At 71.8% G+C, this 57,671-nt stretch carries 45 protein-coding genes (1 of these 45 only partly in view); 27 read left to right on the top strand and 18 right to left on the bottom strand.

Annotation, left to right across the window (positions count from 1 at the left end):
• Nucleotides 1–1,651 carry the 5' portion of a DUF6807 family protein gene (locus IIE03_RS23655; RefSeq protein ID WP_318843150.1) on the bottom strand. It extends 362 nt beyond the left edge of the window, so 1,651 of the gene's 2,013 nt are visible here — the first part of the coding sequence; its start codon is at nt 1,649–1,651; its stop codon lies beyond the left edge, outside the window.
• 146 nt (nt 1,652–1,797) lie between these two features.
• Here IIE03_RS23655 and IIE03_RS23650 point away from each other — a divergent pair, with 146 nt between their 5' ends.
• The 4 genes from IIE03_RS23650 (at nt 1,798) to IIE03_RS23635 (ending at nt 6,961) form a co-directional block, all read left to right on the top strand.
• Nucleotides 1,798–2,724, top strand: a complete 927-nt coding sequence (locus IIE03_RS23650) for a carbohydrate ABC transporter permease (protein WP_192865235.1) — start codon at nt 1,798–1,800, stop codon at nt 2,722–2,724.
• A complete protein-coding gene (locus tag IIE03_RS23645) occupies nt 2,717–3,643 on the top strand; it encodes a carbohydrate ABC transporter permease (protein ID WP_192865234.1) in 927 nt (308 codons plus the stop codon). The genes IIE03_RS23650 and IIE03_RS23645 overlap by 8 nt, the downstream gene beginning before the upstream one ends.
• Before the next feature lie 99 nt (nt 3,644–3,742).
• A complete protein-coding gene (locus IIE03_RS23640) occupies nt 3,743–5,068 on the top strand; it encodes an ABC transporter substrate-binding protein (protein WP_192865233.1) in 1,326 nt (441 codons plus the stop codon).
• A 120-nt stretch (nt 5,069–5,188) separates the two neighbouring features.
• Nucleotides 5,189–6,961, top strand: a complete 1,773-nt coding sequence (locus IIE03_RS23635; protein ID WP_192865232.1) for a UxaA family hydrolase — start codon at nt 5,189–5,191, stop codon at nt 6,959–6,961.
• Nucleotides 6,962–7,004: 43 nt separating this feature from the next.
• Here IIE03_RS23635 and IIE03_RS23630 read toward each other — a convergent pair whose 3' ends face one another.
• Complete coding sequence (locus IIE03_RS23630; RefSeq protein WP_192865231.1) at nt 7,005–7,832, bottom strand: MerR family transcriptional regulator; 828 nt, start codon at nt 7,830–7,832, stop codon at nt 7,005–7,007.
• A gap of 123 nt (nt 7,833–7,955) precedes the next feature.
• Between IIE03_RS23630 and IIE03_RS23625 the strand changes: the two genes are divergently transcribed.
• The 5 genes from IIE03_RS23625 (at nt 7,956) to IIE03_RS23605 (ending at nt 13,132) form a co-directional block, all read left to right on the top strand.
• Entirely contained in the window at nt 7,956–9,302 is a 1,347-nt protein-coding gene (locus IIE03_RS23625) for an NAD(P)/FAD-dependent oxidoreductase (protein WP_192865230.1), read from the top strand.
• A gap of 190 nt (nt 9,303–9,492) precedes the next feature.
• The gene (locus IIE03_RS23620; protein WP_318843149.1) at nt 9,493–10,779 is read left to right on the top strand and encodes an NAD(P)/FAD-dependent oxidoreductase; all 1,287 of its coding nucleotides are present in this window, start codon (nt 9,493–9,495) and stop codon (nt 10,777–10,779) included.
• 96 nt (nt 10,780–10,875) lie between these two features.
• Complete coding sequence (locus IIE03_RS23615) at nt 10,876–11,490, top strand: GyrI-like domain-containing protein (protein ID WP_192865229.1); 615 nt, start codon at nt 10,876–10,878, stop codon at nt 11,488–11,490.
• Nucleotides 11,491–11,565: 75 nt separating this feature from the next.
• On the top strand, nt 11,566–12,300 hold the full coding sequence (locus IIE03_RS23610; protein ID WP_192865228.1) for a ThuA domain-containing protein: 735 nt from the start codon (nt 11,566–11,568) through the stop codon (nt 12,298–12,300).
• A gap of 154 nt (nt 12,301–12,454) precedes the next feature.
• Complete coding sequence (locus tag IIE03_RS23605) at nt 12,455–13,132, top strand: VOC family protein (RefSeq protein ID WP_192865227.1); 678 nt, start codon at nt 12,455–12,457, stop codon at nt 13,130–13,132.
• 171 nt (nt 13,133–13,303) lie between these two features.
• On the opposite strand, the gene IIE03_RS23600 is transcribed toward IIE03_RS23605, so the two are convergent.
• Nucleotides 13,304–14,278: a DUF808 domain-containing protein gene (locus IIE03_RS23600; protein ID WP_192865226.1), complete on the bottom strand. Its 975-nt coding sequence runs from the start codon at nt 14,276–14,278 to the stop codon at nt 13,304–13,306.
• Nucleotides 14,279–14,469: 191 nt separating this feature from the next.
• On the opposite strand from IIE03_RS23600, the gene IIE03_RS23595 reads away from it, so the two are divergent.
• Entirely contained in the window at nt 14,470–15,681 is a 1,212-nt protein-coding gene (locus IIE03_RS23595) for a Fic family protein (RefSeq protein ID WP_318843148.1), read from the top strand.
• A gap of 7 nt (nt 15,682–15,688) precedes the next feature.
• Here the strand turns inward: IIE03_RS23595 and IIE03_RS23590 are convergent, their stop codons facing one another.
• Nucleotides 15,689–16,528: a rhamnogalacturonan acetylesterase gene (locus IIE03_RS23590; RefSeq protein ID WP_192865225.1), complete on the bottom strand. Its 840-nt coding sequence runs from the start codon at nt 16,526–16,528 to the stop codon at nt 15,689–15,691.
• An 86-nt stretch (nt 16,529–16,614) separates the two neighbouring features.
• On the bottom strand, nt 16,615–17,109 hold the full coding sequence (locus IIE03_RS23585; protein ID WP_192865224.1) for a tRNA (cytidine(34)-2'-O)-methyltransferase: 495 nt from the start codon (nt 17,107–17,109) through the stop codon (nt 16,615–16,617).
• A gap of 153 nt (nt 17,110–17,262) precedes the next feature.
• Between IIE03_RS23585 and IIE03_RS23580 the strand changes: the two genes are divergently transcribed.
• The gene (locus IIE03_RS23580; protein ID WP_192865223.1) at nt 17,263–17,775 is read left to right on the top strand and encodes a hypothetical protein; all 513 of its coding nucleotides are present in this window, start codon (nt 17,263–17,265) and stop codon (nt 17,773–17,775) included.
• Nucleotides 17,776–17,928: 153 nt separating this feature from the next.
• On the opposite strand, the gene IIE03_RS23575 is transcribed toward IIE03_RS23580, so the two are convergent.
• Both IIE03_RS23575 and IIE03_RS23570 read right to left on the bottom strand, forming a co-directional pair.
• Complete coding sequence (locus IIE03_RS23575; protein ID WP_192865222.1) at nt 17,929–18,648, bottom strand: hypothetical protein; 720 nt, start codon at nt 18,646–18,648, stop codon at nt 17,929–17,931.
• A 162-nt stretch (nt 18,649–18,810) separates the two neighbouring features.
• Nucleotides 18,811–20,265: a helix-turn-helix domain-containing protein gene (locus tag IIE03_RS23570; RefSeq protein WP_192865335.1), complete on the bottom strand. Its 1,455-nt coding sequence runs from the start codon at nt 20,263–20,265 to the stop codon at nt 18,811–18,813.
• 206 nt (nt 20,266–20,471) lie between these two features.
• Between IIE03_RS23570 and IIE03_RS23565 the strand changes: the two genes are divergently transcribed.
• Nucleotides 20,472–22,406 carry a phosphoenolpyruvate carboxykinase (GTP) gene (locus tag IIE03_RS23565; RefSeq protein ID WP_192865221.1) on the top strand — a complete coding sequence of 645 codons (1,935 nt, stop codon included), beginning with the start codon at nt 20,472–20,474 and terminating at the stop codon, nt 22,404–22,406.
• A 196-nt stretch (nt 22,407–22,602) separates the two neighbouring features.
• Here the strand turns inward: IIE03_RS23565 and IIE03_RS23560 are convergent, their stop codons facing one another.
• The 3 genes from IIE03_RS23560 to IIE03_RS23550 all read right to left on the bottom strand — a co-directional run bounded on the left by IIE03_RS23560 (nt 22,603) and on the right by IIE03_RS23550 (nt 26,408).
• Nucleotides 22,603–24,117: an SLC13 family permease gene (locus IIE03_RS23560; protein WP_192865220.1), complete on the bottom strand. Its 1,515-nt coding sequence runs from the start codon at nt 24,115–24,117 to the stop codon at nt 22,603–22,605.
• A gap of 189 nt (nt 24,118–24,306) precedes the next feature.
• Nucleotides 24,307–25,680 carry an alpha/beta fold hydrolase gene (locus IIE03_RS23555; RefSeq protein WP_192865219.1) on the bottom strand — a complete coding sequence of 458 codons (1,374 nt, stop codon included), beginning with the start codon at nt 25,678–25,680 and terminating at the stop codon, nt 24,307–24,309.
• A gap of 41 nt (nt 25,681–25,721) precedes the next feature.
• Nucleotides 25,722–26,408: an amino-acid N-acetyltransferase gene (locus tag IIE03_RS23550; RefSeq protein WP_318843153.1), complete on the bottom strand. Its 687-nt coding sequence runs from the start codon at nt 26,406–26,408 to the stop codon at nt 25,722–25,724.
• A 66-nt stretch (nt 26,409–26,474) separates the two neighbouring features.
• Here IIE03_RS23550 and IIE03_RS23545 point away from each other — a divergent pair, with 66 nt between their 5' ends.
• The gene (locus tag IIE03_RS23545; RefSeq protein WP_192865218.1) at nt 26,475–28,235 is read left to right on the top strand and encodes a glycerol-3-phosphate dehydrogenase/oxidase; all 1,761 of its coding nucleotides are present in this window, start codon (nt 26,475–26,477) and stop codon (nt 28,233–28,235) included.
• 16 nt (nt 28,236–28,251) lie between these two features.
• Here the strand turns inward: IIE03_RS23545 and IIE03_RS23540 are convergent, their stop codons facing one another.
• Complete coding sequence (locus IIE03_RS23540; protein ID WP_408632867.1) at nt 28,252–29,232, bottom strand: HhH-GPD family protein; 981 nt, start codon at nt 29,230–29,232, stop codon at nt 28,252–28,254.
• A 181-nt stretch (nt 29,233–29,413) separates the two neighbouring features.
• Between IIE03_RS23540 and IIE03_RS23535 the strand changes: the two genes are divergently transcribed.
• Entirely contained in the window at nt 29,414–30,154 is a 741-nt protein-coding gene (locus tag IIE03_RS23535) for a DUF4232 domain-containing protein (RefSeq protein WP_192865217.1), read from the top strand.
• Nucleotides 30,155–30,355: 201 nt separating this feature from the next.
• Here IIE03_RS23535 and disA read toward each other — a convergent pair whose 3' ends face one another.
• Complete coding sequence (disA, locus tag IIE03_RS23530) at nt 30,356–31,438, bottom strand: DNA integrity scanning diadenylate cyclase DisA (RefSeq protein WP_192865216.1); 1,083 nt, start codon at nt 31,436–31,438, stop codon at nt 30,356–30,358.
• 107 nt (nt 31,439–31,545) lie between these two features.
• Nucleotides 31,546–33,012, bottom strand: coding sequence for a DNA repair protein RadA (radA, locus tag IIE03_RS23525; RefSeq protein WP_192865332.1), 1,467 nt, complete (start codon nt 33,010–33,012; stop codon nt 31,546–31,548).
• 130 nt (nt 33,013–33,142) lie between these two features.
• Between radA and IIE03_RS23520 the strand changes: the two genes are divergently transcribed.
• Nucleotides 33,143–33,790, top strand: a complete 648-nt coding sequence (locus IIE03_RS23520) for a hypothetical protein (RefSeq protein WP_192865215.1) — start codon at nt 33,143–33,145, stop codon at nt 33,788–33,790.
• 147 nt (nt 33,791–33,937) lie between these two features.
• Here IIE03_RS23520 and IIE03_RS23515 read toward each other — a convergent pair whose 3' ends face one another.
• The 5 genes from IIE03_RS23515 to IIE03_RS23495 all read right to left on the bottom strand — a co-directional run bounded on the left by IIE03_RS23515 (nt 33,938) and on the right by IIE03_RS23495 (nt 38,684).
• Nucleotides 33,938–34,576, bottom strand: a complete 639-nt coding sequence (locus tag IIE03_RS23515) for a hypothetical protein (protein ID WP_192865214.1) — start codon at nt 34,574–34,576, stop codon at nt 33,938–33,940.
• The gene (locus IIE03_RS23510; protein ID WP_192865213.1) at nt 34,573–35,190 is read right to left on the bottom strand and encodes a hypothetical protein; all 618 of its coding nucleotides are present in this window, start codon (nt 35,188–35,190) and stop codon (nt 34,573–34,575) included. Before IIE03_RS23510 ends, IIE03_RS23515 begins: the two co-directional genes overlap by 4 nt.
• Nucleotides 35,187–36,077 (bottom strand): hypothetical protein, encoded by an 891-nt coding sequence (locus IIE03_RS23505; RefSeq protein WP_192865212.1) that lies wholly within the window; start codon nt 36,075–36,077, stop codon nt 35,187–35,189. The genes IIE03_RS23510 and IIE03_RS23505 overlap by 4 nt, the downstream gene beginning before the upstream one ends.
• A gap of 253 nt (nt 36,078–36,330) precedes the next feature.
• Nucleotides 36,331–37,146, bottom strand: a complete 816-nt coding sequence (proC, locus tag IIE03_RS23500) for a pyrroline-5-carboxylate reductase (protein ID WP_192865211.1) — start codon at nt 37,144–37,146, stop codon at nt 36,331–36,333.
• A 170-nt stretch (nt 37,147–37,316) separates the two neighbouring features.
• Nucleotides 37,317–38,684: a hypothetical protein gene (locus IIE03_RS23495; RefSeq protein ID WP_192865210.1), complete on the bottom strand. Its 1,368-nt coding sequence runs from the start codon at nt 38,682–38,684 to the stop codon at nt 37,317–37,319.
• 69 nt (nt 38,685–38,753) lie between these two features.
• On the opposite strand from IIE03_RS23495, the gene IIE03_RS23490 reads away from it, so the two are divergent.
• From IIE03_RS23490 to IIE03_RS23435, 12 genes are all read left to right on the top strand, one after another.
• A complete protein-coding gene (locus IIE03_RS23490; protein WP_318843147.1) occupies nt 38,754–39,842 on the top strand; it encodes a LacI family DNA-binding transcriptional regulator in 1,089 nt (362 codons plus the stop codon).
• 63 nt (nt 39,843–39,905) lie between these two features.
• Nucleotides 39,906–41,585: a xylulokinase gene (locus IIE03_RS23485; protein WP_192865209.1), complete on the top strand. Its 1,680-nt coding sequence runs from the start codon at nt 39,906–39,908 to the stop codon at nt 41,583–41,585.
• The gene (locus IIE03_RS23480; protein ID WP_408632866.1) at nt 41,582–42,331 is read left to right on the top strand and encodes an L-ribulose-5-phosphate 4-epimerase; all 750 of its coding nucleotides are present in this window, start codon (nt 41,582–41,584) and stop codon (nt 42,329–42,331) included. The genes IIE03_RS23485 and IIE03_RS23480 overlap by 4 nt, the downstream gene beginning before the upstream one ends.
• Nucleotides 42,332–42,450: 119 nt before the next feature.
• Nucleotides 42,451–43,962 carry an L-arabinose isomerase gene (gene araA, locus IIE03_RS23475; RefSeq protein ID WP_192865208.1) on the top strand — a complete coding sequence of 504 codons (1,512 nt, stop codon included), beginning with the start codon at nt 42,451–42,453 and terminating at the stop codon, nt 43,960–43,962.
• 142 nt (nt 43,963–44,104) lie between these two features.
• Complete coding sequence (locus IIE03_RS23470; RefSeq protein WP_192865207.1) at nt 44,105–45,106, top strand: ABC transporter substrate-binding protein; 1,002 nt, start codon at nt 44,105–44,107, stop codon at nt 45,104–45,106.
• A gap of 115 nt (nt 45,107–45,221) precedes the next feature.
• Nucleotides 45,222–46,754 carry a sugar ABC transporter ATP-binding protein gene (locus tag IIE03_RS23465; protein ID WP_192865206.1) on the top strand — a complete coding sequence of 511 codons (1,533 nt, stop codon included), beginning with the start codon at nt 45,222–45,224 and terminating at the stop codon, nt 46,752–46,754.
• On the top strand, nt 46,751–47,920 hold the full coding sequence (locus IIE03_RS23460; protein ID WP_225998240.1) for an ABC transporter permease: 1,170 nt from the start codon (nt 46,751–46,753) through the stop codon (nt 47,918–47,920). The genes IIE03_RS23465 and IIE03_RS23460 overlap by 4 nt, the downstream gene beginning before the upstream one ends.
• Nucleotides 47,917–48,915, top strand: a complete 999-nt coding sequence (gene yjfF, locus IIE03_RS23455; RefSeq protein ID WP_192865205.1) for a galactofuranose ABC transporter, permease protein YjfF — start codon at nt 47,917–47,919, stop codon at nt 48,913–48,915. Before IIE03_RS23460 ends, yjfF begins: the two co-directional genes overlap by 4 nt.
• 225 nt (nt 48,916–49,140) lie before the next feature.
• Entirely contained in the window at nt 49,141–50,628 is a 1,488-nt protein-coding gene (locus IIE03_RS23450; RefSeq protein WP_225998239.1) for a family 43 glycosylhydrolase, read from the top strand.
• A gap of 161 nt (nt 50,629–50,789) precedes the next feature.
• Nucleotides 50,790–52,349: an RICIN domain-containing protein gene (locus IIE03_RS23445; RefSeq protein WP_192865204.1), complete on the top strand. Its 1,560-nt coding sequence runs from the start codon at nt 50,790–50,792 to the stop codon at nt 52,347–52,349.
• A gap of 99 nt (nt 52,350–52,448) precedes the next feature.
• A complete protein-coding gene (locus IIE03_RS23440) occupies nt 52,449–53,948 on the top strand; it encodes an RICIN domain-containing protein (RefSeq protein ID WP_192865203.1) in 1,500 nt (499 codons plus the stop codon).
• Nucleotides 53,949–54,045: 97 nt separating this feature from the next.
• On the top strand, nt 54,046–57,648 hold the full coding sequence (locus IIE03_RS23435) for an alpha-L-arabinofuranosidase C-terminal domain-containing protein (RefSeq protein WP_225998238.1): 3,603 nt from the start codon (nt 54,046–54,048) through the stop codon (nt 57,646–57,648).
• Nucleotides 57,649–57,671: the final 23 nt, after the last annotated feature.

Genomic DNA, 57,671 nt, shown 5'->3' with positions numbered 1-57,671 from the left:
TGGTGGCGGGCGACCGGATCTCCAGCGGGCCGTCGGAGGCGTGCAGCACGGAGCGCCAGTCGAGCACCCAGCCGGGGCCCGCCGTACCCCGCAGGGTCGGGAACCGCGCGGTGACCCGGCGGTCCTCGACGAGCTGCTGTCCGCCGCGCTCGTCGAGCCAGGCGACCGTCTCGGTCAGGGTGCCGCCGTCCGCCCGTACGTCGCGGGCGACCTGGCGGCCGTGGTTCTGCAGGAGCGTCGGCCCCACGTGCTCGATGAACGTCCGGCCGCCCCAGTGGCTCGTGCCGTTCACGTCCGCCACGGCCATGCCCACGCCGTAGTGGTGCCGATGGTCCACGGGGCCGGAGTCCGTCAGCGGTGTCCCCCCGAGCGTGTGCACGGGGTGCAGGTACGGCCGCGGCGCGTGGACGGGCGGGATGCGCTCGCCTGTCTCGCGCCGCGCGAGCGGTGTGCCGCCGGGGCCGTGGAGCACGATCGCGTCCGGCCCCTCCGTCCAGATCAGGTCGAGGTCCGACGGCGGTCGCGCGTCGCCGGAAATTCCGGTGGCGGTGTCCGGGTGGTCCGCTGTACCGGCGGGGACAGCGCGGTCGGTGGCGTGCACGCGCTCGGGCCCCACCGGTGCGGGCCCCGTGCTGGTGCGCACCTCGAGCTCGGTGGTGAAACGGGCGGACCGGGCAGGCTGAGCATCGTCGTCCATCACTGCGGCTAGCTCCTTCCAGGCGTGTCGGCCGAGTTCCGACTGCGGCACGGCGACCGTCGTGAGCGCCGGTGTCGCGTAGCGGGCGAGGTCGATGTCGTCGAATCCGGCCACCGAGATGTCGGCGGGCACGGCGACCCCGGCCTCGTTCAGCCCGGCGAGCAGCCCGAACGCGACCAGGTCGTTGAAGGCGACGGCCGCTGTCGCGCGACCGGCGAGCACGGCGCCGGTCGCCGCGTGCCCCGCGGCGATGTCGGGGCCGGCGGGGATCTGCTGGATGTCCAGCCCGGGATGATGTGCGAGCGCGCGCCGGATACCCGCGCGGCGCTGGGCGTCCGACGCCGAGGCGCCGGGGCCCGCCACGTAGACGAGCCGGCGGTGGCCGAGGCTCACGAGGTGATCGATCACCTGGACCGCGGCGTCCTCGTAGTCGACGACGAGGCTCGGCGCGGCGGGTGCGCCGCCGGCCCGGCCGTCCTGCCCCGGCAGCGGGGGCACCTGCCGGTTCAGCACGACGACGGGCTCGACGTCGGGGACGAGGCGCGCGAGATCGTCGTCGGACATGCGGGGGGAGACGAGGACGAGCGCGTCGCAGCGCAGCCGCGCCTCGAGCGCGATGGCCGCCTCCTGGCTCTGGTCCTCGGCCGTGTCCGCGACGAGCACGCGGTATCCGTCCTGGTCGGCGGCGGCCATGACGCCGTGCAGGATCTGCTGGAAGACGGGGTTCCCGACGTCGGGCATCACGAGGGCGACGGTCCGCGTGCGGCCGAGGGCGAGGTTCCGGGCGGCGGTGCTGGGCCGGTAGCTCAGCGACTCCGCGGCCTCTCGCACGCGCTCGGCGATGTCCGCGGCGACCGTGCTGCGGCCGTTCATCACCCGCGACACCGTGGCTCGCGAGACGCCCGCGGCCGCGGCCACGTCGCCGATCGTCACTGCTGGGCGCCTGATGTTCACGAGGTGAAGGTACACCATGGGAAACCGGTTCCTCATGTGGTACGTTCTGGCACGGCAACCGGTTTCTCGGTTCGAGGTCGCACGTGAGCCCTTCGCGGCGGCTCGTTCTCGGGGAAGCAAGAGGTCGACGATGACCGGAGGGCGGAATGTCCAGCGTGATCCAAGAGGTCGCGAGCACGCGGAGGGCCGCGAGCGAGCGACGCAAGGGCGACGGCCGCATGGCCGCGCTCTTCCTCGCCCCGTGGTTCGCGGGGCTGTTCCTCATCACGGCCGGTCCCATGGCCGCGTCGCTGTACCTGTCCTTCACGGACTACGACCTGCTGACGGCGCCGGCGTGGGTCGGCTTCGACAACTACGTGCGGATGTTCGAGGACCCCCGGCTGCTCACGTCGCTCCAGGTCACGTTCACCTACGTGTTCGTGTCGGTGCCGCTGCAGCTCGCGGCGGCGCTCGCGCTGGCGCTGGTGCTGGACAAGGGCATGCGTGGGCTGGCGCTCTACCGTTCGGTGTACTACCTGCCCTCGCTGCTCGGCGGCAGCGTCGCGATCGCGATCCTGTGGCGGCAGATCTTCGGCGCCGACGGTCTGGTGAACCAGGTGCTGGCGCTCGTCGGGATCGAGGGCACGGGCTGGGTGTCGCACCCGGATCACGCGCTGAACACGCTGATCATCCTGAACGTCTGGACCTTCGGCGCGCCCATGGTGATCTTCCTCGCGGGGCTGCGGCAGATCCCCCGGATGTACTACGAGGCGGCGTCGATCGACGGCGCCGGGCCGATCCGGCAGTTCTGGTCGATCACGGTGCCGATGCTCACGCCGATCGTGTTCTTCAACCTCGTGCTGCAGCTCATCAATGCCTTCCAGAACTTCACGCAGGCGTTCGTGGTGAGCGGCGGGAACGGCGGCCCGGCCGACTCGACCCTGCTGTACACGCTCTACCTGTACCGGAAGGGCTTCGCGGACCTCGACATGGGCTACGCGTCGGCCATGGCCTGGTTCCTGCTCCTGATCATCGGCGGAATGACGCTCGTCAACTTCCTCGCCTCGAAGTATTGGGTTCACTACGATGACTGATCTCGCCACGCCCTCGAAGGTCACCTTCGCCGAACCGCCGTCGTCCCCGGACCGGCGCGTGCGGCGCACCGGCACCGCCGCCCGCCGCGTCCGGTCCGCCGTGACGAGCGCGCTCAAGCACGCGGGCCTCGTCCTCTTCGGCTTCGTGATGCTGTATCCGCTGCTGTGGATGCTGGCGAGCTCGATCAAGCCGAACGCGCTCATCTTCCGTGAGCCCGGGCTGATCCCCTCGGACGTGGACCTGTCCAACTACACCGACGGCTGGAGCGCACTCCTCCACCCGTTCAGCCGCTATCTGATCAACTCGGCGATCGTGGTGCTCGGCTGTGTGCTCGGAAACCTGGTGTCGTGCTCACTGGCCGCCTACGCGTTCGCCCGGCTGAGGTTCCGGGGCCGCAACTTCTGGTTCGCGATCATGCTCATGACGATCATGCTGCCGATCCACGTGATCATCGTGCCGCAGTACGTGATGTTCTCGCGGCTGGAATGGATCAACACCTTCCTGCCGCTGATCGTGCCGAAGCTGCTCGCCACGGACGCCTTCTTCATCTTCCTCATGGTCCAGTTCTTCCGGGGGATCCCGCGTGAGCTGGACGAGGCGGCCCGCATCGACGGCGCCGGGCACGTGCGCATCTACTGGCAGATCATGATGCCGCTGGCGCTTCCCGCCCTGGCGACCACGGCGATCTTCACGTTCATCTGGGCCTGGAACGACTTCTTCAGTCAGCTGATCTTCCTCACGAAGCCAGACATGTACACCGTGCCGATCGCGCTGCGGACCTTCGTCGACTCCACGGGCGAGAGCTCGTGGGGCGCGTTGTTCGCGATGTCGATCGTCTCCCTGATCCCGGTGTTCCTCGTGTTCCTCTTCGGCCAGAAGTACCTGGTCAAGGGGATCGCCACGACGGGCATCAAATAGGCCGTCGCGCCTTCCGGGCGCGGCAGGTCTTCGCACCTACGGCAAACCGAACCTCCGAGCGACAGAAACGACGACGTCTCGTCATCGAGAAGGAGAGAAATGCGTACCTCAATCACTCAGCGTGGCCGGCGTGGAGCCGCGGTGGCGGCGGGTGCCGCCGCCACCGCCCTGATCCTGTCCGCGTGCGGCGGCGACTCCGGCGTCGGCGGCACGGGCGACGTCGAGGCCCAGGAGTGCCCGTGCGAGATCCGGTTCTCCTGGTGGGGATCCGACGAGCGGCACGCGGCGACCCAGGAGATCATCGACGCCTTCGAGGCGGAGAATCCCGACATCACCGTGGTCCCGGACTTCACGGACTGGGACGGCTACTGGAACAAGCTCTCGACCACCGTCGCCGCCGGCGACACGCCGGACGTGATGACGCAGGAGGAGCGCTACGTCTCCGACTACGCGACGCGCGGCGTCCTCGCCGACCTCGGCGAGCTCGACATCGACACGACGAAGATCGACCAGAGCATCCTCGCGGGCGGTCAGATCGACGGCACGCAGTACGCCCTCCCCACCGGGATCAACGCCTACGCGATCGTGGCGAACCCGGCCGTCTTCGAGGAGGCCGGGGTGGAGATCCCGGACGACACGTCGTGGACCTGGGAGGAGTACGTCGACGTCGCGAACAAGGTCTCCGAGGGCGCCGGCGAGGGCGTCTGGGGCACCCAGGACTACGGCTTCAACGAGGCCGGCCTGAACATCCTCGCCCGGCAGAAGGGCGAGAGCCTGTGGACGCCCGAGGGCGAGCTCGGCGTGTCCGAGGAGACGGTCGCCGAGTTCTTCCAGACCTCGCTCGACCTGATGTCCGGCGGCGGCCAGCCGGACGCCACCCGGACGATCGAGTACCAGCACGCCGGCCCTGAGGGGTCGCTCGTGGGCACCAACGTGGGCGGCATGGCGTCCTTCTGGTCGAACCAGCTCGGCGCGCTCTCCGAGGCCTCGGGTGAGGACATCCAGCTGCTGCGGTACCCGGGCGAGACCGAGTTCGAGCGCACCGGCATGTACTACAAGCCGGCCATGTTCTACTCGGTGTCCGCGACGACCGAGTACCCGGACGCCGCGGCGAAGTTCGTGGACTTCCTGCTCAACTCCGAGGAGGCCGCCAGGATCAACCTGACCGACCGTGGCCTGCCGGCGAACACGGACATGCGCGAGGTCATCGCCGACGACCTGACCGACGCCGACAAGCAGGTGGCCGACTTCATGGCGGACCTCGGCGACGAGATCGTCGACGCCTCGCCCGTGCCGCCGAACGGCTCGGCCGAGATGCAGGACATCATGGAGCGCGTCAACACCGAGGTGATCTTCGAACGCATCACCCCGGAGGAGGCCGCGACGATGTTCATGGAAGAGGTCAACGCCGCGATCGCGGGCTGACTGTCCGCTGACGGTTCTGCGGGACGCGTGGTCGGTCATCCGGTGACCGACCACGCGCTCGATCGGGCGCGGCCGGGACACCGGCCGCGGAGTGGTTTCGGGTGGAAGGAAAGTGCCGTGGTGGCTGAGCTCCTGGTTCTGAACGACGGGGACGACGTCGCGATCGCGCTGCGGGATCTCGCCCCCGGCGAGGTGGTCGGCGGGGGCGGCGCCGACGTGACCGTGGGGACGCGAGCCGTGCCGCGCGGTCACAAGATCGCCGTGTCCGACGTCGGCCGGCGGGCGCCCGTGCGCAAGTACGGCCAGGTCATCGGGATGGCGACGACGGACATCGCCCCAGGCGACCACGTCCACACCCACAACCTCGCGTTCGACGACGAGGCAGCCCTGGCCCTCCGCCGAGGCAGCGGCCCGGAGCCGGCCGGCCCCGGGTCTCCGGGCGCTGACGGTGGTCCCGCGAGGGACCGCCGCGATCCGGCAGCGGGACCGGAAGGGAAGCGGCCCACCTTCCGCGGGTACCGGCGGGCCGACGGGCGGGTCGGGACGCGCAACTACCTCGCGATCCTCACCAGCGTGAACTGCTCGGCGACCACCGCGAAGATGATCGCCGACCAGTTCCGCGGCGCCGCCCTCGACGAGTTCCCGAACGTCGACGGCGTCATCGCCCTCACCCACACCAGCGGCTGCGGGATGGTGCCCGACTCCGAGGGCGGCCGGATGCTGATCCGCACCCTGCGGGGACACGCGGCACACCCGAACGTCTCCGGCCTGCTCGTGCTCGGCCTGGGCTGCGAGATGGTCCCGGGTTCGGCCCTGTCGGCCCGCTCGGGCCGGAGCGTCGACCTCGGCATGCCGACGCTCGGCGCCCCCGGCGCCTCATCGGGCCGGACCCTGGAGCAGACCGTTGCCGAGGACGCGGCCGGCCGGGCGCCGTCGTCGGACATCCCCGGTAGCGGCGGGAACCCGGGAGCCGGTGCGGACCCCGCGACCGGCGTCGATGCCGGGCTGCTCGCCTCCATCCCCGCCGACACCGTGGTGCGGTCGCTGACCATCCAGGAGTCGGGCGGCGTGCGGGCGACCGTCCGTGCGGGCGTCGCCGCCGTGCGCGAGATGCTGCCGCACGTCGACGCGCGGGAGCGCGAGGAGTGCGACGTCTCGGAGCTCGTGCTGGGGCTGGAGTGCGGCGGTTCCGACGGCTACTCGGGTGTGACGGCGAACCCGGCGCTGGGCTGGGCCTCGGATCGCCTGGTTGCCCTCGGCGGCACGTCCGTGCTGGCCGAGACGCCCGAGGTGTACGGGGCCGAACACCTGCTCACGGCGCGCGCGACGGAGCCCGCCGTCGCCAAGAGACTGCTCGACCGCATCGACTGGTGGCGCGACTACGTCGCCGCGGGCGGCGGGACGCTCGACAACAACCCCTCGCCGGGGAACAAGGCCGGCGGGCTCACCACGATCCTGGAGAAGTCGCTCGGCGCGGTGGCCAAGGGCGGTACCGCGCCCCTGTCCGCCGTGTACGAGTACGCGGAACCGATCGCGCCCAGGGCCGGGTTCACCTTCATGGACACGCCCGGCTACGACCCGGTGTCGGTGACGGGCATGGTCGCGGGCGGGGCTAACGTCGTCGTCTTCACGACCGGCCGCGGATCGGTGTTCGGCTGCCGACCGACGCCCTCGATCAAGGTCGCCACGAACACGCCCATGTACTCGGCGATGGCCGAGGACATGGACGTGAACGCGGGGGTGGTCGTGGACGGCACGGCGTCGCTGGAGGACGTCGGGCGGGAGATCCTCGATCTGATCCTCGCGGTCGCGTCCGGGGAACGGACGGTGAGCGAGGACCTGGAGATCGGCGCCGAGGAGTTCATCCCCTGGCACGTCGGCGCGGTCACCTGACGCCCGCCGCGTGCCCTCGCGCGGCAGGCGGCAGGCCCGGGGACTACGCCCGCGTCACCGGCTGCTGGATTTCCGTGACCCAGTCGGACTGGTCCTCGCGTTCCGCCCGCACGTACAGCTCGCGGCCCCCGGCCGAGGGCGCCCAGCCGCGCGCCGCCATCTCGGTGTGGAGGGCCTGCCACGTCGCCCCGATGCCCTGCATCGTCCCGACGTGCACGGTGCAGGCGGCCTCCGGGGCCGCGGGAAGCTCGACGATCTCGATGCCGTCGAGCGGCTCGCCGCCGTACTCGTAGCCGATGACGGCGGTCATGCCGTCGTCGGTCATCTCGTACCTGGCGATCGGGGTCTCCAGCATGCCGGGGCCGTGCGCGTCCGTCAGGATCTTCCCGACGGCGTCGAACGTGGGCCCGACGACCCCGCCGATCTCCGGCTGCTCCGACACGTTGACGGTCCGCGCCGCGAGCCGCACGGCGGGGAGGTCCTTGGTGATGATCTCGATGGTCATGGTCTTCTCCTCGATCAGGCGGAGCCGCCGTTCCACGTCGGTGAGCCGCATGGTCGCGAGGGCGTGCTCACGTTCGAGCTCCTCGCGACGGGCCTCGAGCAACGCCCTGATCCGGACGACGTCGGTCCCGGTGCCGCCGGCACCGTCCCCGTCGTCGGCCAGGACCACCGCGATGGCCTCCAGCCCGAACCCCAGTTGCCGCAGCGCCACGATCCGGTGGAGCCGCGAGAGCTGGGACGGGTCGTAGGACCGGTACCCGTTGAACTCGTCGACGTGTGCGGGCACGAGCAGCCCGGCCTGGTCCCAGTGCCGCAGCATGCGGTGAGTGACCTGGCCGATCTGCGCGAAGGCTCCGATGGACAACACGGTCCAGTTCTCCCGCCTGACATCGTGTGAGGGTCAAGCCCATGGTGCCCGGCCGCCATGTGCGGGCGCATCCCGCCGCCGGAGTTCGACCGGCGGGATCAGCGGCCCGCTAGTGTCGTCTCGATGAGCACCGCCACCGCAGGACAGCGTCCGCCCCGCATCCTCGTCGTCGGCGCCGGGCCCGCCGGCTCCGTCACCGCGATCGCGCTGCGCCGCGAGTTGCCCGACGCCGAGGTCACCCTCGTCGACAAGGCTGCCTTCCCACGGGACAAGACCTGCGGCGACGGCATGGGACCGGGCGCTCGGCGGATCCTGGAGAGCCTGGGCCTGAGCGAGGTCTTCGCGCGCTTCCACACCCCGACCGGCGTCGCGATCACCGGTCCCGGCGGCGCGACCGCCGCCATCGAGGACTCCACGATCGCCCACGGCGACTTCCGCGGATACGTCGTGCCGCGGCTGGACCTCGACGAGGCCCTCAAGGACGCCGCCGTCGCGGCCGGGGCGCGGTTCCGCGAGGGCGTCTCGTTCAAGGGCATCGAGGTGTCCGACGGCGTCCGCGGCGTGGTACCGGGCGAGGGCGCGGTGTCGCCCGACGACCCGTCCGCCCCGGGCAAGCTCGTGCCCGACGGCACCACGACCGCCGTCGTCCACCTCGAACAGCACGGCAGCACCACCGCCGAGCCCTACGACCTCGTGGTCGGCGCGGACGGCGCGTACTCCGCCGTGCGGCGCGCGCTCGGCATCGACCGGCCGGCGAAGAAGCACACGATCATCGCCACACGCGCCTACGCCACGGTGAAGCACCCCGACCTCGTGCTGAGCGACACCCTCCGCTTCGACTTCATCGACGAACTGCTGCCGGCCTACGGCTGGGTCTTCCCGCTGCCGGACGACCGGGCCAACGTCGGGATCGGCATCCCGGTGGACCTGCTCGCCACCCGGAGCCGAAAGCTGGGCGAGCTGTTCGACGCCTACGTCGCCGACCTGCGGCGGCGCGGGTTCGACGTGTCCGACGTCGGCGAGCCGGCCACCCATCAGCTGCCCCACGCCGGCGCCAGGCAGGCGATGACGGCACGCCCGTACCCCGCAGTGCTGCTCGGCGACGCGGCGGCGACGATCAACACGCTGTCCGGCGAGGGCATCTTCTACGCGATGGCCGCCGGCGTGCAGCTCGCGGAACACCTCGCGGCGGCCCGTGCGGCCGGCGGCGCCGACGCGCTGCGCGGCCCGGGCGCGCTGCGGACGCTGCGCGGGTTCGAGCGAGCGTTCACGCGACGGTTCGCCCACCACCACCGGACGTGCGGCCTCGGGCAGCGCCTCATGCGGTCGAGCAGGTGGGCCCGGTTCACCATCGACTCCGTGGGCCGGGACCAGTCCGCCATGGCGACGGTGACGTCGATGATGTTCGACGAGGGATCGGTCGGCCTGAGTCACGTGCTCCGCGCCGCGGTCCGCGGCGCGTTCCGCTGACCCGCACGGCGGCGCGCAGGCCGCCGACCTGCGCGGGAACCCGCCGACCGACGCCGAACGTTCACGAGATGTCCCGACTCCTTATCACGGTCTGTTGCGCGGCCCTCCACTGCCAGGTGGAGCATGGACCCGTCAACGCGCTCGACGGAGAGGGCATCCGCACGCCATCGCACCGCCCGAGGAGAATCCCGTGCCCGCACACCCCGCCGCCCCCGGGCCCGGCGCCCTGCCCGGCCGGCGGCCGCCCGAGTCCGCGATCGTCGTCGGCGCCGGGATGGTCGGTCTCGCCACCGCCTGGCACCTGCAGGAACGCGGCGTGGAGGTGACCGTCGTGGACCGCACGGGCGTCGCTGCCGGGTCCTCCTGGGGCAATGCCGGATGGCTCACGCCCGGCATGGCGATGCCGCTCGCCGACCCCTCGCTGTGGACCTACGGCCCGCGCGCCCTGCTCGACCCCGACGCCGCGCTCTCCGTCCCGTTCCGCTGGGATGCCGGCCTCCGGGCCTTCCTCGCCCGGTTCATGCGCCACGCGACGCCGGGCGCCTGGCGCCGCGCGATGGACGCGCTCACCCCGATCGCCCAGGCCTCTCTCGACGCGTACGACGAGCTCGTCGCCGAAGGCGTGCACGCCGACACCCATCCCTCGCGCTGGGTGGTTGCGTTCGAGAACGCGAAGCAGGTCGGCCCGTTCGCCCACGAGCTCGACGGCGTGGCGGCCGCCGGCCAGGACGTCCCGCTGCGGAAGGTGCCCGACGGCGGCCCCCACCTGTCCCCGGCCGTGACCTCCGTCTGGGAGCTGGGCGGGCAGCGGTACATCGAGCCGGGGCCCTTCGTGCAGGCGCTCGCGGGCGCGGTGATCGCGCGCGGCGCGAAGATCGTCGCGAACGCGCCGGTGACCGGCGTGCGCCCGGCGCGAACCGGTGAGCGCGGCGGGGTCCGCGTGTCCGTCGCCGACCACGACGAGATGGCCGCGGACGTCGTCGTGCTCGCGACCGGCGCCTGGCTGCCGCGGCTGGCCCGGCGGTTCGGCGTGCGGACGCCGGTGCAGGCGGGCCGCGGCTACTCGTTCACGGTGCCGGTCGAGGGCGAGCCGATCGATCATCCGATCTACTTCCCGGCGCGGCGCGTGGCCTGCACCCCGTACCAGGGGCGCCTGCGCGTCGCGGGCACCATGGAGTTCCGCGGCCCGGACGAGCCGCTGCGGCAGCGCCGGGTCGAGGCGATCGCGAACTCCGTGCGGGGCCTGCTCCGCGGCGTGGACCTGGACGACCGCGCGGACGTCTGGGTGGGCGCGCGCCCCGTCACGCCGGACGGCCTGCCCCTGGTCGGGGCGACGGCCGCTCCCGGCGTGTACGTGGCGGGCGGGCACGGCATGTGGGGCATGGTGCTGGGCCCGGCGACCGGCCGCGCACTGGCGGCACGGATCATGACGGGCAGCACCCCCGAGGAGATCAGGTCGTTCGACCCGCTGCGGTGAGCGGTCCTGGCGTCGGACGGCGGTGTCGGTGACCCTCTCTACGATGGCGGCGAGGCGTCCGGGACGGTGCCGGAGCCGCTCGGCGAGGAGGACGCGATGGCGAAGTACGACGTCAAGACCGCGCACAGGGCGCTCTACGCGCCGTCCGCCCAGGAGTTCGTGGAGGTCGAGGTCCCCGGGTTCCGGTACGTCGCGGTCGACGGGGAGGGAGATCCGAACACCGCGGAGTCCTACGCGCGGGCGGTCGAGGCGGTGTACGGGGTGTCGTACACGCTGAAGTTCGCCGGCAAGGCGGACGGCCGCGACCATGTGGTCGGCCCCCTGGAGGCGCTGTGGCGCGCGGACGACCCGAGCGTGTTCCTCAGCCGCGACAAAGGGGCCTGGGAGTGGACGGTGATGATCTGGCAGCCGGACTGGGTCGATGGCACGGCGGTCGAGCACGCGGTGGCGGACGTCTCGCGGAAGAAGCCGAACCCGGCGCTCGCCGGTCTGCGGTTGTTCGCCCCGCGGGAGGGGCGGTGCGTGCAGATCCTGCACGTCGGCCCCTACGACGACGAGGGCCCCACACTGGCGCGCCTGCACGACGAGTACCTGCCCGCCCATGGCTTGGCCTTCAACGGCGACCACCACGAGATCTACCTCTCCGACCCGCGTCGCGTCGCGCCCGCGAAGCTCCGCACGGTGCTGCGGCAGCCGGTCCGTGCGGTGTGATCGGATGACCGACCAGGATCGGGTCGGGACGGACGCGGGAGGTCCGTCGTCGCGGGCGCGCCTAGGATCGGCGGCGTGACGACGCGCATACTTGTCCTGGCCGGCCGCGGGCGGTACGAGGACCCCTGGCACGACCATGCCGCCACCTCGCACGAGGTCGCGCGGATCCTCGGCGCACCGGGCGCGGTAGGGGGCGACGACGTCGTGGTGCGGGTCCGCTCGACGTGGCAGGAAGCGCTGGATGACCTGGACGACGTCGGCCTGCTGGTCCTGAACTCCGGCCGCGGCCGGACCGATCCGGAGTTCGACGGAGCCGACGGCGACTGGACGGCGTTCCACGAACGGCTCGCCGGCTGGGCGCGCTCCGGCGGGGCGATCCTCGCGCTGCACCAGGCGGCGAACACCTTCGCCGACGCGCCGGGATTCGAGGCGATCCTCGGCGGGCGCTGGATCCCCGGTGTCTCGATGCATCCGCCGATCGGCGACGCGGTGTTCGACGTCGTCCCCGGGCACCCCGTCACCGACGGACTCGGCAACGCCCTGGGCGGCGCCGGCGCGATCGACGCGTACGACGAGCGGTACTGCCATCTCGTGGTGTCCGAGTCCTCGCGGGTTCTCCTGACGACGCGCGGTCCGGCCGAGTCCGGCTTCGGCGCCGACGACGGCGCCCGCGTGCACCCCGTCGCCTGGGCCGCCGAGGCGCACGGCGGCCGCACGGTCTACTCGGGCCTGGGCCACGACGTCCGCTCCTACGGCTCGGCAGCCCATCGTGCGTTCCTCCGGGCGGCGGCCGCCTGGCTCCTCGCCTGACTGCGAGGATCGCTCCCGCGGCCTGTTCGTGCTGGGCCGTGCTCGGGGTGGCCGTGCGTGTGACTCCTCGCCTGAGACAGCCGGCCGCGCCCCCGACGTCGCGGCCGGGTCGGGGGTTGACCTCAAGTGATGTTGAGGTTGTTTCATCGTGCCCATGCAGATCACACGTGTGGAGACAGTGACCCGGTCCGTCGTCGAGACCGCCGAGTACTACGAGGGCGTCCTCGGGCTGTCCGTCGCCAGGCGTACGACGGCCGACGGCGAGCGGGCGGAGGTCGCACTCGGCGACACCATGCTCGTCCTCCGGCAGGACGACACCGCCCCGGGCGACCAGCACTACGCGTTCCTGATCCCGGCGAACCAGGTGACCGCGGCCCACGACTGGCTCGCCCAGCGGGTCGCGCTCCTGAGCGGCGAGCACGAGGCGCAGAGTTCCTGGAACGCCCGCTCCGTCTACTTCCACGGCCCGGACCGGTCGGTGCTCGAGGTCATCGCGCGCCGGGACCTGGGCAATGCGGCGGACGGCCCGTTCGGCCCGCGCAGCCTCCTCGGCGTCAGCGAGGTCGGGATCGCCGTGCCCGACGTCGTCGCCGTGGCCGACCGGCTCGGCGCGGAGGCCGGGATCAGGCGCTACGTGCACGCCGACGACGGCTCGCCGACGTTCACGACCGTCGGCGATCTCCACGGGATGCTGGTGCTGGTCGCGCCCGGCCGCACCTGGTTCCCCACGGAGAACCGCGTCGTCGCGGAGCCGCCCATCACGGTGACCGCCACGGGCGCGACGCCGGGCACCTACGACCTGGCCCCGGGCCGCCGCCTCGTCGTGCGCTGACCGCGGCAGGTGCGTGTCGCAGGTACTGGCCTGCGGTCGGTCCGTCGCGGGTGCAGGTCGGTTGCTTGCCGGATGGTCGGCCGCCCGGGCGACCGGCCGCTCGGCATCGGGCTGACCGCTCGGCATCGGACCGGCGTCGCCGGCGGCGTGGATTCCGAGGTCCGGGTGAGCCTACGCCTGCTCGGCAGGCGCGGGATCCGACGTCTCCCCCGGCTCCGCCGGCTTGCGGCGCGGCAGGAGGTGCATGACCCCGACGACGGCGCCGCCCACCACCAGGCCCAGGACGGCCGAGCAGAGCGTGTTGAACAGCCATGCGAGGGCCGCGCCGGCGACCGGAACGGCGTGGTGGACGGCCTCCTCGATGCCGTGCACCCAGCCGTACAGCGCGTGCCAGCCGAGCTCGTCGAGACCCACGAGCAGGATGTGCCCGCCGACCCAGAGCATCGCGATCGTGCCGATCACGGAGATGGCGCTGAGCAGCTTCGGCATCCCCTCCACCAGCGCACGGCCGACCCGCCGGCTGGTGGGGGACTCGCGCTGCGTCATGAGGAGTCCGACGTCATCCATCTTCACGATGAGCCCGACCACGCCGTAGACGACGACGGTGATGATGAGCGCCACGACGATCAGGGCGCCGAGCCGGAACCAGAAGGACGAGTCCGCGACCTCGTTGAGGGCGATCACCATGATCTCGGCCGAGAGGATCAGGTCGGTGCGGATGGCACCCGAGATCACCGCCTTCTCGGACTGCTCGCCCTTGACGACGGCCGGCACCTCGTGGTCCTCGTGCTTGTGGAACCAGCCGAGGATCTTGTGCGTGCCCTCGAACGCGAGATACGTGCCGCCGATCATGAGGATCGGCGTGAGCGCCCAGGGCGCCCACACCGACAGGATCAACGCGATCGGCAGGATGATCAGCAGCTTGTTGCGGATCGACCCCCAGGCGATCTTCTTGACGATCGGGAGCTCGCGCGCGGCGGTGACACCGTGCACGTACTGCGGCGTCACGGCCGTGTCGTCGATCACGACGCCCGCGGCCTTGGCGGTGGCCCTGCCGGCGGCGGCGCCGACGTCGTCGATGGACGCGGCGGCGAGGCGGGCGAGCGCCGCGACGTCGTCCAGCAGCCCGAGAAGGCCGGCGCTCATCGGCTCGTCTCCGATGAACGGGGGGCGGTGTGCGCAACGTGCATGGCGGCAGCCTACGGGAAACGCCAGCCCGGATCCCGGAAACCCGAGCCTTCAACGACAACGGCCGTTGTTGAAGGCTAGGGCGCTAGCCTTCAACAAGATCCGCCCTTGTTGAAGGCTACGATGCTAGCCTTCAACAAGGAGAGGTGGTGTTGAAGGCTATGGAGCAGATGGCTACGTCGGCCTGGCCCGCGATCGACTACGAGGAACGCGAGTGGACCGCGCCTGCGGACGACGCGCGCCTCGACGTCTGGCAGCGACACCGGCTGTCGCGCCCCTATCGTGCCGCTCGCCTGTCGCCGATCGCGGACAGCCCGGTCGACATCTCGCGCGACCTGCTCACCCTGGTCGACGATGTGGCGTCGGACGTCGCGCGGTTCGATACGGAGATCGCGGAACTGCCTGTGACGATGCCGGCTGTGCTGCTCCGGACGGAGTCGGCGTCGAGCTCGCAGATCGAGCACCTCACAGCGAACGCTCGCAACCTTGCGATGGCAAGCCTCGGCGTCGGCGCGAAGCAGAACGCCGAGCTCGTGGCCGCGAACGTCAGAGCCATGAGCGAGGCGTTGCTCCTCGGTGACGAGGTCACGGTGGCGCAGATTCTTGCCGTGCACCGGACGCTGCTGGGGGAGTCCGAACCCGATGTCGCCGGAAGGCTCCGGCAAGAGCAGGTATGGATCGGCAGTTCGCCGATCAGCCCGCACGACGCCGACTTCGTGCCCCCGCACCACGACCACATCGAGGCAGCGCTCGACGACCTCGTGCGGTTCGCCGCACGACGCCGTGACCTGGCGCCGCTCGTGCATGCCGCCCTGGTGCACGCGCAGTTCGAGACCATCCATCCGTTCACGGACGGCAACGGCCGAACCGGTCGCGTCGTCCTTCACACGGTTCTGCGTGGTCGCGGGCTGACGCGCCACGCCACGGTGCCCGTCTCCGCGGGGCTGCTCCGTGACCCCGATCGGTACTTCGACGCGCTCACCGCGTACCGCACGGGCGACCTCGACCCCATCGTTCGACAGGTCGCCGACGCGGCCCTCGCCGCGACGGCGAACGGGAGAAAGCTGTCCCAGGACATCCTGGACATCCGTGAGGCGTGGCGGTCGCAACTCGCCGTGCGCTCCGATTCCGCCGCATGGCGACTGGTCGACGAACTCTTCGCCCAGCCCGTGGTGAACGCCGACTACGTGGCGTCGACGCTGGACGTCTCGGACCGCAGCGCGCGCAATGCGATCGATGCCCTCGAAAAGGTGGAGATCCTGGTCCCGGCCCGGAGCGCGAAGCGGCATCAGGTATGGCAGGCGGTTTCCGTGCTGACCGCGATGGACGCGTTCGCCGCCCGGGCCGGCCGCAGGGGGTGACTCGGGCTCAGTCCGGGCGTTCGGGCAGCCAGGTGAACCAGTCGTCCGACGGCGTCTCGTCCAGTCGGCGCACGTCACCGCGGCGCAGGAGGCAGGTGCTGAGCAGGCCCTCCGCGACCATGAGCGCCACGGCGGCGGCACCCCGCGGCTGGAAGTGCGTGTTGTCCTGCTCGGTGTCGGTCCAGAGGAAGTAGTTCTTGGTCTCTTCCGGGCCGAGTTCCTGCCACAGCGCGAGGGTCTGGGGTTGGACGTCGATCAGGGGAACGCCGAGTTCCGCCGCCAGCGCTCGCATGGCGTGCGGGTATTCGCCGTGGGTTTCCCGGGCGTTGCCGTCGTCGTCGAACCGGCGGCGCTCGGCGCTGGTCGCGAACACCGGCGCGGCACCGGCGGTCCGCGCCACGTCGACGTACCGGGTCAGGTACTCCTGGTACGTGGTCCAGGGATCGGTGCCGCGGGCGGGGTCCGTGATCTTCTCGTCGTTGTGCGAGAACTGGGTGAGCAGGATGTCGCCGGGTGCGATCGCCTCGGCGATCCGGTCGAGGCGGCCTTCGTCGACGAAGCTCTTCGAGCTGCGGCCGTTGCGCGCGTGGTTGGCCACCGCGACGTGCCCGGCCAGGTAGTACGGCAGAGCCATGCCCCAGCCGGCCTCAGGCGCGCTGGCCACGTCCTTGGGTGCGGCGGTGGAGTCGCCGGCGATGTGGATGGTGCGGTGGCGGCGGGCTCGGGGGCCGCGGTTCGCGGCTGCTGCTGTCTCGGATGCTGCTGCGGACCCAGCCACCGCGGCGAGCGGCACGGCGGTGAGCCCGGTCAGCACGGCACGGCGGGTCGGTTCGGTCTTCTGCTCCATTGCGTCGCGACCTCCTGGAAGGCGTTTTCCCGGAAAGGTAACGGAATTGAGAGCCGTGGGCAATGATCGTGCCGTCTGGTCGACGGTCACGCGAAGTCGCGCTGGCGCCAGGCCTCGTAGACGGCGATCGACGCCGCGTTCGTCAGGTTCAGGGAGCGCCGGCCCGGCAGCATCGGGATCGCGACCCGATCCGTGACGCGGGGGTGCGTGAGCACGTCGTCCGGCAGGCCGGTGGGCTCGGGGCCGAACAGGAGGATGTCGTCCGGGCGGTACTCGACGTCGGTGTACCGGGTGGTGGCGCGCGTCGTGAAGGCGAAGACCCGGGAGCCGGGCAGGGCGCCGAGCGCGGCGTCGAACGACGGATGCACCTCCATCACGGCGAGGTCGTGGTAGTCGAGTCCCGCCCGCTTCAGCTTCGCCTCGGACAGGTCGAAGCCGAGTGGTTCGACCAGGTGCAGCCGCGCGCCCGTGACCGCGGCGAGCCGGATCGCCGAGCCGGTGTTCCCCGGGATGCGGGGCTCGAAGTAGATGAGGTGGGCGAGCGGGGACGCGGGGCGCGAGGCGTCGGCAGAATGCGGCACGGCTCCATTCTCGCTGTCCGACGGCGGGGGTGGCTCCGCCCTCGTGCCGGTGGTCACGGTGAGCTAGATCCTCGCCGGGAGGGGTCCCGGGCTCGCGCTCCTACCGTCGGCGGTGCGCGCTCGGGGCGCGCACCTCGAGGAAAGGGGAGAGGCATGATCACGGAACTGCGCAGGCGCCTGGGCCAGGGGAGCGTCGCCATGGTCGCGGCGCTCGCGCTCACGATGCCGGCGACCGGGACCGCCGTGGCGGCGACCCCGACGACGGCGCCTGCCACGGTGGCGAACGCGATTCCCGCGGAAACCACCATGCAGGCTGCGGCCGGCGGCTGGTCGATTCGCACGGTGGACCGGTGTACTGGAACCCGGATCCGGCACAAGCCGATCAAGGCCGGCAGGACGACGGTCGGGTGGGTGAACGTGTACCGGGGGAGCGGGAAGCGGAAGTGTGCCCGCGTCATCCACGCGGGGCCGACCTGGGGCAAGGCCCGAGACACCGAGGTCATCGTCTGGCACACGGCGTACGGCATGGCGTCGAGCGGCGGCACGGCCCGCTACAAGTCGGCCGGCATCCTCGCCAGGGGTATCGGGTGCATCAACGTGCGCGGCACCATCTACTGGAACGGCAAGACCCGGGGCAAGGAGGTCCACCGCGTGTGCACCAGCTGAGCCCGCTACCTGGCCGGGTGGCGGCGGGAACGCGATGAGAGAGGTTCCCGCCATCGCGGGTGGGCACGCAGGAACCGAAGAACCGAGGCGGTAGATCCTGTGGGACCTACCGCCTCGGCACCTCTGACGCCGCCGACCGGTCCCTCCCCCGGATCACGCCGCCAGGAGGCTCGGCATCGACGCCACCAGGTAGGTGCTGGCCGCGACCACCTGCCCCGGGGCCAGGTCCGGCTCGCCCGCCGGGACGCAGAGCGTCACCTCGAAGCCGCCCGTGCGGACCTGGGCCGCCGTGAACGCCTGACCGGTGCGCTCCACCTCGTGCCGCGTCACGTCGAGCACGGTCCCGTTCACGCGCGCCACGGCGTCGACCTGCATGGTGAACGCACCGTCCGGGCTGAACGACTCCGGTTCGAAGCGCATCGGCTCGCCGCCGTCGTCAGCGGCTTCCTCGCCCGCGAAGGTCATCCGGCTGGCGTCGGACGCCAGGAACTCGTCCGGCCCGTCGAACACCTCCACCGAGCGCCCGAGTCCCACGATGCAGGCGTCGCCGGCGGGCACGTCCTCGGCGTCGCCCAGCAACTGGAGCTCCTCGAGCTCGCAGGCCACACCGGCGAGGACGTCGTCGTCGGCGTCCACGATCTCGGCGATGGCGAGGCCGCCGTCGGCCGCCCGCACGTCCGCGAGGCGCGCGCCGAGCGGCCCCGCGTACGACGTCGTCACCGCACGCACCAGGTCGCCCTCGGTCGTGATGATCAACCGCGCACCCGTGGCGTCGGTCCAGACGTACAGGGTCGCCTCGCGCTCCTCCGCGATCACCTTCGCCTCGGGGAGGACCCCCTGCACCAGGTCCCGGAAACCGCTCCGGGTCTTCACGTCCAGTCCGATACACGCGAGATTCGTAGCCACGGCCCCAGAAACTACCTGTAGCCCCTGTGAACTCGTATCCGATCGGTCATGGAACGACCGAACCGCGACACGATCGGCCCGTTCGAGAACCGACCGACCAGTCGCGCCGACGCCGTCGGCCGCCGCCCCTCACTCCGGCGCGTGCCGATCCAGGAACGCGTACACCTCGGCATCATCCACCCCGGGGAACGCGCCGCGCGGGAGGGCCGCCAGGACCTGCTGATGCATCCGCGCCGACGGCCACGCCTCGCCGGACCAGCGCTCGGCGAGCTCCGGCGCCGGGCGCACGCAGCACGCCGGGTCCGGGCACGTGGACACCTTCCGCACTCGCGTGTCCCGCCCGCGGAACCACTTCGCGTGCGCGTAGGGCACGCCGACGGTGATGGAGAACGCCCCCGTGTCGCCCGACCCGGTCTGCGTCGAGCACCAGTACGTCCCGGTGGGAGTGTCCGTGTACTGGTAGTACTCGGTCGCCACGTCGCGGCGGTCGAACGCCTCGCGCGCGGCCCAGCGGCGGCAGAGGAGCTGCCCCTCGATCGCACCCGTCGGGTCCTGGGGGAAGCGCAGACCGTCGTTCTCGTAGCCGCGGAACAGCGCGCCGTCGTCCCCGACGCGCAGGAAGTGGAGCGGGATGCCGAGCTTCACCGTGGCCAGGTTGGTCAGCCGCATGGCCGCCGCCTCGTGCGTGACGCCGAACGCGTCCCGGAAGTCCTCGACCGCCAGGTCCCGCTCGCGCTTGCGCTCCTCCAGGAACGGCACCGCGACGAACTGCGGCACCAGGCAGGCCGCCGCGAAGTAGGTGATCTCGACCCGCTGCCGCAGGAACTCCGCGTAGGAGCGCGGCCGCTCGTGCTCCAGGACCCGGTGCGCGATCGCCTGCAGCGCCAGGGATCGCAGCCCGTGGCCGCCGGGGACCGACGCCGGGGGCAGGTAGATCCGGCCGTTGCGCAGGTCGGTCACGCTGCGTGCCGACCGCGGCAGGTCGTTCACGTGCAGGATCGTGAACCCCAGCCGCTCGGCCAGGACGGCGACGGTACGGTGCGTGAGCGCCCCGCCCGTGTAGCCGGCGTCGCGCACCAGATCCTCGGCGAGCTGCTCGAACTGCGGGAAGTAGTTGTCCCGTGCCTGACGCTCCAGCCGCAGCTCCGTGTTGGCGCGGCGCGCCTCCTCGGGCGTCGCGATCGCCTCCTCGGCCCGCCGGGCCAGCTCGTCGTGCAGGCCGACGAGCTGCTCCAGCACCGGCGTCGCCAGCTTCTGCGACGGCTTGACGGCCGGCAGCCCGAGCCCGGCGAAGAGCGGTCCGCGCTGGTGGCGGTCCAGTGCGATCTCCAGCGCGGCCCGGCGCGACGGCGGCTCGGGGTCGAGCAGCTCGTTCAGGGACAGGCCGAGCGCGGCGGCGATCGAGCGGAGCAGCGAGAGCTTCGGCTCCCGGCGCCCGTTCTCGATCAGGCTGAGCAGGCTCGGCGCGGCGTCCACCCGCTCGCCGAGCCGGTCGAGCGTGAGCCCGGCGCCGGTCCGCGCGTGCCGGATACGCCGTCCGAGCGTGATGAGGTCGGGCTCGTCGCCCGCCGTTCCGGCCGTGATGTTCGTGTCCGACGACGGCCGCTGGGTGGTCACGTCTGCTCACGTCCTTCGCACTGGGAGGGTGTGTGCGCCAGATCACGCGCACAGGTGCTCGCCGCTTCAGCATACGTAAAGATCTGCCGATCTTCACAGCCATTGGCGTGGAAAATCGGGCCTGATTCGGGTGAGAGTGGAAACCCAGCCACTTGTTGCAGATGGGAGCCAGCATGTCGTTCCTCGCCAACCCTCGCCGGACCAGATTCGTCGCCGAGCTCGTCTCGGAGACCTCCGAGGCCGGGCCATCCTTCGGCGCCGGCGTCTCTCTCCAGGCAACACGTCCCGAGGACCCGGCCGCGACCGCCGTCGGGCACCAGCTCGACGTCAGGGCATGGGTGAACGACATCGCCGAACTCACCCAGCCCGACGAGATCGTCTGGTGCGACGGGTCCCCCGAGGAGAAGCAGCGGCTCATCGACCAGATGGTCGGGGCCGGCACGCTCACCAAGCTGAACGAGGAGAAGCGCCCCGGCTCCTACCTCGCTCGCTCCAACCCGGCGGACGTGGCCCGCGTCGAGTCCCGTACCTTCATCTGCTCCCGCGAAGAGGAGGACGCCGGCCCCACCAACAACTGGGTCGCCCCCGACGCGATGCGCGCGGAGCTGAACGGCGTCTTCGCCGGCTCCATGCAGGGCCGCACCATGTACGTCGTGCCGTTCTCGATGGGGCCCGTCGGCGGCCCGATCTCCCAGGTGGGGATCGAGATCACCGACTCGCCGTACGTCGTCGTGTCCATGCACGTCATGACCCGGGTGTCGGCGAAGGTCGTCGACCTGATCGACGGCGGTCAGCAGTGGGTCCCGGCTGTGCACTCGGTCGGCGCGCCGCTCGCCGACGGCGAGGCCGACGTCCCGTGGCCCTGCAACGACACGAAGTACATCGTGCACTTCCCGGAGACCCGGGAGATCTGGTCCTACGGCTCCGGATACGGCGGCAACGCCCTGCTCGGCAAGAAGTGCTTCGCGCTGCGGATCGCCTCCGCGATGGCGCGCGACGAGGGCTGGCTCGCCGAGCACATGCTGCTGATCCGCGCGACGTCACCCGCGGGGAAGCAGTTCCACCTGGCCGCCGCGTTCCCGAGCGCCTGCGGCAAGACGAACCTCGCGATGCTGCAGCCCACGATCCCGGGCTGGAAGGTCGAGACCCTCGGCGACGACATCGTGTGGATGCGGCCCGGCCCGGACGGCTCGCTGCGCGCCATCAACCCGGAGGCGGGCTTCTTCGGCGTCGCGCCCGGCACGGGCGAGGGCACCAACCCGGTCGCGGTCCGCACGTTCGAGCACGACACGATCTTCACCAACGTCGCCCTGACCGACGACGGCGACGTCTGGTGGGAGGGCCTGACCGACGAGCCGCCGGCGCACCTGACCGACTGGCAGGGCCGCGACTGGACGCCGGACTCGGACGAGCCGGCCGCGCACCCGAACTCGCGGTTCACGGTCTCGGCGGCGCAGTGCCCGACCATCGCCGACACGTGGGAGGACCCGGCGGGCGTGCCGGTGGACGCGATCATCTTCGGCGGTCGCCGCGCGACGAACGTGCCGCTCGTCACCCAGTCGCTGGGCTGGGAGCACGGCGTGTTCATGGGCGCCACGATCTCCTCGGAGCGCACCGCGGCAGCGGAGGGCACCGTCGGCGAGCTGCGCCGCGACCCGTTCGCGATGATGCCGTTCTGCGGCTACAACATGGCCGACCACTGGGCGCACTGGCTGTCCGTGGGCGACTCGGTGGGCACCGCCAAGCGGCCGCTGATCTTCCAGGTCAACTGGTTCCGCAAGGGCGCCGACGGCTCGTTCCTCTGGCCGGGCTTCGGCGAGAACTCGCGCGTGATCGAGTGGATCGCGGGGCAGGTCGAGGCCGCGCGGGGCGAGGGTGAGGACCGGTCGGTGGCGTCCGCCGTCGGCCGCGTGCCCGCCCCCGGGACGCTGAACACCGACGGGCTCGACCTTCCGGCGGAGGACCTCGAGGCGCTGTTCGACGTGCCGGCCGGGCCCTGGCTCACGGAGGCCGACCTCACCGAGGAGTTCTTCGCACGGTTCGGTGATCACGTGCCGTCCGCGCTCTACAAGCAGCTGGCGAACCTCCGCGACCGCCTGGACGGCTGAGCGGAGCACCCGAGGACGCGCTGAGCGCCGCCCGCGAGGGCGTCACCCGTCTGCGTCCCCCCAGTCCCCCGGCCGGGAAATTGAGGCAGACCGACCGGGACCACCCCCGTCACGGGGCGCCGAGGCGGTAGGTCCACAAGACCTACCGCCTCGGGATTCGTCCAGGGCTTCGCTGCCGGGCCCGCGGCGACGCGGATCAGACGAGGATCGTGATCACCAAGGCGTAGACGGTGGCCATGATCAGGACGATCCCCGCCACGTTCAGCAGGACGCCGCCCTTGACCATCTGGCCGATGGTGATCTGACCCGAGCCGAACACGATCGCGTTCGGCGGGGTCGCCACGGGCAGCATGAACGCCATCGTCGCGGCGAGGGCCGTGGGCACGAGGAGCATGAGCGGCTCGATGCCGAGGCCGCCCGCCACGCCGGCCATGACCGGCAGGAACGTCGCCGTCGTCGCGGTGTTCGAGGTCAGTTCGGTGAGGAAGATGACCACGACGATCACGGCCAGCACGACGACCCAGACGGGGACCCCGGCCAGGCCTGCGACCTGCTCACCGATCCAGGTCGACAGGCCGGTCTGCCCGAACTGCGCGGACAGGGCGAGGCCGCCGCCGAACAGCAGGAGGATGCCCCACGGCAGCTCCTTCATCGCGGACCAGTCGAGCGTGCGCTGCCCGTCGCGCGTGGCGGGGATGAGGAAGAGCGCCAGCGCTGCGGCGATCGCCACCATGGCGTCGTCGTACGTGTCGATCCACGGATTGGCGGCCACGAACGAGTCGGACTGGCCGAGCGCGCCGAACACGATCCAGGCCGTGGCCGCCGCGGCGAACACGGCGGCGACCGTCCACTCCCCGCGGCTCAGGCGCCCCATCGCGGCGACCTCGTCCCGGAGCATCTGCCGCGCCTCGCCGATCCCCTCTGTTCCCGGGCGGAACGCGACACGCGTCAGCACGAGCCACGCCACGACCAGGAACACGGCGGCGAGCGGCACGCCGACCAGCATCCACTCGGCGAACCCGATCGAGATCCCGTACTCCTCCTGCACGAAGCCGCGCAGCAGCGTGTTCGGCGGGGTCCCGATCAGCGTGGAGACGGAGCCGATGGAGGCGGCGTAGGCGATGCCGAGCAGCAGCGCGGTCGCGAGGTTCTTGTCCGGCTCGCGGGAGTTGACCAGTGCGAGCACGGCGAGCCCCACCGGGAACATCATGATCGCGGTCGCGGTGTTGCTGACCCACATGGACACCAGCGCGGTGGCCAGCATGAAGCCGCCCACGAGCGCGACCGGGTTCGTGCCGACGCGCGACACGATGCTCAGCGCGAACCGGCGGTGCAGGTTCCACCGCTGCATCGCGAGGCCGAGCACGAAACCGCCCATGAACAGCCAGATGATCGGGTTCGCATACGGCGTGACCACGGCCGCCATGCCGATGGCGCCGCCCTCCTCGGACGTGAAGTCCTCGAGGAAGGGGAACGCGACCATCGGGATGAGCGCGGTGGCGGCGAGCGGGATCGCCTCCGTCATCCACCACACGGCCATGAGCGCGGCGACCGCCGCGACGAACCGCGCGGAGGAGTTGAGGTCGCCGGGCAGGATCAGGTACACGAGCGCGCCGAGCACGACGCCGGCCGCCAGGCCGACGACGCGCCGCCGCCGCACCGCGGGGGTGGGCGGTGCTTCGCTGGGGATGGTGACTTCGGTCGTCGACATGCGGACCTCCCGGTTCGACCCGCCGTTGGGTCAGGAACAAATCACGCCATCCGGACCATACTAGTGTGAGGTGGATCACATCAAGGTGACGGCGGGCCGTGCCGCCGGCCGGCGCGCGGGCGACGTCGCAGGCCGGCGTGATCGACGAGGCAGGGCGTCCGGTGCGGGTGCGACCACCCGGCGGCCACGTCAGCGCAGCGGACCGCCGCGGGCGTCCAGGCGGTTCAGGAGGGTGGCGAACGTGTTGCCGAGGCGGAGACCGTCGTGCTCGAACTCGTTCGTCACCCACGCCTCCGTGTTGCCGACGTGGGCGGCCGTGTCCAGCGAGAACCCCGCGTCCACGAACATGTCGTCGTGATAGACGACGGCCTCGACGGGCACCTCGTTCGAGGCCAGGCGATCCAGGTCGTACAGATCGCCCCAGTCCTCCCAGACGGCCAGGGCGTCGGCCGCGGCGGCGAACGGCCGGAGCGCCGGGATCTCGGAGAACATCCAGGGGTAGATCATCTCGCCGGTCAGCAGCAGCGGGCGCGCGCCCTCGGCGAAAGCAGGGTCCGCATCGCGCACGGACTGCGCCGCCCAGGCCGTCGGGCCGGTGTGGGACTGCGCGTAGATCGGCTCGTGCAGCACCGCGTACAGCGGGCGGCCGACGAAGTCGGTCGCCGCGGCGACCGACGCCAGGAACGTGTCGGTGAGGTCCGCGTCGGGTGTACCCGCCGGGCCGCCGGCCACGCCGATGTCCGACGCCGCCGTGCCCGCCCCGCCACGTCCGCCGTCGTCGTCGGCGAGGCCGTCGAAGGCCTCGTCGAGGATCCAGTGGACGCGCTCGAAGCCCGGGCCCATGCCGAAGTCCATGCCCAGGCTCTGCAGGCGGCGGACGCTGAGCGGGGAGCCGTCGGGCAGCGTGGTGTCGCCGACGGCGAGCCGGTCGGCGATCCGCCCCAGCAGTCCCGCGGTGTGCGGGTAGCGTGCGCGGAACCGGGCGTTCTTGCCGGCGACGCGCGGCTGCGTGCGCTCGTACACCTCGCGGGCCGACGCCGTCAGGCTGGGCAGTCCGCCCGTCACCAGGCTCGCGTTCACGCCCTCGGGCGCCAGCGACAGGTACGTCATCGTGATGAACCCGCCGTACGACTGGCCGAGGGTCGTCCAGCGCCTGCCCTCGTAGACGGAGTCGCGGATGTACTCGGCGTCGCGGACGATGTCGTCCCCGCGGAAGTGCGTGAGGTACTCGGCCTGGGCGTGCGCGTCGCCGAGGGCGTTCAGGGCGTCCGCGCGGACCGCGGTGGACCGGCCGGTGCCACGCTGGTCGAGCAGCACCACCCGGAATCGTTCCAGCGCCGAGCCGACCCAGCCGTCCGGGCCCGTGGGTCGCGGTCCCTTGCCGCCGGGGCCGCCCTGCAGGAAGACGAGCAGCGGAAGGTCGTCCCGCCGCTTCGTGGGGTCGACGAGCTCGCGGAAGAAGACGCTCAGCGTGCGCCCGTCGTCGGGATCCGACCAGTCGAGCGGGACCTCGACGGTGCGATCGGTGACATGGACGCCGGGCAGGGTGTAGCTGATGGACACGCCCCCACCCTAGGAGCCGTCGACCTCGTGGTCGACGGGCGTCACAGCTCGAGGAGCATGCGGGAGTTACCCAGGGTGTTCGGCTTCACGCGGGCCAGGTCAAGGAACTCGGCGACGCCGTCGTCGTGCGAGCGCAGCAGCTCCGCGTAGACCTCGGGGCTCACCGGCGTGCTGTCGATCTCCTCGAAGCCGTGCTTGCGGAAGAACTCCACCTCGAACGTCAGGCAGAAGACCCGGCGCAGGCCGAGGCCGCGCGCGCGGTCGAGCAGGCCCTCCACGAGCTCGTGCCCGACGCGCCGTCCGCGCGAGCCCGGGTCGACCGCGAGCGTACGGATCTCGGCGAGGTCCTCCCACATGACGTGCAGGGCACCGCAGCCGACGACGGCGGTCGCTGCGGACGTGCCGGTCTTCTCGGGGCCGACGACGGCGGTCGTGGCGTAGCCGGGCGCGGACGTGGCGGTGCGCTCGGGGCTCGCGGTGCCGGATACGGCAGGGCCGGGTGCTGGAGCGGCCGTGCGTTCGGGGCTCTCGACGCCGGATACGGCACCTGCGGAACCGGCCCTGCCCGGGCCGTCGTCGTCCATCGAGACCTCCGCGACCAGGAACTCCTGCACCGCCTCGTAGTACCCGACCCACTCCTTGGCCAGCAGGATCCGCTGCTGGGCGTACGGCTCCACGAGGGCGCGGATCGCCCGCACGTCGGCGGGCCTCGCGGGCCTGATGTTCACGGTCACGCCGCCCACAGTACGCGTGCTGCCCTTGCCTGCGTCCTCGTCCCGTGGTGGATTGGCGACATGGCATCTACCCGGCTGACCGCAGAGTCCCGAGCCCAGGCCCTGGCCACCCTCGAGGCGAGTACGGACATCACCACCGAGCTCGACGTGCTGGTCGTCGGCGGCGGCGTGACCGGTGCCGGCATCGCGCTCGACGCCGTGACCCGCGGGCTGTCGACCGCCCTCGTCGAGGCGCAGGACTGGGCCCAGGGCACCTCGAGCCGCAGCAGCAAGCTGGTCCACGGCGGCCTGCGGTACCTGCAGATGCTCGACTTCGACCTGGTCCACGAGGCCCTCACCGAGCGCGACCTGCTCCTGCGCGACCTCGCGCCGCACCTGGTCCGGCCGGTGCCGTTCCTCTACCCGCTGGAGCACCGCGTCTGGGAGCGCGCGTACGTCGGCACGGGCATCGCGCTGTACGACGTCCTGGCGACCCTCACCCCCGGTCGCCGCCCGATGCCCTTCCACCGCCATCTGACCAAGGCGCAGATGGAGGCGAAGTTCCCGGACCTCGCGCACGACGCCGCAGTCGGCGCCGTGCAGTACTGGGACGCGTCGGTCGACGACGCCCGCCTCGTGACCACGCTCGTGCGGACCGCCGCGTCCTACGGCGCGCACGTCGCGAGCCGCACGCAGGTGGTCGGGCTGACGCAGGGCAGCACGGGCGCGGTGAACGGCGCCGTCGTCGTCGACCTGGAGACCGGCCGGGAGATCACGGTGCGCGCTCGCGCGGTGATCAACGCGACCGGCGTGTGGACGGAGGAGACGCAGGAGCTGGCCGGCCAGCCGGACAGCCCGGCGGGCGGCCTGCACGTGCTCGCGTCGAAGGGCATCCACCTGGTGGTGCCGCGCGACCGGATCCGCGGTCACGTCGGACTGATCCTGCAGACCGAGAAGTCCGTGCTGTTCGTCATCCCCTGGTCGCGGTACTGGATCATCGGCACCACGGACACGCCCTGGCAGCTCGACCCCGTGAACCCGGTGGCCACCAGCGCCGACGTCGACTACGTGCTCGAGCACGCCAACTCGGTGCTCGCGCACCCGCTCACCCGGGAGGACGTCATCGGCACGTACGCGGGTCTGCGGCCGCTCCTGCAGCCGGGCACGAAGGCGGGCACGTCGAGCGCGAAGGTGTCGCGTGAGCACACCGTCGCCTCGCCCACGGCGGGACTCACCGTGATCGCGGGCGGCAAGCTCACCACGTACCGGGTGATGGCCAAGGACGCCGTCGACTTCGCCATCGGGCAGCGAGCGGCCGCGCTGCCGAGCATCACCCACCAGATCCCGCTCACGGGCGCGGTCGGGCTCCGGGCGGTCCAGCGCCAGGCGCGGGCGTGGGCGAAGCGGTTCGGCTGGAACCCGCCGATGGTGGACCACCTGCTGCACCGCTACGGCTCCAACCTGACCGACCTGGTGGAGCTGTGCGAGGCGGATCCGGGTCTGGCCGCGCCGCTGGAGCACGCGCCCGCCTACCTGCGCGCCGAGGTGCATCACGCCGTCACGCACGAGGGGGCGCTGCACCTGGAGGACGTGCTCGCGCACCGCACCCGCCTCGTCTACGAGGTGGCGGACCGCGGCGTCGACGCCGCGGCCGAGGTGGCCGACGTCGTGGCGCCGCTGCTCGGCTGGGACGACGCCGTGAGGCAGCGCGAGATCGACGGCTGGCGCAGGCGGATCGACGCCGAACTGGAGGCGCTGCGCGCGCCGGACGACGAGACCGCGGAGGAAGCGGTCCGGGCCGCGGACGAGATCGCCCCGTGGCAGCCGCTGCGGACGTCGTAGGGCTGCGTGCGGGGCGTCAGTTTCCCGGGGCGTTCGGCAGGTGGAGACGGCCCGAGGGGTCCTGTTCCGCCAGGCCGTCCTCGATGAGGCCCGCGATGGCGCGGTCGAGCTGAGCCAGGCGGGCGGCGACGTCCGATCGGGCGGGAGTGCGCCCGGCGCCGTCGTCGGCCGCTGTCCCGGCGCTCCGCACCCAGGCCTCGACGAGGACGCCGCGGTCCACGGGCCCGTCGGCCTCGCGGAGCGTTGCCATGACGCGGCCGCGGCACTGCCGGTCCGTCCCGTGCCAGGCCTGGGTACGACGGCGGCCCGCGTGCTCGTCGGGTGGTGAGCCCGCGGTCCTCCACGCACAGAGCCCGGCCACCGGGCAGGCGTCGCAGCGTGGTGAGCGGGCGGTGCAGACGAGGGCGCCGAGCTCCATGGACGCGGCGGCCCACCGGGCGGCCTCGGCGTCGCCGGCCGGGGCGATCGCCGTCGCGAGGGCGCGCTCGGCCGCCGTGTACGACGGCGCCGGCAGGGCTGTCCCTCCGATCGTGCGGGCCAGCACCCGGCGCACGTTGGTGTCGACGACGACGGCGCGGCGCCCGTACGCGAACGCGAGCACGGCGGCGGCCGTGTACTCGCCGATCCCGGGCAGGGCGCGGAGCTCGTCCTCGGTGCGGGGGACGGCGCCGTCGTGCCGCTCGACCACGGCGGCGGCGCACTCCTGCAGCCGCAGGGCGCGGCGCGGGTAGCCCAGACGGCCCCAGGCGCGCAGCACGTCGGCCGTGTCGGCGCGGGCGAGGTCGGCGGGCTCAGGCCAGCGCTCCATCCACGACCGCCAGACGGGCTCGACCCGGACGACGGGGGTCTGCTGCAACATCACCTCGCTGACCAGGACGCCCCACGCGGTCCGGTCGGGGGCGCGCCACGGCAGGTCACGGGCGGTGCGGGCGAACCAGTCGGTGATGGCGGCGCGCAGGACGGCGTGCGCGGCGGATCCGGCGGTGGAGGACGTCACGGGAACCCATTGTCTCCCGAAGGCAACCTCTGTGGTCGGGGTCCGCCGTGTGGTCGGGCTCGCGCCGGTGGTTCGGCGGGGAGTGCGGAGACGGCGGCGCGGCTTCCGCGGGGGCGGGGAGGTAGTTGCCTACTGTTGGTCCCGTTCACCTTGGTCGGGACCGTGGAGTTGGGGAGTGTCGGTGCAGGCAGCGGAACGGGGGGCCGCCGGGCGGGGTCCGGTGGTGGTGGTCGTGCTGCTCGTCGCGGTACTGGTGCTGGTCGGCGTGCTGGTGGCACCCGCGGTCTGGCCCGAGGCGCCCCCGCCGATCGTGAGCGACGCCAAGGTGCATCCACCCGCGCCGGCCGATCCGGGCGGCTCCACCCGCACCTGCGACGCCGACGAGCTCGACGTCCGGCTCGCCGCGGACCGCACCACCGTGACGGCGGGCGAGCCGGTGGTGTTCACCGTGTCGCTGGAGAACGCCGGCGCGACGCCGTGCCTCGTGGACGGCGCGGACGCGAACCGTCCGGTGACCGTGTGGGCCGGCGAACCGGGGCGTGACGCGGAGCGGGTGTGGTCGTCCGGGGACTGCGACGAGGCCGAGCGCATGCTGCTGCTCGGCCCCGGCTCGGTCGACACGCAGGAGGTCCGGTGGTCGGACGTGCGCTCCGCGCCGGGATGCGAGCGGGTGGAGAAGCCGATCGAGCCCGGGATCTACAGCGCCCAGGTGACGGTGGCCGATGTGGACGGCGCGGCCAGCCAGGTGGTGCAGCTGACCCGGCCGGAGCCGCCCGAGCCGAGCCCGTCGCCGTCGAGGTCGGGGAAGTCGGGGTCGGGGAAGTCGGGGTCGGAGAAATCGGGGTCGACGTCCGCGTCGCCGTCAGCGAGCGCGACGCCGACGGACGAGTCGAACGGGGACGCCGGCGGGGCGGACGAGTAGCACGGTCCGTTCTCGAGTCCCGCGTACCAGAGCTGGACGACGCCGGCATGACCAGCCGATCCCAGGCGAGCCGCCCGAAAGACTGACAGTCCGTTCTCGAGTGATCGGCCGACCACGTGCCTGGATGGCGGGCCGGGGCGGGGCCTGTGGGGCGATGCTTCGGTCACAGGCCGGTGTTGCAGGGCGGCGGATCGATCGGAGTCAGACGTAGCGTTCCAGGATGCTGGACTCCGCCATGCGGGAGAGGCCCTCGCGGATGGCGCGGGCGCGCTGGTCGCCGACGCCGTCGACCGACATGAGGTCGTCGACGCTGGCCGCCAGCAGCTTCTGCAGACTGCTGAAGTGGGCGACGAGCCGCTCGATGGTGGCGTTCGGCAGCCGGGGAACCTTGGACAGCAGCCGGTAGCCGTGCGGTGCGACGGCGGCGTCGAGCGCGTCACCCCCGCCGGGCATGTCGAGCACCCGCCCGATCTGTGACAGGTCCAGGAGCTGCTGGAACGTCAGCGTGCTGAGGGCCTGCTGCACCTCGTCCAGCGTGCGGCCCTTGCGCCCGAGCACGTAGTCGCGGATGACGAACTCACGGTCGGAGCCGACGTCGCCGATGAGCTCGTCGAGCTGGAGCGCGAGCAGCCGGCCGTCGACGCCGAGTTCGATGACGTAGCCCTTGATCTCGTCGGAGATGCGCCCGACCATCTCGAGACGCTGCACCACGGAGCAGACGTCGCGTACGGTGACCAGATCCTCGATCTCCAGCGCCGACAGGGTCCCGGACACCTCGTCGAGGCGGGCACGATAACGCTCCAGGGTGGCCAGCGCCTGGTTCGCCCGGCCGAGGATCGTGTCCGAGTCCTCGAGCACGTGCCGCTTGCCGCCCACGTAGAGGGCGACGATCCGCATCGACTGGCTCACCGAGATGACCGGGAAGCCCGTCTGCTTGGAGACGCGCTGGGCGGTGCGATGCCTGGTGCCGGACTCGGAGGTCTCGATGGTGGGATCGGGGAGGAGCTGGACGGCCGCGCGGCGGATGCGGCCGGCGGTGCGGTCGAGGACGACCGCGCCGTCCATCTTGGACAGCTCGCGGAGACGGGTCGCGGAGAACTCGACGTCGAGCTCGAAACCGCCGGAGCACATCTCCTCGACGGATTCGTCGAGGCCGAACACGATCAGGGCACCGGTACGGCCCCGCAGGATGCGTTCGAGCCCGTCACGCAACTCGGTTCCGGGCGCCACGGCGGCCAGCGTCTCGCGGAGAAGTTCTTCTGCTTCCGTCGGTGTCGTGGCCACGGAGAAATCCTACGTCGTGTGTTGCCTCGGCAGCCGATTGTTTCAAAGCCGTGACGTGAACGGCTCGATGAACACCCCTGACGAGGAGGATGAATACATTTTTCACCCTACCGATCGCCCGCAGCCCGCGCCAGGGTCATCGCCTCGCGGATGTGCTGCGCTTCCAGCAGTTCCATCCCCTCCGGTGCGGCGACGCCCGTCCCGGCCGGGACGACGGCGCGCCGGTAGCCCAGCCGCGCGACCTCGCCGAGCCGCCGCTCGAGCCCGGTGACCGGCCGGATGTCCCCGGCGAGCCCGACCTCGCCGACGGCGATCGTGGCGGGCGGCAACGGCTCCTCGGTCCGGGCGGACACCAGGGCGAGCGCCGCCGCCAGGTCCGCCGCCGGCTCGGTGACCCGCGCACCGCCCACCGTCGAGACATAGACGTCCTGGTCGGCGACCCGGAGCCCGGCGTGCCGGTGCAGCACGGCGAGGATCATCGCGAGGCGGCTGGAGTCGACGCCGCTGGTGGCGCGGCGCGGGTTGGCCAGCGGACTCGGCGCCACGAGCGACTGGAGCTCGACGGCGAGCGGCCGGCGCCCCTCGAGCGTCACGGTGACGCAGCTCCCGGGCGCGGCGGCGGCCGTGTGCGAGAGGAACAGCCCGGACGGGTCCGGTAGCCCCTCGATCCCGTGCTCCGACAGGTCGAAGCAGCCGACCTCGTCGGTGGGGCCGTACCGGTTCTTCACCGCGCGCACCATGCGGAGCCGGGAGTGCCGGTCCCCCTCGAACTGGCAGACGACGTCGACCAGGTGCTCCAGCGTGCGCGGGCCCGCGATCGTGCCGTCCTTCGTCACGTGGCCCACCAGCACCACGGGGACGCCGCGCTCCTTCGCGGCGGCGATGAGCGCCGCGGCGACCTCGCGGACCTGCGTCGTCCCGCCCGGGGCGCCGTCGACCTCCGCCGACGCGATCGTCTGCACGCTGTCGACGATGAGCAGATCGGGCTCGGCGGCCGCGACGTGCCCGAGCACCGTGGCCAGGTCGGTCTCGGAAGCGAGCAGCAGGCTCGGGGCGAGCGCCCCGATCCGCTCGGCGCGGAGCCGCACCTGACCCGCCGACTCCTCGCCGGTCACGTACAGCACCGTGCGGGACTCGCCGACCCGGCCGGGCGACGTGCCGGCCGGGTCACGCACGGCATCGGTGGCGCCGGTGGCGAAGTTGCTCGCCACGGCGAGCAGCAGAGTCGACTTGCCGACGCCGGGCTCGCCGGCGAGCAGCACCACGGCGCCCGGGACGAGACCGCCGCCGAGCACCCGGTCGAGTTCGCCTACCCCCGTCGGGGTGGCGCGGGCGGCCTCGACGTCGATCTCCGCGATCGGCCGGGCGGCGGAGCGGGTCGGCGCGACCGCCGTGGTGCGGGGCCCCGCCTGGGCCGGGGCGGAGTCCGTCACGGTGCCCCAGGCCTGGCACTCCCCGCAGCGGCCGACCCACTTCACGGTGGTCCAGCCGCATTCGGTGCACGCGTACGCGGGCCTGGTCCGCTTGGTAGTCGTCGTCGCCACGCAAGGAACGCTACCGGGGGTGACCGACATCGACGCCGAGGCACGGCCCGGGGCAACCGCGCGCCCGCAACCGCGCGCCTGCGAGCGCGTGTCGGTCACCCGTCATAGGGTTCGTAACGCCGCCGAAGACCGGCGGGACGTCTCACCCGAGGAGAGGAAAATGACCCACGAGCGCGCGGGATCGGGCGGGCGGGCGCACCACCCGCAGGCCCGGGTCCCCCGGTCCGCGGCGGTCTACCGCCGCCGGCGCATCGTGGTGGGCGTGCTCGCACTGCTGGTGCTCGTGTCCCTCCTGGCCTTCTCCGGGCTCGTCTGGCCGGGCTTCCTGCACGCCGAGGAGCCCGATCCGGTGCCGACCGTCACGGTCACGGCGTCCCCTCCGACGCCCACGATCAAGCCGATGCAGCGGCCCGGCGGCGAGACGGCCTTCCAGGAGGCCCTCCCGTCCTCGGTCCTGCAGTTCGCACTGACGGACATGGCCGAGACCGATGCCGCCGACGAGTCCGACGCCACGGAGGGATGGAAGGCCACGTACACGGACGGCGGAGACCTGCGGGTGGTCGTCACCGCGACCCAGTGGCCGAACGCCGACGGGGCCACCACCTCGGCGGACGCGCTGACCGAGGCGGCCGGGAAGGCCAAGGAGTCGGGCGACGTGAAGGTGGGCGACGACGTCGTGGGCCGGTACGCGCTGACGCCGGCCGACGGCGGGCAGCGCACCATGACCTGGCGCAACGGCACCGCCGTGCTCCAGGCGACGGGCCCCGCCGACGTGATCAAGGAGTTCTACCGCGCGTTCCCGCTCTGACCGCCCGGGACCTCGTGATCCGGTGTCCGGGACCTCGTGATCCGGTCCGGCCGGGACCTTGCGGTCCGGTCCGGCCGGACCCAGGGCCCCGCGGGTGGCACCCGGCGAACGTCCGTCGATCGGCGCGAGGAACGTCTCTCCGGGCCGTCAGGGCACGTCGAGCGTGACGTAGTGCGGGTTCCCGAAGGAGAACCAGATCTCGTCGGGGGTGTCGCCGGCCCGGGTGAGCAGCACGGTCGATACCTGCCAGGTCCCCGCCTCCGGGGCGATCGAGTCCATCGAGTCGGGCGGCATGCACGGGTTGCCCTGCCCCAGTGGGTCGGGCCGCGTGCCCGCCTTGCTGGCCTCGCCGTACCGCGTCCCGTCGGACGTCACGAGCATCACCTGGCACAGGCCCAGGTCGGTGCCCGGCTCCGCGGTCAGTTCCAGCTCGACCCGCCACGCCGCCGCGCCGTCGGGAATCCTGTCGATCTCCGCCAGCACCGACTGGGGGAGACCGTCGACCTCACGAACGTCGAGCACCCGGACGTCCACCTCGCGGGTCACCCAGGTGTTCGCGAGCGCCGGATCGGTGAGCCCCAGGTCGTAGTAGTCGCCGACGAAATGCGCCGTCTCGCCCGCGCCGACGCTGTCGACCCGCTCGACGAGCTCGGTGGGCCACCACAGGTTCATGAGGCGGAACGACCACGCGGCGGCGGCCGCCGCGACCATCAGCGGCAGGACCGCCAGCCAGATCGCGTTGCGTCGCCACCATCCCCGCTCGCGCACGTCGACGACGGCGGTCATGCGTTCTCCTCTCCGCCGGGGCCCGCCTCGACGACCGGAGCCGGCGCGTCGATCCACAGCGGGGTCTCGTCGGCGCTCGCCTCCTCCAGACTTGCCCGGTCGAGCCCGAGATCCACCACGGCGACGGCGTCCCGCCGCTGGAACGCGCCGTCCTCGCCGTCGCCGCCGCGCCCGAGGCGGACCTGTGCCCCGTCGAGCGCGTCGGGCACGACGTCGAAGCAGTACGTGATGCGCTGCCCGTATGCCGGCACGGCGGTCGTGGCCGTCGCGCAGCCCGATCGGCTCGTCGCGGCATGGGTGCGCTCCTGGGCGTCGACGAGTTCGGCGCCGCCGATGGAGAGCGTCCGGTCGGCGGCCTCCCAGACGGCGTCGACCACGACGAACACGCCGCCGGCCTGCGCGCCTCCTTCGCCGTCGATCCGCTGCGCGACCCGGACGTCGGTCACGGCGAGGTCGGCGTAGTCGAGGCGCACGGTCTCACCGACGGCGCCCTCGATCTCGAACGGCCGGTCGACGCTCGTGTCCTGCGGCACCTGCGTGACGAACCAGGTCGCCGCCCCGATCGCGATCGGGGCGAAGAGCATGGTGCGCCAGGAGAATCCGCGGCGGCTCATGCGCCGGACTCCGCGGATCCGGACGCCGTCCCGCCGGCCCCGGCGTCGTCGCCGGTACCCGCCCCGGCGCCATCACCTGCGCCGGCGCCGGTGCCTGTCCCGGCGCCATCGTCGGCCCCGCCACCCGTGTCGGTCCCACCGCTGGCCTCGGCCCCACCCGTGTCGCCCTCGCCCGCGTCGGCCCCGCCGCCGTCGCCTCCGGACCCACTACCGTTGCCTGCCTGGGACTTCGGCGGTTCGACGTCGAACATGCCGCTGTGGGTGACCTCGTCGGTCGGGAGCCAGTACTCGTCGTCGAGACCCGCGAACCCCTCCTCGATCCAGTGCAGTCCGGCGAGGTCGACGCGTACGGTCTCGGGGGCGGCGTCCCCGTCCTGGTTCCACACGAGGGCGACCCGGTACGTCACGCCGGGGTTGATCACGTCGAGCTCGCCGGCGTCGGCGATGTTGTAGCGATTCGGCAGGGGCCGATCGCCGGGCTCCGCATCGTCGGGCACGGGCCGGCTCTCGGTGTCGACGACGCCGGCGCCGACCGGCGCGGGAACGATGTCGGCGAGCTGATGGGCGTGTGCCGGGACGTCGGACGTGTTCGTGACCTCGGCGACCACGACGAGCAGCTTGTCGGCCGGGTCGAGCGGCTGGACGTCACCGAGGGTCTTGGTCGACACGACCTTCTCGATCACCACCTCGTACGGCCCCACCTCGACGGTCGCGTCGGCCGCGAGCGGGATCGCGTCGTCCGCCACCGCGTTCCAGGCGCCGAACGGTGTGGCCGCGACCACCGCGGCGAGGGTCCCGGAGATCACCTTGCCCGTCGTGCCGAGCGACGCGAAGAGGTTCTGGGCCACCCCCAGCAGACCGGGCGCGGCATTGCGGGCGTGCTTCATGGCCCCAGATCGTACCGAGACACAACGGACTTATTGGCACGCGCCCATCGTTTGGCCGCGGCGAGGTCACCGCGCACCGCCGAACTGCAGGTCGAACGAGATGGACGCTGCCGAGCGGCGGACCTGAAGTGGTCGAGCCGCGAGTCGCACGTATCAGCTCGAGGTCCGGTGGTCGAGGGCGCCGGAATCCGAACGGGAGCGAAGGGGATGGCCTCCCGAGCGAGAGAGGCGAAGTGGACTGCCTAGGGACGGATCAGGCGCCCAGTTCCGCCGAGCGCGCGCGGGCAGCCTCGACCGCGGCCAGGAAGGCCGCCCGGACCGCCCGGTCCTCCAGCACACGGAGACCCGCCGCGGTGGTGCCCGCCGGCGACGTCACCCGTTCGCGCAGGATCGCCGGGTGCTCGCCGGTCTCCACCGTCAGCCGGGCCGCCCCGAGCACGGTCTGCCGGGCGAGCCGCGCCGCGACGTCGCGCTTCAGGCCCGCGTGCACGCCGGCCTCGGCCAGCGCGTCGATCACGAGGAACACGTACGCCGGCCCCCCACCGGACAGCGCGGTCACCGCGTCGAGGTCCTTCTCGGCGACCCGGACCACGTCGCCCGTCCCCGCGAGGAAGCGCTCGACCAGCGTGAGATGGGAGTCGTCCGCTGCCGCCCCCGGCGCGACGGCGGTGATCCCCGCGCCGATCTGCGCCGGCGTGTTCGGCATCGTGCGGACCACCGGCGTGCCGGGCCGCAGGCGGGCCTCCATCGCCGCCGTGGTGACGCCCGCGGCGACGCTCACCACGACGGCGGCGTCCGCCAGCGCGGGCGCGATCTCGTCGAGCACCGCGGGCACGTCCTTGGGCTTGACGGCGACGACCACGAGTCCGGCGTCCGTCGCCGCCGCGGCGTTGTCCGTGGTGGTGGCGACGCCGTGGCGGTCGCGGAGCGACGCTCCCCGGGCCTCGCCCTGCGCCGTGGCACGCACCGTCGCGACGATCTCGCCCGGCGACCAGCCCGCCCCGATCGCCCCCGCGAGGACTGCCTCGCCCATGTTCCCGGTTCCCAGGATCGCCACGCGTTCGGTCATGCGGACATCCTCGCAGGAACGTGCCGCGCCCTCGCAGCAACGAGCCCTGAGCCTCGCTGCCACGAGCCACAGCCCTGCCGGCACGAGCCACAGCCTGGCGCCAACGACCCCACAGCCGCTGCCACGAGCGACAGCGCGGCGGCAACGAGCCACGGCCTCGCTGCCACCCCCTACGACGCGACGAACGTTCCCGGGATCGCGCCCTCCTCGCCGCCGTCCTTCTCCGGCTCACCCGCGACCGTCATCCCCCGCCCGACCATCGTGTCCACCGTCGCCGCGATCAGCGCGCCGGCGAGGGCCAGCGAGATCGCGATCCCGGCCGCCTCCTCCCACGGCGAGATGACGAGCAGCCACAGATCCGTCTCCACCGGCCCCGTGATCGCCCGTACCGCCCAGCCCACCGCCACCGGCGCACGCATCACCACCAGGTAGGCCAGGCAGAAGACGAGCATCGCGCCGATGCCGCCCCGCTTGATCATCCTCAGCCCCTGCACGAGCGCCGAGAAGCGCTCCCGCAGTTCCTGGGTCACCGCCTCGAGCACCTTCCGCAACCAGCCCGGCATGGTCATCTGGTCGAGCCAGCGATGCTCCGTGGACGGCGGCGCCATCAGCCGGCGCCCGAGCACGACGGTGCCGATCGCGAGCCACGCGAGCGGTGCGACGATCACCACGTCGAGCGACTCGACCACCGTGATCAGCCCGTCGACGGCCGCCGCCCCCGCCTCCGCCACGGCCGCGCCCTGCGCGGTCTCCGTCGCGGCGGTGTACGTCCCCACCGACCAGTGCACGAGCGCCCGGTCCTGGAGCGCGACCAGCAGGCCCCTGCCGAGCGACTCCAGGTCGTAGGCGGCCTGGACGCTCCAGAACACCTCCACGGCCGCGCCGAGCAGGGTGAGGCCGAGGAAGTGCACCTTGCGGTCGAGCAGGCCGAGCAGCCAGCGCAGCACGATCGCGCCCAGCACCACCCCGACGAGCGTCCACCCGGTCCACAGGCCGAGGCGGGAGGCGAAGTCGATCCCCCCGGGCGTGAACATGTCCGTGCCGAACAGCTCGTCGGCGGCGACGTCGTTCAGGTACTGGGCGTGGTCGGCGTCCATCGTGCCCTCGATCGCGTACACGGCGAGGAACGGGATCAGCACGGCCAGCGCGACGTCGGCCAGCGGCTGCTCGCGGCGCTCGGGCACGTCCGCCGCGTACGACGACGGGTTCCCGGGTGCGTGCGGCGCCACCGGGGCGCCCGGCCGGAACGTCCTGCCGCCCGACGGCGCGCCGAGGACGCCGGGCGGGGCGCCTGCCGGCCGCGGTCGGGTCAGATTGCCCAGCGACGGGTAGCAGACGCGCAGCATCGCGATGACCGGCAGGAGCAGCCCGAGCGGCAGCGCCAGCAGCACGATCTGCGCCACGAGCGCGTTCCACTCGCTGACCTCGAGCGCGCCCCAGAACGCCGCGCCCCGCAGCGCGACGCCGGCGAACCCGAGGGCGAGCAGCGCCGGCCAGTGGGCGATGAGCAGCCTTCCGGCGGTCAGCAGGATCCTCATGGGGCTACATAATGACGCAAACCGGACGCCATGCAGGCATCGCTCCGGAAATCGGTCATGATCGGGTGCGTGACAGTCGAACCACCCGCACCGGACGGCCACGCCATGGAATCGTCCTCGAACGGATCCGGAAACGGACGATCCCCGCGTCGGCCTGCCATGGCCGACGTCGCCGCCCGGGCCGGTGTCTCCCACCAGACCGTGTCCCGCGTGCTGAACGGCAGCCCCCGGGTCGCGCCCGAGACCCGGGAGCGGGTGGTCCAGGCGATACGGGAGCTCGGGTACCGGCGCAACGTCGCGGCGCGGGCGCTCGTCACGGCGCGCTCGGCGACGCTCGGGGTGATCACCACCTCCTCGGTGCTCTACGGGCCGACCAGCACCCTGGTCGCCGTCGAGGAGGCGGCGCGGGAACAGGGCTGGTTCACGTCGGTGGCCACCATCGGGTCGTACGACGCCGAGTCCGTGGACCACGTCCTGGAGCACTTCATGAGCCAGGCGGTCGAGGGCGTCGTCGTCATCGCGCCGCAGGACGACGTCGGCCGCGCCGTCGACGCGTTCGACGCGCCCATCCCGGTGGTGCTCATCGCGGCGCGCGAGTCGGCGGTGGCACGCACGATCCCGCTCGCGGTGGACCAGGGGGTCGGCGCCGGGCTCGCCGTCGGGCACCTGCTGGACCTGGGGCACGAGTCGGTGCTGCACGTGGCCGGTCCGCAGGACTGGTTCGACGCGCGGCAGCGCGTCGCGGGCTGGCGCGCCGCCCTGACGGAGCGCGGAGCCCCCGTCCCGGAGCCGGTCGTGGCCGACTGGTCCGCGGGCCGCGGGTACGACGTCGGCCGCGAACTGGCCGAGCGCATCGCGGCCGGAGACGGCCCGACGGCGGTGTTCGCCGCCAACGACCAGCTCGCCCTCGGCCTGGCGCGCGCGTTCTGGGAGGCCGGCCTGCGCGTCCCGGAGGACGTCTCGCTCGTCGGGTTCGACGACGTCCAGGGTGCCGACCAGTTCATCCCCCCGCTCACCACGGTGCGCCAGCCGTTCGCCGAGCTGGGCCGGCGGAGCGTGGAACTGCTCTTCGACGCGGTGGCCGGCAAGTCGCCGTCGGGCGCCCTGATCGCCCCGGAGCTCGTGGTGCGCGCGTCCACGGCCCCGCCGCGGTCGTGACCCGGCGGCGGTGACCGGTCGCCGGGTTTCGTCGCCGGGCCGTGTGAGCGTTAACATGTCCCTATGGCGCAGGAGCACGATGTCGTGACAGAGCGCCCGGACGCCGTCCGGGACGCGACCGGACAAGCCCGGGAAGCTATCGAACAGGGCCGGACCAGCCTGGGGATCGAGCTGGGATCCACCCGCATCAAGGCGGTACTCGTCGGGCCGGATCACGCCCCGATCGCGAGTGGTGGCCACGACTGGGAGAACCAGCTGGTCGACGGGCACTGGACGTACTCGCTGGACGCGGTGTGGGCGGGGCTGCAGGACTGCTTCGCCGCCCTCGCGGCCGACGTCGAGGAGCGGTACGGCGTGCGCCCGGCGACCTTCGGCGCGATCGGCGTCTCGGCGATGATGCACGGCTACCTCGCGTTCGACGGCGACGAACTGCTCGTCCCGTTCCGCACCTGGCGCGACACCACCACCGAGGCCGCCGCCACCGAGCTCACCGACCTGTTCGGGTACAACATCCCGCTGCGCTGGTCGGTCGCCCATCACTACCAGGCGATGCTCGACGACGAACCGCACGTGCCCCGCACCACGTACCTCACCACGCTCGCCGGCTACGTCCACTGGCGCCTGACCGGGCGCAGGGTGCTCGGTGTCGGCGACGCCTCCGGGATGTTCCCCGTCGACCCCGCGACGGGCACGTACGACGCCGCGATGCTGGCGAAGTTCGACGACCTCGTCGCCGCGCGCACACCGGGAACGCCGGGCGCGCGCCTGGCCGACCTGCTCCCCGAGATCCTCCCGGCCGGGGCCGACGCCGGCGCCCTCACGGCGGAGGGCGCCGACCTCCTGGACCCCAGCGGAACGCTGCGCCCGGGTGTCCCGCTGTGCCCGCCCGAGGGCGACGCCGGCACGGGCATGGTCGCGACCAACGCCGTCCGGCCCCGTACGGGCAACATCAGCGCCGGGACCAGCATCTTCGCGATGGTGGTCCTGGAGGGTGCCCTGGAGCGGCACCACCCCGAGCTGGACCTCGTCACCACGCCGTCCGGCGACCTCGTCGCGATGGTGCACTGCAACAACGGCGCGAGCGAGCTCGGCGCGTGGGCCGAGGTGTTCCGCGAGCTCTCGGCGGCCGTCGGCGGACCGTCCGACGCCGACACCGTCTTCGAGGCGCTGTTCCGCTCCGCCCTGGCCGGCGAGCCCGACGGCGGCGGCCTGCTCGCCTACAACCACCTGTCCGGTGAGCCGATCGCGGGCCTCTCCGAGGGCCGCCCGACGATCGTCCGCACCCCGGACAGCCGGCTGACCCTCGCGAACCTGATGCGCACCCAGATCTACGGCGTGTTCGCCACACTGAGCCTCGGCATGCGGGTGCTCGCGGACGAGGGCGTCGCGATCGACACGATGTTCGGCCACGGCGGCCTGTTCCGCACCGCCGGCGTCGCCCAGCGGATGCTGGCCGCGGCGATCGGCGCGCCGGTCGGCGTCGGGCAGGCCGCCGGCGAGGGCGGCGCCTGGGGCATGGCGGTGCTGGGCGCGTACCGGCGCTCCGGCGGGGGCCGGAGCCTCGGCGACTACCTGGCCGCCGAGGTGTTCGCCGGCGCCGCGGTCGACGTCGTCGCGCCCGACGCCGCCGACGTGGCCGGATTCGCCGCCTACCTCGAGCGCTACACGGCCGGACTCGCCGCCGAGCGGGCCGCCGTCGAGGCGCTCCCGCCCTACCGCACCACCCAGGAGAACGCCGGATGAGCACCGCCGAGATGAGCACCGCCGAAGAGTTCCGCAGCTACCCGCGCGAGGTGCGCGAGGAGATCGCCCGCACCCGGCAGGTGGTGTCCGACCTGCACGCCGAGCTGCCCCGGAACGGCCTCGTGGTCTGGACGGCGGGCAACGTCTCCCAGCGCGTGCGTATCCCGGCCGAGCTCGGCGGGGCGGCGGACGGCAGCAAGGACCTGCTGGTGATCAAGCCGTCGGGCGTCTCCTACGACGAGCTGTCCCCGGAGAAGATGGTGGTCTGCGACCTCGAGGGCGCGATGGTGCACTCCTCTCCCCACAAGCCGTCGTCGGACACCGCCGCGCACGCGTACACGTACAAGCACCTGCAGCGCGTGGGGGGCGTGGTGCACACGCACTCCACGTACGCGACCGCCTGGGCGGCGCGCGGCGAGGCGGTGCCGTGCGTGCTGACGATGATGGCGGACGAGTTCGGCGGGCCGATCCCCGTGGGGCCGTTCGCGATCATCGGCGACGACTCGATCGGCCGCGGCATCGTCCAGACGCTGAAGGACTCGCGCAGCCCGGCGGTGCTCATGGCGAACCACGGCCCCTTCACGATCGGCGCGGACGCCCGCGCCGCGGTGAAGGCGGCGGTGATGTGCGAGGAGGTCGCCCGCGCGGTGCACATCTCCCGCCAGCTCGGTGATCCGCTGCCGATCGAGCAGAAGCATGTCGACTCCCTCTACGACCGCTACCAGAACGTCTACGGCCAGAAGTGACCGCTCGGGGCCGAGCGCGGTCGGTCGTTCCGTGAGTGATCGGTAGAACGATCTGCCGATCACTCACGGAGTGACCGACCACGCCGGCCGCCGTCGGACGATGAAAGGAAAATCTCACGATGTCGAAGCCCTACGCCGACCGCGAGGTCTGGTTCTTCACCGGCAGCCAGGACCTCTACGGCGAGGAGACGCTGCGCCAGGTCGCCGAGCAGTCGCAGGACGTCGCGACGGCGCTCGACGCGTCCGACGACGTGCCGGCGCGCGTCGTCTGGAAGCCCGTGCTGAAGGACTCGGACGCGATCCGCCGCGCCATGCTGGAGGCCAACTCCGACGACCGCGTGCTGGGCGTCGTGACCTGGATGCACACCTTCAGCCCGGCGAAGATGTGGATCGGCGGGCTGTCCGCGCTGACCAAGCCCCTGCTGCATTTGCACACGCAGGCGAACGTCGAGCTGCCGTGGGACACCATCGACTTCGACTTCATGAACCTCAACCAGGCCGCGCACGGCGACCGGGAGTACGCCTACCTGGCGACCCGGATCGGCGCGGCGCGCACCACGGTGGTGGGGCACGTGTCGAACCCGCGCGTGACGGCGCGCGTGGGCACCTGGGTGCGCGGCGCCGCCGGCGCGGCCGCCGTGCGCGAGCTGAAGCTGGCGCGGTTCGGCGACAACATGCGCAACGTGGCCGTGACCGAGGGCGACAAGACCGAGGCGGAACTGCGGTTCGGCGTCTCGGTGAACACCTGGGCCGTGAACGACCTGGTCGATGCCGTGGACGCGGTGGCCGACGACGCCGTGGACGCGCTCGTGGCGGAGTACGAGGACCTGTACGACGTCGTGGACGAGCTGCGCAAGGGCGCCGAGCGGCACGAGTCCCTGCGCTACGCGGCCCGGCAGGAGATCGCCCTGCGCACCTTCCTGGACGGGCTCGGCGCCAAGGCGTTCACCACGAACTTCGAGGACCTGGGCGCCCTGCGGCAGCTCCCCGGCCTGGCCGTGCAGCGGCTCATGGGCGCCGGCTTCGGCTTCGGCGCGGAGGGTGACTGGAAGACGGCGGTCCTGGTGCGTGCGGCCAAGGTGATGGGCGAGGGGCTGCCGGGCGGGGCGTCGCTCATGGAGGACTACACCTACGACCTCACGCCGGGGTCGGAGCTCATCCTCGGCGCGCACATGCTGGAGATCTGCCCGTCGCTGACGACGTCGAAGCCCCGCGTGGAGATCCACCCGCTGGGGATCGGCGGCAAGGAGGACCCGGTGCGGATGGTGTTCGACGCCGACGCCACCGAAGGCGCCGTCGTCGTCTCGCTCGCGGACATGCGCGACCGGTTCCGGCTCACGGCCAACGTGGTGGACACCGTGGTGCCGCCGGCCGACCTGCCGCACCTGCCCGTGGCGCGGGCCGTGTGGCGGCCGCGGCCGTCGTTCGACGTGTCGGCCGAGGCGTGGCTGACCGCCGGCGGGGCGCACCACACGGTGATGTCCACCGCCGCCGGGATCGAGGCGTTCGAGGTGTTCGCGCAGATCACCGACACCGAGCTACTGGTGATCGACGAGTCGACGACCCGCCGCGGGTTCGCTGACCAGGTGCGATTCAACCAGGCGTACCACCGGCTCGCGCGAGGGCTCTGAGCGGCCTCTCGTCGTTACTGGAACGTGACGGATTCATCTTCCATTCCGGACCATGTGAGCGTTAACATGGTCCGAGTGCGGGCGCGATGCCCGCGAGTGCACCACCCCCGGTCGATGCCGACCGGGTTCTCGAGGAGGAGACATGGCACGACACACCTTCGCCCGCACCGCCCTCGCCGCGCTGTCCGCGGCGACGCTGTTCGCCCTCGGCGCCTGCAGCTCGGAACCTCCGAGCTCCGGCGACGACACCGGGAGCGGTGACGGCGGCGACGAGCTGATCAGCGTCGGCTTCTCGCAGGTCGGCGCGGAGTCCGGTTGGCGCAGCGCCAACACGATGTCCATCAAGGACGCGTTGACCGAGGAGAACGGCTTCGAGCTCAGCTTCTCCGACGCTCAGCAGAAGCAGGAGAACCAGATCTCCGCGATCCGGAACTACATCGCCCAGGGCGTGGACGTCATCGCGTTCTCCCCGGTGGTCGAGACCGGCTGGGACCCGGTCCTGGAGGAGGCCAAGGCCGCGGGCATCCCCGTCGTCCTGACGGACCGCGCGGTGGAGACCACCATCGAGGACGCGTACGTGTCCTTCATCGGCTCGGACTTCGTCGAGGAGGGCAGGCGGTCCGGCGAATGGGCCGTCGAGCAGTACGACGGTGAGGGCTACAAGGTCGTCGAGCTGCAGGGCACCACCGGCTCGGCGCCGGCGATCGACCGCCAGCAGGGCTTCGCGGACGCGATCGCGGGCAGCGACCTGGAGATCATCGACTCCCAGACCGGCGACTTCACCCGCGACGGCGGCAAGAAGGTCATGGAGGGCTTCCTGACCGCCCACGACGACATCGACCTGGTGTTCGCGCACAACGACGACATGGGCCTGGGCGCCGTGGAGGCCATCGAGGCCGCGGGCATGAAGCCGGGTGAGGACATCAAGATCATCACGATCGACGGCGTCAAGGACGGCATGCAGGCTCTGGCCGACGGCAAGTTCAACTACATCGTCGAGTGCAACCCGCTGCTCGGCCCGGACCTGGCCGAGATCATCAAGGCGACCGTGGCCGGCGAGCCCGTCGAGGAGCGCATCGTCACGCACGACGAGGCCTTCGACCAGGAGGCCGCGAAGGAAGCCCTCCCGGACCGCCAGTACTGATCCACCGGTAGATCCGGTCGGCCCCAGCCGCCGAGGCAGTGCGTCCCCCTGCGACGTGCTGCCTCGGCGGGGCCGAACGCCGGAGGAACCCGCGGCGTTCGAGAAAGGTTTCAACGTGACGACGCAACCAGTCGTGGAGCTGACCGGGATCACGGTCGAGTTCCCGCCGGTCACGGCGCTGGCCGGGGTGGACTTCCGCCTGTATCCCGGCGAGATCCATGCCCTCATGGGCGAGAACGGAGCGGGCAAGTCCACGCTCATCAAGGCGCTCACCGGCGTCTACCAGACTTCCTCCGGGACCATCACCGTGGACGGCGCGGAGCAGAGGTTCAGCGGACCGGGCGACGCCCGGGCGCACGGCATCAGCACCGTGTACCAGGAGGTCAACCTCTGCGGGAACCTCACCGTCGCGGAGAACATCATGCTCGGCGCCGCGGAGCCTCGCGTGCTCGGCGGCCTGCACTGGCGCAAGATGCGCCGGCTGGCCGCGCAGCACCTGGAGCGGATGGGCCTGGACATCGATCCGGGCTCCAGCCTCGACTCCCACTCGCTCGCCGTGCAGCAGCTCGTCGCGATCTGCCGCGCCACCGTCGGTGACTGCAAGGTGCTCATCCTCGACGAGCCCACCTCCAGCCTCGACGCGGACGAGGTCGAGAGCCTGTTCGCCGTGATGCGGCGGCTGAAGGCCGACGGCGTGGCCATCCTCTTCGTCTCGCACTTCCTGGACCAGGTCTACGCCGTCTCCGACCGGATGACCGTGCTGCGCAACGGCGGTCTCGTGGGCGAGTGGGCCACGGCCGACCTCCCCGCCGGCGAGCTGGTCAAGCACATGATCGGCCGGTCCGCGCAGGTGCTGGAGTCCGTCGAGCGCGGGCACGACGCCGTCCGCCCGGACGCCGGCGAGCCGCGGCTCCAGGCGATCGGCCTGGGCCGGAAGGGCTCGATCCAGCCGTACGACCTCGACGTGTACCCCGGCGAGGTGGTCGGACTGGCGGGCCTCCTGGGCTCGGGCCGCACCGAGCTCGCCCGCCTTCTGACGGGTGCCGACCGCGCGGACTCGGGCGGCACCGTCGTCGAGGGCGCGCCGCGGAAGCTGCACACCCCGCGCGCCGCCATGGCCCAGGGCATCGCCTACACCTCGGAGGACCGCAAGGGCGAGGGCATCGTCGACGGCCTCACCGTGCGCGAGAACATCGTCCTCGCCCTGCAGGCCGAGCGCGGCTGGGTGCGCCCGCTGCCCCGCCGCCAGGTCGACGAGATCGTCGCGAAGTACATCGACCAGCTCGGTATCCGGCCGGCCGACCCGGAGGCGCTCCTGCGCAACCTGTCGGGCGGGAACCAGCAGAAGGTGCTCCTGGCCCGCTGGCTCGCGACGGCCCCGAAGCTGCTCGTCCTCGACGAGCCGACGCGTGGTATCGACGTCGGCGCCAAGGCCGAGATCCAGAAGCTCGTCTCGGAGCTCGCCGGGGAGGGCATGTCGGTGGTCTTCATCTCGGCGGAGCTCGAGGAGGTCCTGCGCCTCAGCCATCGCATCGCGGTGCTCCGCGACCGGAAGGTCGTCGCCACCGTCGATGCCGAGGGGACGACGACGGACCAGGTCGTCGAACTGATCGCGCGCGGGAACGTCGCCGAGGGGGATGCGGCATGAGGCAGGCCCTGCGACACCATCTCTTCTGGCCGGTGGCGGCACTCGTCGTGCTCGTCGTGGCGAACACGATCGCCAAGCCGTCCTTCCTCCAGGTGAGCGTCATCGACGGCCACCTGTTCGGCGCGCCGATCGACATCCTGCGCGCCGCGGCTCCGCTGCTCCTCATCGCGCTCGGCATGACCCTGGTCATCGCGACGCGCGGCATCGACCTGTCCGTCGGCGCCGTCGTGGCGGTCTCCGGCGCCGTCGCCCTGGAGTACATCAGCGCGAGTCCCGACCCCGGCAGCCCCGTGACGGTCCTCGTCGCGGTGGCGATCGCGCTGGGCCTGTCCCTGCTGCTGGGGCTGTGGAACGGATTCCTCGTCACGGTGCTCGGCATCCAGCCGATCATCGCGACCCTGATCCTCATGACCGCCGGCCGCGGCGTCGCGATGCTGATCACCGGCGGCTTCATCACCACGGTCACCAGCGAGCCGTACAAGGGTCTCAACTCGGGATTCTTCCTCGGGCTGCCCTCCGCCGTGTGGATCGCGGTCGGCCTGTTCGTGATCGTGGCGGTGACCGTGCGGCGCACCGCCCTCGGCATGCTGCTGGAGGCCACCGGGATCAACCCGGCGGCCAGCCGCCTGGCCGGCGTCCGCTCCCGGACCCTGACCTGGACCGTCTATGCGGCCGCCGGGCTCTTCGCCGGCCTCGCCGGGATCCTCGTCAGCGCCGACACCATGGCGGCCGACGCCAACAACGCCGGCATCTTCATCGAGCTCGACGCGATCCTCGCGGTCGTGATCGGCGGCACCGCGCTGAGCGGGGGCAAGTTCAACCTGTCCGGCACGTTCGCCGGCGTCCTCGTCATCGCGACGCTCGAGCGCACGGTCACGGTGCTCGGCATCTCGCCGCACGTCACCCCGCTGTTCATGGCGCTGGTCGTCGTGACCGTGACGCTGCTGCAGTCGCCGCGGGTCCGCGAGCGGTTCGCGGTGGCGGCGCTCCGCCGTCGTCCCGTGTCCGACGTCGCTCGCGGCGGCGCCGCGCAGGTGTCCGACGACGGCGCGGGCGCGCCGGCGTCCCCGGGCACCGAGGCGCCGGGCCCGGACATCGAGCAGGCTCCCGTGCCGGACGCCGAGCCCTCCGCGGCACCGGACGACGAGAAGGAGGTCACCCGATGACCACGACCCTGTCCGAGAGGGCCACGAGCGGCTGGGTGTCGGCCCTCCGGCCCGACCGCAGGTACCTGCCCGTGCTGGGTACGCTCGCCGTCCTCGCGCTGATGCTGGTGATCGGCGGCACCCGGTACGACAACTTCCTCACGCCGATCGTCTACTCGAACCTGTTCATCAACAACGCGCACCTCATCGCGCTGGCCGTGGGCATGACCTTCGTCATCCTCACGGGCGGGATCGACCTGTCGGTCGGATCCGTGCTGGCGCTGTCGACGGTGATCATCGCGTCGTTGCTGCAGGCGGGGTGGCCGGTCGCCGTGGTGCTCCCGGTCGCGGTGCTCACCGGCTCGCTGATCGGGCTGGCGCACGGCGTGATGATCCAGGTGTTCGGGGTGCAGCCGTTCGTGGCGACCTTGGCGGGGATGTTCTTCGCGCGCGGGCTGTGCTTCGTCATCGCGCCGGAGTCCATCCCCATCGACGACCCGGCGTTCACGGCGCTGGCCGGGTGGGACTCCTGGATGGGGCACTTCCGGACCACGGCCGCCGTGGTCATCGCACTGGCCGTCGTCGTGATCGGGTTCGTCGTGCTGCACTACACGCGCTTCGGCCGCACGGTCTACGCGATCGGCGGCGGCGAGCAGTCGGCGATGCTCATGGGCCTGGCCGTGTCCCGCACCAAGGTGCTGGCCTACGTGGTGAGCGGGACGTGCGCCGCGCTGGGCGGCCTGCTCTTCGCGATGGGCAACCGGTCCGGCTACGCCCTGAACGGCGTGGCGATGGAGCTGGACGCCATCGCCGCGGTCGTGATCGGCGGCACGCTGCTGACGGGTGGCACCGGGTTCGTCCTGGGCTCCCTGCTCGGCGTGCTCACCCTCGGCACCATCCAGACCGTGATCCAGTTCGAGGGCAACCTCAGCTCGTGGTGGACCAAGATCGTCATCGGCGTCCTGCTGCTGATCTTCGTGGTGCTCCAGAGGGCGCTCTCCCTCCGCAAGACGTAACCCCCGGGCGGCCGGCCGGTCCCCACCCGGGAGCGGGCCGGCCGCCCGGCCGACGATCCGGCCGTCGCCCATCCGGGTGCGGCCGGCCCGCCGACTCGCCGACGACTCCTTCCCGCGTGGTGTTAGCGCTCACACCATGCACCACGACGTTATCGGCGGCCGGTGGACAGCGACTCACAGCGACAACAGCACGCGATCCCTTACAACGATGTGAAGGACGGAATCATGACGACCTACGCACGGCACGTGCACGGCCGGAGGCGGGCAGGGCTCTCCCTCGCCGGCCTGCTCGCGATCATCGCGATGGTGGCGGCCGCCCTGGTGGTGGTCCCCAGGGCGCCGGCGCGCGCCGCCGTCGACACGGGCCAGTGGTACCTCATCCAGTCACCCGTTTCCGGAATGGTGCTCGACATCACCGACATCTCCACCGAGGCCGGCGCCGGCCTCCAGCAGTGGGACCGCCTGGACGGCGCGAACCAGCAGTTCCGGTTCCTGGACTCCGGCAACGGCTACTACCGGATCCAGGCGCGGCACTCGTCCATGGTGCTGGACGTGTACGGCTGGAACGCCGACAACGGCGCCGAGATCGTCCAGTGGGAGGACCTCGGCGGCACGAACCAGCAGTGGCAGGTCCGGGAGAACTCCGACGGGACCGTCACCTTCCTCAACCGGTTCTCCGGCAAGGCGCTCGACCTGTGGGAGTGGTCGACCGAGCGCGGCGCCCGCATCTCGCAGTACGACGACAACGGGCTCGACGCCCAGCGGTGGCACCTCATCCCCGTCGGTGCCGACGGGCTGAGCAACCCGATCCGCAGCAACGGCGCCGACCCGTGGATCCAGTACTGGGACGGCTACTACTACCTGTCCACCACCACGTGGAACTCCACGGTCATCATGCGCCGCTCCCCGACGCTCGCCGGCCTGAAGACCGCGCAGGACCAGGTGGTGTGGGACGACGCCGGAGTCGCCAGTCGCTGTTGCAGCCACTGGGCGCCCGAGTTCCACCGGATCGGCGGCACCTGGTACCTGACCTACACCTCGGGCAACTCGCAGACCAACTTCGACGGGCAGAGGATCCACGTCCTGCGCTCCACCAGCGACACCCCGATGGGGCCGTACGAGTTCATGGGCACGCCGATGCCGAACAGGTGGAACATCGACAGCTCCTACCTGGAGCACAACGGGAACCTCTACCTCCTCTTCTCGGAGTGGATCGGCGCGGACCAGACGAACCGCATCGTGCGGATGAGCAATCCGTGGACCACCACCGGATCACCCGCCACCATCTCCACGCCCACGTACTCCTGGGAGACCCAGGGCGCCCGCGTCAACGAGGGCGCGGCCGTGCTGAAGCGCAACGGGCGCACGTTCGTGTCGTTCTCGGCGTCGTCGTGCAACACGCCGGACTACAAGCTCGGACTGCTCGAGCTGACCGGCTCCGACCCGATGAGCCCGTCCGCCTGGACCAAGCAGTCCACACCCGTGCTGCAGCGCGGGAACGGGGTCTACGGGCCCGGGCACAACGGGTTCTTCAAGAGCCCGGACGGCACGGAGGACTGGCTCGTCTACCACGGCAACCCCTCGGCCGACGACGGCTGCGGGGCCACCCGGCAGACCCGCGTCCAGAAGATCACCTGGAACAGCAACGGCACGCCGAACTTCGGCACGCCGGTCCCCTCTGGCCAGGTGCTCACGCCGCCCTCCGGCGAGTAGCCGGCCCGCCGGCGTGTGGTCGGTTTTGTCCGGAGCCGGTCGCCCGACGGACCGATCACCCGACAATGGGCCGACCACGCGCCGGCGAACGACCGTACCGACCCGGAGCGTGGGCGCATCCGCGCCCACGCGCCACATCGACCCGAACGGATGGAGCAACGATGCACATCTCCCTGAGACGAACCCTCGCCGGCGTCGCGGCCGCGGCCCTGGCCGGAACGCTCGGTCTCGCGGCGGCCACCACCTCCACCGTCGTCTCCGCACCGCCCGCGGCGGCGGCGCCCGGTGACGGCGACGCCTACTTCTTCCCCTACTTCACCGGCGAGTCCACCGCGGACGGCGAGACGATCAGCTTCGCCGTCTCCACGGGCGACGACCCGATGTCGTGGCAGACCCTCAACGGCGGCGAGCCCGTCCTCACCTCGACGCTGGGTACCCAGGGCCTGCGCGACCCGTTCGTCATCCGGTCCGGCGACGGCCAGAAGTTCTACCTGCTGGCCACCGACCTGAAGATCTACGGCGGCGGCAACTTCGGCGACGCCCAGGAGACCGGCTCCCGGTCGATGATGGTCTGGGAGTCTGACGACCTGGTGACCTGGTCGGCGCAGCGCGAGATCGTGCTGGCCCCGGAGAACGCCGGCAACCTGTGGGCGCCCGAGGCGTTCTGGGACGCCGCGAACCAGGAGTACGTCGTCTACTGGGCCTCGGCGCTCTACCCCGAGACCCTGCCGCCGAACCAGCGGAACATCAGCGACTCCTACCAGCGCATGATGTACGCCACCACCACGGACTTCCGGACCTTCTCCGAGCCCCGCGTGTGGATCGACGAACGCCAGGGCGCCGGTCGGGGCATGATCGACTCCACGGTGGTCCAGCTCGACGGCGTCTTCCACCGGTTCACCAAGGACGAGTCCGACATGACCGTGCGGCAGGAGTCGTCCACCGACCTGCGCCGGACCCAGGGCGTCACCTCTGGTGACGGATGGAACATGATCGCCGAGCGGGTCGGCGTCGGGCAGCCCAACCCCTGGGGCGGCACGTTCACCGCGGGAGAGGGGCCCTCGGTCTTCCCCTCCCTGACCGACGACCGCTGGTACATGATCCAGGACCAGCCCAGCTACCACGGCGGCCAGGGCTACATGCTCTTCGAGACCACGAACCTCGCCTCCGGGCAGTGGACCTCCGTGCCCGACGCCGCTCTGCCGCCCAGCCCGCGACACGGCACCGTCCTGCCGATCACCGCGGCCGAGCACGCCGCGCTCCTCGACGCCTACGGCGGCCCCGGAGGCCCGGGCACCGGGTGGCACGTGATCGAGTCGGCCTACTCCGGCCTGGTGCTGGACATCGCGGGTCAGTCCACCGCGCCCGGCGCGCTCCTCACCCAGTACACCCGGTGGGACGGCACCAACCAGCAGTTCCGCTTCCTCGACTCGGGCAACGGGTACCACCGCATCCAGGCCCGGCACTCGGGGCTCGTCCTCGACGTGTACGAGTGGAACTCCGCGAACGGCGCCGACATCGCCCAGTGGGACGACCTGAACGGCACCAACCAGCAGTGGCGGATCCGGCAGAACGCCGATGGCACGGTCACGTTCGTCAACCGGTTCTCCGGCAAGGCCCTCGACGTGTGGGAGTGGTCCACCACGCCCGGCAGTCGCATCTCCCAGTACACCGACAACGGCAACGCCACGCAGAAGTGGCGCCTGCACCCCGTCAGCTGACGACGGCACCAGACCCCGTCGGCCGACGCCGGATCAGAGCCCGTCGGCCGACGCCGGACCCCGAAGAAACTGGCACGACGACGTGACGGAGGAACGACCATGAGAAGGACACGCTCGAAGAGATGGGCGGCGATCGCCGCCGGCCTGGCACTCGCCGGGGCGGCGGTGACCGGTGCCGCGACCGCGCCGGCGGCCACGGCGGCCGACGAGCCGTACGTCGGCTACCTGTTCTCCTACTTCACCGGGGAGGGCACGGCCGACGGCGAGCAGGTCTACTTCGGCCTGAGCCGCGGCAACGACCCGCTGCACTACGACGACCTCAACGGCAACCAGCCGGTGCTGACCTCGAACATCGGGACGGGTGGTGTGCGGGACCCGTTCATCATCCGGAACCCGGAGACCGGCCGGTTCTACCAGATCGCCACCGACCTGAAGATCTACGGCAACGGCGACTGGGACGGCGCCCAGCGGCACGGCTCGCGCAGCATCGTGGTGTGGGAGTCGGACGACCTGGTGAACTGGTCGGCGCCGCGGCTGGAGCTGGTGTCGCCGCCCACGGCCGGCAACACCTGGGCCCCCGAGGCGTACTGGGACGCGGCGCGCGGCGAGTTCGTCGTGTTCTGGGCGTCGAAGCTGTACGCCGAGAGCGACCCGAACCACACGGGGTCGTCGTACAACCGCATGATGTACGCGACGACCAGCGACTTCAACACCTTCAGCGCGGCGCAGGTGTGGATCGACCCGGGGTACTCGGTGATCGACTCGACGGTGACGCAGCACAACGGCACCTACTACCGCTTCACCAAGGACGAGCGCTCCAACTCCGGCAGTTCTCCCTGCGGCAAGTTCATCACCGCCGAGCGGGCGACCGACCTGCGGGACACGAGCTGGGACTTCATCGCCGACTGCATCGGGCGGGGCACGATCAGCCAGGGCGAGGGCCCCACGATCTTCAAGTCCAACACCGAGGACCGCTGGTACCTGTTCATCGACGAGTTCGGCGGCCGGGGCTACGTGCCGTTCCAGACGACGGACCTGGCCTCCGGGACGTGGAGCGCGGTGTCCGACTACGACATGCCCACCGACCCGCGGCACGGCACCGTCCTGCCGGTCACGCAGGCCGAGTACGACCGGCTGCGCGCGGCGTTCGGCAGCACGGACACCGTGCAGCCCGGCACCTGGTACGAGGTCGAGTCCGCGCACTCGGGCCTCGTGTGGGACATCGCGGGGCAGTCGACCACACGGGGCGCGCTGCTGACCCAGTGGAGCTCGTGGGGCGGCGCCAACCAGCAGTTCCGCTTCGCAGACGCCGGTAGCGGCTACCACACGATCGAGGCGCGGCACTCGGGGCTGGTGCTGGACGTGTCCGGCGCGAGTACGGCCAACGGGGCCGACGTCGTGCAATGGACCCCCACCGGGGGGACGAACCAGCAGTTCCGGGTGCGCGCCAACGGCGACGGGACCGTGACGTTCCTCAACCGCAACTCGGGCAAGGCGCTGGACCTGTACGACTTCGCGACCGACCCCGGCGCGCGGATCTCCCAGTACACGGACAACGGCAACGCCGTCCAGAAGTGGATCCTGCACCCGGCGTCGTGACTCCCGGCGCCGGTCGGTCAGCGTATGACCGACCGGCGCCACCCGAAACCTCAGCCCGGTGCATCTGCCGGCTGCCCCGATGAGAAGGAGTACATCGATGTACAGACAGCCACCTGGGCGATCACGGCGAGTATGGCTCGCCGGCGCCCTCACGCTGGGGCTCGCCGCCCCGACCGCGGCCGTGGCCGCCGCGGCCTCGGACGACGACGCCGGGCCGACGTCGGCCACCGTTTCCGACGGCGACTACGCCGGCTACTTCTTCCCGTACTTCACCGGAGAGTCCACCGCCGACGGCGAGACGGTGTCCTTCGCCGTGAGCAAGGGGCCCGACCCGCTCGACTGGACCACGCTGAACGACGACGCACCCGTGCTGACCAGCGACCTCGGCACCGAGGGCCTGCGCGACCCGTTCGTGATGCGCAAGGCCGACGGCTCCGGGTTCGTCGTGCTCGCCACCGACCTGAAGATCCACGGCGGCGGCAACTTCGGTGACGCCCAGGAGACCGGCAGCCGGTCGATCATGATCTGGGAGTCCCCGGACCTGGTGAACTGGTCCGAGCAGCGCGAGGTCGTGCTCGCGCCCGAGAACGCGGGCAACCTCTGGGCCCCCGAGGCGTTCTACGACGCGGACGCCGGCGAGTACGTCGTGTACTGGGCCTCGGCGCTCTACCCGGACGACGTCGCCCCCGAGGACCGTGACATCCGCACGTCCTACCAGCGCATGTTGTACGCGACCACCACGGATTTCGTGACCTTCTCCGAGCCGCGGGTGTGGATCGACGAGAAGCGCGGCGACGGCCTCGGCATGATCGACTCGACGATCGCCGAGGAGGACGGCGTCTACCACCGGCTCACCAAGGACGAGTCGTACATGGGGATGCGGCAGGAGTCGTCCACGGACCTGCGGCTCACGCAGGGCGTGACCGAGGGCGACGGCTGGGACCTCACCGCCGAGCGGATCGGGTTCGGCGAGCCCAACCCGTGGGGCGGCGAGTTCACCGGCGGTGAGGGGCCCACCATGTTCCCCTCGCTCACCGACGACCGCTGGTTCCTGCTCCAGGACCAGCCCTCGTACCACGGCGGCCAGGGCTACATGCTGTTCGAGACGGACGACCTGGGCAGCGGCCGGTGGACGGCCAACCTGGACGCCGAACTCCCCGCGAGCCCGCGGCACGGCAGCGTCATCCCGATCACCGCCGAGGAGCGTGACGGGCTGCTCGCGGCCTACCCGCCGGCCACCCCCACGGTGACCGAGCACACCCTCACGATCGACGCCGACGCCCCGCGCACCGAGATGAGCGACGACCTCTACGGCGTCTTCTACGAGGACATCAACTACGCGGCCGACGGCGGCCTGTACGCCGAGCTGGTCCGCAACCGGTCGTTCGAGTTCGCCCCCACCGACAACGCGAGCTTCACCGGCATGACCGCCTGGGACGTGGTCGAGGGCGCCGGCGGCACCGTCGAGGTGGCCTCCGAGCGGTCGGAGTGGCTCAACGACTCCAACCGCGCCTACCTCCAGATCGAGGCCGACGGCCCCGGTGTGGGCGTGCGCAACGAGGGATACAACTCCGGGTTCGCGATCGAGCGGCGTGAGAAGTACGACTTCACGATGTTCGTGCGGTCCGACGTGCGTCAGCGACTCACCGTGAGCCTGGAGTCGGCCGACGGCGAGACAACCTACGCCGAGAAGACCATCAGGGTGAACGCCCGGGACGAGTGGCGCAAGGTCCGGACCAGGCTCCGCGCGAACGCGACGGTCGACGACGCACGCCTGGTCGTGACCGGCGGCGCCGCCGGGACACTGCGCCTCGACATGGTCTCCCTGTTCCCGCGCGACACCTGGGTGGGCCCGGTGAACGGCCGGTCCGTGCTGCGCGAGGACCTGGCGCAGCTCGTCGCCGACCTGGAGCCGTCGTTCCTGCGCTTCCCCGGCGGGTGCGTCACCAACGTGGGCACGTTCGACACCTACCTCGAGTCCGACGGCCAGGACCGCCGTCGTACCTATCAGTGGAAGGAGACGATCGGGCCGGTCGAGGAGCGGCCGACCAACTGGAACTTCTGGGGCTACAACCAGTCCTACGGGCTGGGCTACCTCGAGTACTTCGAGTTCGCCGAGGACCTCGGCGCGACGCCGCTGCCCGTGCTGTCCGTGGGCGCCAACGGCTGCGGCTCGCGGATCCCGGAGATGACCGACGACGAGCGCATCGAGCGCTGGGTGCAGGACACGGTGGATCTCATCGAGTTCGCCAACGGCGACACGGACACCGAGTGGGGTGCCGTACGCGCCGAGCTCGGGCACCCCGAGCCGTTCGGGCTGGAGTACATCGGCCTCGGCAACGAGGAGAACACCCGCACGTTCGAGGCGAACTTCCCGCGCTTCCGCGCCGCCATCGAGGAGCGCTACCCGGACGTGACCGTCATCTCGAACTCGGGGCCGGACGACACCGGCGCGCGCTTCGACGAGCTCTGGGAGTTCAACCGGGAGCAGGGCGTCGACATGGTCGACGAGCACTACTACAACGACCCGGCCTGGTTCCTCGCCAACGACGACCGGTACGACTCGTACGACCGCAACGGCCCGCACGTGTTCCTGGGTGAGTACGCCTCGCGGGGCAACCAGTGGCGCAACGCGCTGGCCGAGGCGGCGTACATGACGGGGATCGAGCGCAACTCCGACCTCGTGGAACTCGCGTCGTACGCGCCGATGTTCGCCAACGAGGACTACGTGCAGTGGTCCCCGGACATGATGTGGTTCGACAACGACGAGTCGTGGGGCTCGACGTCGTACCACACGCAGAAGATGTTCATGACGAACACCGGCGACGAGGTGGTCCCGTCGGAGCACACCGGCCCCGAGGCGACGCCGCCGCCCCTGTCGGGCGGGGTCTTCCTGTCCACGTGGCTCACGCAGGCCGCGTACGACGACGTCGTGGTGACCGACAACGAGACCGGCGACGTCCTGTTCTCGGACGACTTCTCCGGCGAGGAGACCTGGGACGCCCAGGCCGGCGCCTGGGACGTCGTCGACGGCGAGTACGTGCAGTCCGCGGCCGGCGTCGAGGACGCCCGCTCGATCATCCCCGACGCCTACGGGCAGGACTGGAGCGACTACACGCTGGACCTGAGCGCCCGGAAGCTCGGGGGCGGCGAGGGCTTCCTCGTCGGCTTCGCGGCCGGGGCGCCCGACCGCTTCTACTGGTGGAACCTCGGTGGCTGGGGCAACTCGCGCCAGGCGCTCGAACGGGCCGACGGCGGCCGCCAGGGTGAGGTCGCCGCGGTCGAGGGCCACTCGCTGGTGACCGGCCAGGACTACGACATCAAGATCGTCGTGGACGGCCGCACCATCGAGATGTATCTCGACGGCGAGCTCCAGATGACGTACACCGAGCCGGTGACGCAGTCGCTGTACCAGGTGGTCACCACCGACGACGAGACCGGCGAGCTGCTGGTCAAGGTCGTCAACCCGGGCGGCGACATCGCGCGGACCGACGTGTCCGTGGCCGGGTTCGAGGTGGCCGGCGAGGCCGAGGTCATCGAGATGACGGGTGACCCGTCGGCGATCAACACGAAGACGCGGCCGGAACGCGTGGTCCCGACGGAACGGACGTGGGCGCTGCCCGACGATGCCGGTTCGGGCGGGTTCACGTACGACTTCCCGCCGCACTCGATCACGTTCCTCCGCCTCACGGAGGGCTGACGGGCCTGGCCCGGCGACGCGCG

The organism is Myceligenerans pegani, from assembly GCF_014892515.1.
GTDB lineage: Bacteria > Actinomycetota > Actinomycetes > Actinomycetales > Cellulomonadaceae > Myceligenerans > Myceligenerans pegani.
The sequence above is the reverse complement of the archived record's forward strand: the minus strand, read 5'-3'. Positions and strand labels throughout refer to the sequence as shown.

Excerpts from the sequence above, each read along its gene's own strand:
- IIE03_RS23650 (WP_192865235.1), top strand. The coding sequence starts at position 1,798 with ATGTCCAGCGTGATCCAAGAGGTCGCGAGCACGCGGAGGGCCGCGAGC.
- IIE03_RS23645 (WP_192865234.1), top strand. The coding sequence starts at position 2,717 with ATGACTGATCTCGCCACGCCCTCGAAGGTCACCTTCGCCGAACCGCCG.
- IIE03_RS23640 (WP_192865233.1), top strand. The coding sequence starts at position 3,743 with ATGCGTACCTCAATCACTCAGCGTGGCCGGCGTGGAGCCGCGGTGGCG.
- IIE03_RS23625 (WP_192865230.1), top strand. The coding sequence starts at position 7,956 with ATGAGCACCGCCACCGCAGGACAGCGTCCGCCCCGCATCCTCGTCGTC.
- IIE03_RS23615 (WP_192865229.1), top strand. The coding sequence starts at position 10,876 with ATGGCGAAGTACGACGTCAAGACCGCGCACAGGGCGCTCTACGCGCCG.
- IIE03_RS23605 (WP_192865227.1), top strand. The coding sequence starts at position 12,455 with ATGCAGATCACACGTGTGGAGACAGTGACCCGGTCCGTCGTCGAGACC.
- IIE03_RS23600 (WP_192865226.1), bottom strand. The coding sequence starts at position 14,278 with ATGAGCGCCGGCCTTCTCGGGCTGCTGGACGACGTCGCGGCGCTCGCC.
- IIE03_RS23590 (WP_192865225.1), bottom strand. The coding sequence starts at position 16,528 with ATGGAGCAGAAGACCGAACCGACCCGCCGTGCCGTGCTGACCGGGCTC.
- IIE03_RS23580 (WP_192865223.1), top strand. The coding sequence starts at position 17,263 with ATGATCACGGAACTGCGCAGGCGCCTGGGCCAGGGGAGCGTCGCCATG.
- IIE03_RS23565 (WP_192865221.1), top strand. The coding sequence starts at position 20,472 with ATGTCGTTCCTCGCCAACCCTCGCCGGACCAGATTCGTCGCCGAGCTC.
- IIE03_RS23560 (WP_192865220.1), bottom strand. The coding sequence starts at position 24,117 with ATGTCGACGACCGAAGTCACCATCCCCAGCGAAGCACCGCCCACCCCC.
- IIE03_RS23545 (WP_192865218.1), top strand. The coding sequence starts at position 26,475 with ATGGCATCTACCCGGCTGACCGCAGAGTCCCGAGCCCAGGCCCTGGCC.
- radA (WP_192865332.1), bottom strand. The coding sequence starts at position 33,012 with ATGTCGGTCACCCCCGGTAGCGTTCCTTGCGTGGCGACGACGACTACC.
- IIE03_RS23520 (WP_192865215.1), top strand. The coding sequence starts at position 33,143 with ATGACCCACGAGCGCGCGGGATCGGGCGGGCGGGCGCACCACCCGCAG.
- IIE03_RS23515 (WP_192865214.1), bottom strand. The coding sequence starts at position 34,576 with ATGACCGCCGTCGTCGACGTGCGCGAGCGGGGATGGTGGCGACGCAAC.
- IIE03_RS23510 (WP_192865213.1), bottom strand. The coding sequence starts at position 35,190 with ATGAGCCGCCGCGGATTCTCCTGGCGCACCATGCTCTTCGCCCCGATC.
- IIE03_RS23505 (WP_192865212.1), bottom strand. The coding sequence starts at position 36,077 with ATGAAGCACGCCCGCAATGCCGCGCCCGGTCTGCTGGGGGTGGCCCAG.
- proC (WP_192865211.1), bottom strand. The coding sequence starts at position 37,146 with ATGACCGAACGCGTGGCGATCCTGGGAACCGGGAACATGGGCGAGGCA.
- IIE03_RS23495 (WP_192865210.1), bottom strand. The coding sequence starts at position 38,684 with ATGAGGATCCTGCTGACCGCCGGAAGGCTGCTCATCGCCCACTGGCCG.
- IIE03_RS23485 (WP_192865209.1), top strand. The coding sequence starts at position 39,906 with ATGGCGCAGGAGCACGATGTCGTGACAGAGCGCCCGGACGCCGTCCGG.
- IIE03_RS23480 (WP_408632866.1), top strand. The coding sequence starts at position 41,582 with ATGAGCACCGCCGAGATGAGCACCGCCGAAGAGTTCCGCAGCTACCCG.
- araA (WP_192865208.1), top strand. The coding sequence starts at position 42,451 with ATGTCGAAGCCCTACGCCGACCGCGAGGTCTGGTTCTTCACCGGCAGC.
- IIE03_RS23470 (WP_192865207.1), top strand. The coding sequence starts at position 44,105 with ATGGCACGACACACCTTCGCCCGCACCGCCCTCGCCGCGCTGTCCGCG.
- IIE03_RS23460 (WP_225998240.1), top strand. The coding sequence starts at position 46,751 with ATGAGGCAGGCCCTGCGACACCATCTCTTCTGGCCGGTGGCGGCACTC.
- yjfF (WP_192865205.1), top strand. The coding sequence starts at position 47,917 with ATGACCACGACCCTGTCCGAGAGGGCCACGAGCGGCTGGGTGTCGGCC.
- IIE03_RS23450 (WP_225998239.1), top strand. The coding sequence starts at position 49,141 with ATGACGACCTACGCACGGCACGTGCACGGCCGGAGGCGGGCAGGGCTC.
- IIE03_RS23445 (WP_192865204.1), top strand. The coding sequence starts at position 50,790 with ATGCACATCTCCCTGAGACGAACCCTCGCCGGCGTCGCGGCCGCGGCC.
- IIE03_RS23440 (WP_192865203.1), top strand. The coding sequence starts at position 52,449 with ATGAGAAGGACACGCTCGAAGAGATGGGCGGCGATCGCCGCCGGCCTG.
- IIE03_RS23435 (WP_225998238.1), top strand. The coding sequence starts at position 54,046 with ATGTACAGACAGCCACCTGGGCGATCACGGCGAGTATGGCTCGCCGGC.